The 57,671-nt window shown below is 65.5% G+C and carries 48 protein-coding genes and 3 tRNA genes (1 of these 51 running past the window's edge); 25 read left to right on the top strand and 26 right to left on the bottom strand.

Annotation, left to right across the window (positions count from 1 at the left end; translation table 11 throughout):
* The 3 genes in view from NA5_RS33805 to NA5_RS33795 are tightly spaced (at most 42 nt apart) and all read right to left on the bottom strand, a layout consistent with a single transcriptional unit that may run on beyond the window.
* Nucleotides 1-233: the 5' end (the start) of a class II glutamine amidotransferase gene (locus NA5_RS33805; RefSeq protein ID WP_062993095.1), read on the bottom strand. Its footprint begins 667 nt before the window's first position; only the first 233 of its 900 coding nucleotides appear in the window; its start codon is at nt 231-233; the stop codon falls past the left edge of the window.
* 26 nt (nt 234-259) lie between these two features.
* Nucleotides 260-1,603, bottom strand: coding sequence for a type III glutamate--ammonia ligase (gene glnT / locus NA5_RS33800; protein ID WP_062993094.1), 1,344 nt, complete (start codon nt 1,601-1,603; stop codon nt 260-262).
* 42 nt (nt 1,604-1,645) lie between these two features.
* Nucleotides 1,646-2,833: an NAD(P)/FAD-dependent oxidoreductase gene (locus NA5_RS33795; RefSeq protein ID WP_062993093.1), complete on the bottom strand. Its 1,188-nt coding sequence runs from the start codon at nt 2,831-2,833 to the stop codon at nt 1,646-1,648.
* A 205-nt stretch (nt 2,834-3,038) separates the two neighbouring features.
* Here NA5_RS33795 and NA5_RS33790 point away from each other — a divergent pair, with 205 nt between their 5' ends.
* The gene (locus NA5_RS33790) at nt 3,039-4,388 is read left to right on the top strand and encodes an ammonium transporter (protein ID WP_062993092.1); all 1,350 of its coding nucleotides are present in this window, start codon (nt 3,039-3,041) and stop codon (nt 4,386-4,388) included.
* 274 nt (nt 4,389-4,662) lie between these two features.
* On the opposite strand, the gene NA5_RS33785 is transcribed toward NA5_RS33790, so the two are convergent.
* Nucleotides 4,663-5,298: a TetR/AcrR family transcriptional regulator gene (locus NA5_RS33785; protein WP_062993091.1), complete on the bottom strand. Its 636-nt coding sequence runs from the start codon at nt 5,296-5,298 to the stop codon at nt 4,663-4,665.
* A gap of 193 nt (nt 5,299-5,491) precedes the next feature.
* Here NA5_RS33785 and NA5_RS33780 point away from each other — a divergent pair, with 193 nt between their 5' ends.
* The 6 genes from NA5_RS33780 to NA5_RS33755 are packed head-to-tail and all read left to right on the top strand — an operon-like array spanning nt 5,492 to nt 11,182.
* Complete coding sequence (locus tag NA5_RS33780) at nt 5,492-6,874, top strand: flavin monoamine oxidase family protein (RefSeq protein ID WP_062993090.1); 1,383 nt, start codon at nt 5,492-5,494, stop codon at nt 6,872-6,874.
* Nucleotides 6,871-7,350, top strand: coding sequence for an SRPBCC family protein (locus NA5_RS33775; protein WP_062993089.1), 480 nt, complete (start codon nt 6,871-6,873; stop codon nt 7,348-7,350). Before NA5_RS33780 ends, NA5_RS33775 begins: the two co-directional genes overlap by 4 nt.
* Complete coding sequence (locus tag NA5_RS33770) at nt 7,337-8,140, top strand: SDR family NAD(P)-dependent oxidoreductase (RefSeq protein WP_062993088.1); 804 nt, start codon at nt 7,337-7,339, stop codon at nt 8,138-8,140. Before NA5_RS33775 ends, NA5_RS33770 begins: the two co-directional genes overlap by 14 nt.
* The gene (locus NA5_RS33765) at nt 8,137-9,573 is read left to right on the top strand and encodes an aldehyde dehydrogenase family protein (protein ID WP_063813757.1); all 1,437 of its coding nucleotides are present in this window, start codon (nt 8,137-8,139) and stop codon (nt 9,571-9,573) included. Before NA5_RS33770 ends, NA5_RS33765 begins: the two co-directional genes overlap by 4 nt.
* Nucleotides 9,570-10,523, top strand: coding sequence for a carbohydrate kinase family protein (locus tag NA5_RS33760; RefSeq protein ID WP_062993087.1), 954 nt, complete (start codon nt 9,570-9,572; stop codon nt 10,521-10,523). Before NA5_RS33765 ends, NA5_RS33760 begins: the two co-directional genes overlap by 4 nt.
* Nucleotides 10,520-11,182 (top strand): class II aldolase/adducin family protein, encoded by a 663-nt coding sequence (locus NA5_RS33755; protein ID WP_062993086.1) that lies wholly within the window; start codon nt 10,520-10,522, stop codon nt 11,180-11,182. The genes NA5_RS33760 and NA5_RS33755 overlap by 4 nt, the downstream gene beginning before the upstream one ends.
* Before the next feature lie 475 nt (nt 11,183-11,657).
* Here the strand turns inward: NA5_RS33755 and NA5_RS42610 are convergent, their stop codons facing one another.
* From NA5_RS42610 to NA5_RS42600, 3 genes are read right to left on the bottom strand one after another with little or no spacing between them, the layout of a single operon-like run.
* Entirely contained in the window at nt 11,658-12,032 is a 375-nt protein-coding gene (locus NA5_RS42610) for a helix-turn-helix transcriptional regulator (protein ID WP_062993085.1), read from the bottom strand.
* Nucleotides 12,029-12,439, bottom strand: a complete 411-nt coding sequence (locus tag NA5_RS42605; RefSeq protein ID WP_062993084.1) for a hypothetical protein — start codon at nt 12,437-12,439, stop codon at nt 12,029-12,031. The genes NA5_RS42610 and NA5_RS42605 overlap by 4 nt, the downstream gene beginning before the upstream one ends.
* Nucleotides 12,436-12,687, bottom strand: coding sequence for a hypothetical protein (locus NA5_RS42600; protein WP_062993083.1), 252 nt, complete (start codon nt 12,685-12,687; stop codon nt 12,436-12,438). The genes NA5_RS42605 and NA5_RS42600 overlap by 4 nt, the downstream gene beginning before the upstream one ends.
* Nucleotides 12,688-13,327: 640 nt before the next feature.
* On the opposite strand from NA5_RS42600, the gene NA5_RS33735 reads away from it, so the two are divergent.
* From NA5_RS33735 to NA5_RS33695, 8 genes are all read left to right on the top strand, one after another.
* Nucleotides 13,328-13,594: a hypothetical protein gene (locus NA5_RS33735; RefSeq protein ID WP_157110788.1), complete on the top strand. Its 267-nt coding sequence runs from the start codon at nt 13,328-13,330 to the stop codon at nt 13,592-13,594.
* A 1,710-nt stretch (nt 13,595-15,304) separates the two neighbouring features.
* Entirely contained in the window at nt 15,305-15,739 is a 435-nt protein-coding gene (locus tag NA5_RS41515) for an S-adenosylmethionine decarboxylase family protein (RefSeq protein ID WP_062993080.1), read from the top strand.
* A 37-nt stretch (nt 15,740-15,776) separates the two neighbouring features.
* The gene (locus tag NA5_RS33720) at nt 15,777-16,874 is read left to right on the top strand and encodes a radical SAM protein (protein ID WP_062993079.1); all 1,098 of its coding nucleotides are present in this window, start codon (nt 15,777-15,779) and stop codon (nt 16,872-16,874) included.
* A 9-nt stretch (nt 16,875-16,883) separates the two neighbouring features.
* A complete protein-coding gene (locus NA5_RS33715; protein ID WP_062993078.1) occupies nt 16,884-17,996 on the top strand; it encodes an LIC_10091 family protein in 1,113 nt (370 codons plus the stop codon).
* A gap of 5 nt (nt 17,997-18,001) precedes the next feature.
* Nucleotides 18,002-19,285, top strand: coding sequence for an ATP-grasp domain-containing protein (locus NA5_RS33710; RefSeq protein ID WP_062993077.1), 1,284 nt, complete (start codon nt 18,002-18,004; stop codon nt 19,283-19,285).
* Entirely contained in the window at nt 19,282-20,628 is a 1,347-nt protein-coding gene (locus tag NA5_RS33705; RefSeq protein WP_062993076.1) for an ATP-grasp domain-containing protein, read from the top strand. The genes NA5_RS33710 and NA5_RS33705 overlap by 4 nt, the downstream gene beginning before the upstream one ends.
* The gene (locus NA5_RS33700) at nt 20,625-21,893 is read left to right on the top strand and encodes an MFS transporter (RefSeq protein WP_062993075.1); all 1,269 of its coding nucleotides are present in this window, start codon (nt 20,625-20,627) and stop codon (nt 21,891-21,893) included. Before NA5_RS33705 ends, NA5_RS33700 begins: the two co-directional genes overlap by 4 nt.
* Nucleotides 21,894-21,920: 27 nt before the next feature.
* The gene (locus tag NA5_RS33695) at nt 21,921-22,694 is read left to right on the top strand and encodes a YqcI/YcgG family protein (RefSeq protein ID WP_062993074.1); all 774 of its coding nucleotides are present in this window, start codon (nt 21,921-21,923) and stop codon (nt 22,692-22,694) included.
* A 524-nt stretch (nt 22,695-23,218) separates the two neighbouring features.
* On the opposite strand, the gene NA5_RS33690 is transcribed toward NA5_RS33695, so the two are convergent.
* The 3 genes from NA5_RS33690 to NA5_RS33675 all read right to left on the bottom strand — a co-directional run bounded on the left by NA5_RS33690 (nt 23,219) and on the right by NA5_RS33675 (nt 26,824).
* Nucleotides 23,219-23,428 carry a YnfA family protein gene (locus NA5_RS33690; RefSeq protein WP_084484632.1) on the bottom strand — a complete coding sequence of 70 codons (210 nt, stop codon included), beginning with the start codon at nt 23,426-23,428 and terminating at the stop codon, nt 23,219-23,221.
* A gap of 620 nt (nt 23,429-24,048) precedes the next feature.
* A complete protein-coding gene (locus tag NA5_RS43595; RefSeq protein WP_503826381.1) occupies nt 24,049-26,280 on the bottom strand; it encodes an alpha/beta hydrolase-fold protein in 2,232 nt (743 codons plus the stop codon).
* A gap of 462 nt (nt 26,281-26,742) precedes the next feature.
* Nucleotides 26,743-26,824: transfer RNA gene (locus tag NA5_RS33675), tRNA-Leu, on the bottom strand.
* 386 nt (nt 26,825-27,210) lie between these two features.
* Here NA5_RS33675 and NA5_RS33670 point away from each other — a divergent pair.
* Entirely contained in the window at nt 27,211-36,564 is a 9,354-nt protein-coding gene (locus tag NA5_RS33670) for a type I polyketide synthase (RefSeq protein ID WP_062993071.1), read from the top strand.
* Nucleotides 36,565-36,657: 93 nt separating this feature from the next.
* Nucleotides 36,658-37,092 carry a holo-ACP synthase AcpS gene (acpS, locus tag NA5_RS33665; protein ID WP_040687506.1) on the top strand — a complete coding sequence of 145 codons (435 nt, stop codon included), beginning with the start codon at nt 36,658-36,660 and terminating at the stop codon, nt 37,090-37,092.
* Nucleotides 37,093-37,151: 59 nt separating this feature from the next.
* On the opposite strand, the gene NA5_RS33660 is transcribed toward acpS, so the two are convergent.
* A complete protein-coding gene (locus NA5_RS33660; RefSeq protein ID WP_245672533.1) occupies nt 37,152-37,772 on the bottom strand; it encodes a TetR/AcrR family transcriptional regulator in 621 nt (206 codons plus the stop codon).
* Between the two features lie 314 nt (nt 37,773-38,086).
* Here NA5_RS33660 and NA5_RS33655 point away from each other — a divergent pair, with 314 nt between their 5' ends.
* Entirely contained in the window at nt 38,087-39,337 is a 1,251-nt protein-coding gene (locus NA5_RS33655) for a hypothetical protein (protein ID WP_062993070.1), read from the top strand.
* 58 nt (nt 39,338-39,395) lie between these two features.
* On the opposite strand, the gene NA5_RS33650 is transcribed toward NA5_RS33655, so the two are convergent.
* Both NA5_RS33650 and NA5_RS33645 read right to left on the bottom strand, forming a co-directional pair.
* Nucleotides 39,396-40,187 (bottom strand): ABC transporter permease, encoded by a 792-nt coding sequence (locus NA5_RS33650; protein ID WP_062993069.1) that lies wholly within the window; start codon nt 40,185-40,187, stop codon nt 39,396-39,398.
* Complete coding sequence (locus NA5_RS33645; protein ID WP_062993068.1) at nt 40,184-41,137, bottom strand: ABC transporter ATP-binding protein; 954 nt, start codon at nt 41,135-41,137, stop codon at nt 40,184-40,186. Before NA5_RS33645 ends, NA5_RS33650 begins: the two co-directional genes overlap by 4 nt.
* Nucleotides 41,138-41,240: 103 nt before the next feature.
* Here NA5_RS33645 and NA5_RS33640 point away from each other — a divergent pair, with 103 nt between their 5' ends.
* The gene (locus NA5_RS33640) at nt 41,241-41,966 is read left to right on the top strand and encodes a TetR/AcrR family transcriptional regulator (protein ID WP_062993067.1); all 726 of its coding nucleotides are present in this window, start codon (nt 41,241-41,243) and stop codon (nt 41,964-41,966) included.
* Between the two features lie 2 nt (nt 41,967-41,968).
* On the opposite strand, the gene bcp is transcribed toward NA5_RS33640, so the two are convergent.
* Nucleotides 41,969-42,442: a thioredoxin-dependent thiol peroxidase gene (gene bcp, locus NA5_RS33635; RefSeq protein WP_062993104.1), complete on the bottom strand. Its 474-nt coding sequence runs from the start codon at nt 42,440-42,442 to the stop codon at nt 41,969-41,971.
* Nucleotides 42,443-42,630: 188 nt separating this feature from the next.
* Between bcp and NA5_RS33630 the strand changes: the two genes are divergently transcribed.
* Entirely contained in the window at nt 42,631-42,852 is a 222-nt protein-coding gene (locus NA5_RS33630) for a DUF3618 domain-containing protein (RefSeq protein WP_062993066.1), read from the top strand.
* 61 nt (nt 42,853-42,913) lie between these two features.
* Here the strand turns inward: NA5_RS33630 and NA5_RS33625 are convergent, their stop codons facing one another.
* Together NA5_RS33625 and NA5_RS33620 are read right to left on the bottom strand one after the other, a co-directional pair.
* Complete coding sequence (locus tag NA5_RS33625; RefSeq protein WP_062993065.1) at nt 42,914-43,210, bottom strand: excalibur calcium-binding domain-containing protein; 297 nt, start codon at nt 43,208-43,210, stop codon at nt 42,914-42,916.
* 136 nt (nt 43,211-43,346) lie between these two features.
* Nucleotides 43,347-44,324 (bottom strand): pirin family protein, encoded by a 978-nt coding sequence (locus tag NA5_RS33620; protein ID WP_062993064.1) that lies wholly within the window; start codon nt 44,322-44,324, stop codon nt 43,347-43,349.
* Nucleotides 44,325-44,382: 58 nt separating this feature from the next.
* Here NA5_RS33620 and NA5_RS33615 point away from each other — a divergent pair, with 58 nt between their 5' ends.
* Nucleotides 44,383-44,847 (top strand): MarR family winged helix-turn-helix transcriptional regulator, encoded by a 465-nt coding sequence (locus NA5_RS33615; protein WP_062993063.1) that lies wholly within the window; start codon nt 44,383-44,385, stop codon nt 44,845-44,847.
* Nucleotide 44,848: 1 nt separating this feature from the next.
* On the opposite strand, the gene NA5_RS33610 is transcribed toward NA5_RS33615, so the two are convergent.
* The 3 genes from NA5_RS33610 to NA5_RS33600 form a co-directional block, all read right to left on the bottom strand.
* Nucleotides 44,849-45,160, bottom strand: a complete 312-nt coding sequence (locus NA5_RS33610) for a hypothetical protein (RefSeq protein WP_062993062.1) — start codon at nt 45,158-45,160, stop codon at nt 44,849-44,851.
* Nucleotides 45,161-45,254: 94 nt separating this feature from the next.
* Nucleotides 45,255-45,887 (bottom strand): transglycosylase SLT domain-containing protein, encoded by a 633-nt coding sequence (locus NA5_RS41695; protein ID WP_062993061.1) that lies wholly within the window; start codon nt 45,885-45,887, stop codon nt 45,255-45,257.
* A 539-nt stretch (nt 45,888-46,426) separates the two neighbouring features.
* Nucleotides 46,427-46,897 (bottom strand): MarR family winged helix-turn-helix transcriptional regulator, encoded by a 471-nt coding sequence (locus NA5_RS33600; protein ID WP_062993103.1) that lies wholly within the window; start codon nt 46,895-46,897, stop codon nt 46,427-46,429.
* A 76-nt stretch (nt 46,898-46,973) separates the two neighbouring features.
* On the opposite strand from NA5_RS33600, the gene NA5_RS33595 reads away from it, so the two are divergent.
* Nucleotides 46,974-47,348 carry a cupin domain-containing protein gene (locus NA5_RS33595; protein ID WP_062993060.1) on the top strand — a complete coding sequence of 125 codons (375 nt, stop codon included), beginning with the start codon at nt 46,974-46,976 and terminating at the stop codon, nt 47,346-47,348.
* Nucleotides 47,349-47,664: 316 nt separating this feature from the next.
* On the opposite strand, the gene NA5_RS33590 is transcribed toward NA5_RS33595, so the two are convergent.
* Entirely contained in the window at nt 47,665-49,101 is a 1,437-nt protein-coding gene (locus NA5_RS33590; RefSeq protein ID WP_062993059.1) for an FGGY-family carbohydrate kinase, read from the bottom strand.
* 128 nt (nt 49,102-49,229) lie between these two features.
* Between NA5_RS33590 and NA5_RS33585 the strand changes: the two genes are divergently transcribed.
* Nucleotides 49,230-49,910, top strand: coding sequence for a hypothetical protein (locus NA5_RS33585; protein ID WP_245672524.1), 681 nt, complete (start codon nt 49,230-49,232; stop codon nt 49,908-49,910).
* Nucleotides 49,911-50,047: 137 nt separating this feature from the next.
* Here the strand turns inward: NA5_RS33585 and NA5_RS33580 are convergent, their stop codons facing one another.
* Nucleotides 50,048-50,860, bottom strand: a complete 813-nt coding sequence (locus NA5_RS33580; RefSeq protein ID WP_062993058.1) for a DUF1206 domain-containing protein — start codon at nt 50,858-50,860, stop codon at nt 50,048-50,050.
* 334 nt (nt 50,861-51,194) lie between these two features.
* Nucleotides 51,195-51,267: transfer RNA gene (locus NA5_RS33575), tRNA-Lys, on the bottom strand.
* A 315-nt stretch (nt 51,268-51,582) separates the two neighbouring features.
* Here NA5_RS33575 and NA5_RS33570 point away from each other — a divergent pair.
* Complete coding sequence (locus NA5_RS33570; RefSeq protein ID WP_062993057.1) at nt 51,583-52,797, top strand: L,D-transpeptidase; 1,215 nt, start codon at nt 51,583-51,585, stop codon at nt 52,795-52,797.
* Between the two features lie 3 nt (nt 52,798-52,800).
* Here NA5_RS33570 and NA5_RS33565 read toward each other — a convergent pair whose 3' ends face one another.
* Both NA5_RS33565 and NA5_RS33560 read right to left on the bottom strand, forming a co-directional pair.
* Complete coding sequence (locus NA5_RS33565) at nt 52,801-53,079, bottom strand: hypothetical protein (RefSeq protein ID WP_062993056.1); 279 nt, start codon at nt 53,077-53,079, stop codon at nt 52,801-52,803.
* Nucleotides 53,080-53,475: 396 nt separating this feature from the next.
* Entirely contained in the window at nt 53,476-54,534 is a 1,059-nt protein-coding gene (locus NA5_RS33560) for a P-loop NTPase family protein (RefSeq protein WP_062993055.1), read from the bottom strand.
* Nucleotides 54,535-54,931: 397 nt separating this feature from the next.
* On the opposite strand from NA5_RS33560, the gene NA5_RS33555 reads away from it, so the two are divergent.
* Nucleotides 54,932-56,338, top strand: coding sequence for an alpha/beta fold hydrolase (locus NA5_RS33555; RefSeq protein WP_218020218.1), 1,407 nt, complete (start codon nt 54,932-54,934; stop codon nt 56,336-56,338).
* Nucleotides 56,339-56,612: 274 nt separating this feature from the next.
* On the opposite strand, the gene NA5_RS33550 is transcribed toward NA5_RS33555, so the two are convergent.
* Both NA5_RS33550 and orn read right to left on the bottom strand, forming a co-directional pair.
* Nucleotides 56,613-56,688 (bottom strand) — tRNA-His (locus NA5_RS33550).
* Between the two features lie 55 nt (nt 56,689-56,743).
* Nucleotides 56,744-57,385, bottom strand: coding sequence for an oligoribonuclease (gene orn, locus NA5_RS33545; protein WP_062993053.1), 642 nt, complete (start codon nt 57,383-57,385; stop codon nt 56,744-56,746).
* Between the last annotated feature and the right edge of the window lie 286 nt (nt 57,386-57,671).

Below are 57,671 nucleotides of genomic sequence, written 5' to 3'. Positions count from 1 at the left end.
GGCGCGCCAGCGGTCGCCGTGAGCTGCTCGGCGAGTTCGGCTGCGGAGAGTGGGGAATCCAGGAGCGAGACGGTCGCGGTGCCGGGCGGTGACCACACCGGATCGCCATAGACTGCCATCCCGGCCGAGTCGGGGCCACGGTCACACATCTGGTCCAGCATGCCGGTGAGCAGTTCGCCAAGGCATGGATAAAGCGCGGGGTCGCGCAAGTGCAAGCCGACAATGCCGCACATGATGTCCTCCAAAGGATTTCGACAGTTCAGAAAGCAGTGAGATAGTGCTCGATCTCCCAATCGGAGACCGTGTTGTGCCAGGCGAAGAACTCCTCGCGCTTGCGGTCCGCGAAGTAGGCGGCGACGCCGGGACCGGCGATATCTAGAGCGGAGGTGAGCACTGGATCGGATTCCAGCGCGTCCATGGCGTGTACAAGCGTCATCGGGAGCATGTCGCCCTGACGTTCACCGGGTGCTCCGGGATCCAGTTCCCGCTTGATCCCATCGAGACCAGCGGCTATTGCGGCGGCCATCGCCAGGTAGGGGTTCGCGGAGCCATCGGCCCCGCGCAGTTCGACTCGGTGTGGGTCCGGGACACGCAGGTAATGAGTGCGATCATTGCCGCCGTAGGTGGCATGGCGTGGCGACCAGGTCGCACCGCTGGTCGTGTTGGTCGCGCCGATTCGCTTGTACGAGTTCACTGTTGGAGCGATAACGCCTTGGAGTGCGCAGGCGTGGTCGAGCATTCCCGCGAGGAAGCTGTATGCGGTCGGCGAAAGGCCGAGACCGCGTGGGTCTGTGGCATCCGGAAAAAGCGGTCGGTCATCCGACCACAGCGACAGGTGCATGTGCATGCCCGACCCGGTGCGGTCGGTGAACGGCTTGGGCATGAAAGTGGCCTTCATGCCGCGTTTTTCGGCGATCACCGAGAGCAGATAGCGGGCGGTGATCACGCGGTCGGCGGTGGTGAGCGCGTCGGCGTAGTCGAAGTTCTGCTCGAACTGTCCGTTGGCGTCCTCGTGGTCGCTGGCGTAATTACCCCAGCCCAACGAGTTCATGGCTTGCGATACCTCGGCCAAATGGTCGTACATGCGCGTCACGTCGCGCGCGTCGTAACAGGGCTGCAGGCTGACATCGGCGACATCGGCCGGGGCCAGCCCCCGCGACGTCCGTTCGACCAGGAAATACTCGATCTCAGCGCCGACATTCACGGTGTAGCCGCGCTCGGCCGCGCGAGCAAGGGTGCGCTGCAGGATGACCCGTGGCGCGAATGGCCACGGTTTGCCCTCCACATGCGGCGTGCAGTGCACCATCGCCAATCCAGGGCGGACGAACGGAATCGGCGTGAAGGTCGCCGGGTCCGGGAATGCCATCAGATCCGGATCACGGGGCTGCTGCCCGATCATGCCCGCGGCGTATCCGGCGAACCCCACGCCGTCCTCGGCGAGTTGGTCCACCGCCTGCACCGGAACCAGTTTGGCGCAGGGTTTGCCGGACAGCGTGGTGAACACTGCCAGGATGAAGGCGGTGCCGCTGGCCTGGGCCTGCTCGGCGAGGGAGGGGTGGGTGGTGATTGCCGTGACGGTCGCGGCGGGGGTGTCTATCGCCATGTCGGCTCCTGGAACAGCGGGATACATCGGATAGGTTGGGGTTCAGCGCATTTCGCTGGCACCGGCATACGGGTGCTGGCTGAGCAGTGGGCGGCCCTCGGCGAACCGCTCGTAGCGGAAGTCGGCGGCGTCGACATTCGGTAGCTCGGTGCTGCCGGTCAACAGCAGATCCGCCACCAGGCGGCCGACGGCGGGTGAGATCTTGAAACCGTGGCCGGAGAAACCGGTCGCCAGGAACAGGCCCGGCATCGGAGCTGGGCCGATGATGGGGTTGTAGTCGGGCGTCACGTCGTAGGCGCCGACATAGCTGCCGCTGATACGCGGATCGGGCATGTGCGGCAGACGGTGATCCAGCCTGCCGATGACCTTTTCGATGGTGGAGTCATCGGCGCGGTTCACGAAATCGTCCGGGTCTATGTACTCCGGCACGGCGTGATCGCTATTGCCGGCCAGCAGTTCACCATTGGGTTCGCGGCAGAGGTATTGCAGGCTCGCGAGATCCGAGAGCACAGGGACCTGGGGTAACGGCTCGCCTTGATCGATCAGAACGAGTTGGGCGCGTTGGGCTTTCACCGGGGTGTCTATGTCTACAGTGGCGGTGATAGTAGGCGTCCACGGTCCGGCTGCGACGATGACGGTTCCGGCGTGTATTTCCGATCCGTCGTCCAGGCGCGCACCGATGACGCGGCCCGCCTTCTCGACCAGTTCGGCGACGGCCGCCTGCTGCCGAATGCGTACTCCGCGTTGGCGGGCGACTGTGGCGAAAGCCATTCCGGTCAGGTATGCCTCGCCCCGCCCGCCACGTGGTTCATAGGCGAAGGCGGCGAAGTCCTCCAGCCGGAGGCCGGGCCACAGCTCGGCCATCTCGGCCGGACCGATGAGCTCCACGCCGATGCCGATGCTCTGCTGTGTGGCCACATTCGCCTTCAGCGGGTCCACATTCTCCGGGCCGACGCCGACCACATATCCGCACTGTCGAAAACCCAGGTCGTCGCCGAGGATTTCGCGGGCGTTCTCGAAGAACGGCACCGACCACCACGACATGGCGGCCAGTGACGGTGCGCCGTAGTGGCAGCGGACCACGCCGCTGGACTTTCCGGTCATCCCGGAGCACAGGGTGTTTCGCTCCAGCACCAGCACATCGGTCGCGCCGCGTTCGGCCAGCGAGAAGGCGATGGCAAGCCCTTCCAGTCCGCCTCCGATGATCAGGAACTCAGCGGTGTCGGTCATGCTGGTGCCACCTCAGCTTCGTAGTTTGTCTTCTGTCATGAATCATTGTTGCATACTATGAAACCGCGCCTGCTGGTCGATGGCTAGTTAACAGATTTGTCACAGCAGTGCTGGCGGGTGAAATAAAAGTAGATGTTCACTGACAGGCAACGCTGATTCTTGTCATGAACAGCGTTTTGGTGCGAATCACTAGGTCAGGTGCAAAATGGAGCAAGCAGTTGCTGCGGCCGACACCGCGTGGATGCTCGCCGCCTTCGCGGCCGTGTCGATCATGGTGGCGGGACTGGCGCTGTTCTACGGCGGCATGGTCAGCGTCAAGAACACACTGAATATGGCCATGATGGTCTTCGGCGCGCTCGCGGTGGTGGGCGTGCTCTGGATCGTCGTCGGCTACTCGGCATCATTCGGGGACTCCGTGGGCGGTCTCGGCTTGCTAGGCGACCCGATGGAGTACTTCGGATCCTCCAAGTTGCTCGACGCACCGACGACACCCGGACTGCCGCCCGCGATCTTCTCGGCGTTCCAATTGCTTTTCGCCGCACTGACGGTCGCGCTCATCGCCGGCGCGGTGGCCGACCGCATGAAGTTCGGATCGTGGATGATCTTCGCGGGCATCTGGGCGCTGCTGGTCTACTTCCCGGTCGCCCATTGGGTTTTCGCGTTCGACGCCAAGGACGGGTCGGTGCACGGCGGCTGGATCGCGAACAAGCTGAAGGCCATCGACTTCGCGGGCGGCACCGCAGTGCACATCAATGCCGGCGTGGCCGGACTCGCGCTCGCGCTGGTGCTCGGCAAGCGCCATGTCTTTCCGAATTCACCACGGCCGCACAGCCTTCCGCTCACCATGCTGGGTGCGGGGATTCTGTTCTTCGGCTGGTTCGGCTTCAACGGCGGCTCCGCGCTGTCCTCCGGCAACAGTGCTTCGGTGGTCGTGCTCAACACCCTGGCCGCCTCCTGTGCGGGCATTCTGGCTTGGCTGGCGGTCGAGAAGCTGAAGGAGGGCCACGCCACCACCCTCGGCGGGGCTTCCGGCCTCATCGCGGCACTGGTTGGCATCACGCCCGCCTGCGGCGCGGTGTCGCCGCTGGGCGCACTCGTGGTCGGCGCGGCCTGCGGTGCGGTGTGCTGCTTCGCGGTGTCGCTGAAGTACCGTTTCGGCTTCGACGATTCGCTCGATGTGGTCGGAATTCACTTGGCGGGAGGCATTCTCGGCACTGTGCTCATCGGCTTGCTGGCCGATCCGTCGGCGCCGAATGCGGTGGCCGGACTCTTCTACGGCGGCGGCTTCGACCAGCTGTGGCGGCAGACAGCGGCTGCGCTGGCGGTGCTCGCCTACACCTTTGTGGTGACCTTCGTCATCGCCAAGGTTATGCAGATGGTCGGCGGCATCCGAGTCGATGAGGAGAGCGAGGCGACGGGCCTGGATCTCTCGGTCCATAGTGAAACCGCCTATGTCTTAGAGCATTTCACTGCCTCGTCGGCTAGACCCGAACCGGCCGACGCGGTCGCGATGGCCGAGGCCATGATCGACGAGGCGGCGGCCACCGTCGAATAATTCTGGACCGCACGTTTCCGGGGCTTCGACTCGACGTCCCGGAGAACGTGCGATCGATAGGCCATAGACCCGTTCATTCGCCATCGCGATACCCGAGCGATCGAGCAGCCTGTCAGCTGAGCGGCGATCAACAGGTGATCGTCGCTCTACAGCCGCGGCACAGCGGCTGCCAACCCAGGCGAGCGTCGTCCGGCCAACCTGGGGCAATGCGGGTCTGCCTTCGGCGCAGGGCGCAGCGAACGTCGAACTTTCCTCAACTTCCGCCGTAGGCTCCTCAGCTACTCAGTCGTGGTGCCCCGTCCGTAACAGCCCTTGATGTACCGACGTAAGAGTCGAGGACCCGCAACATGAGGTCGCGCATCGCCCAGTCGATGTCAGGATCGCCCGGCCGTGCGATTTTCTGCAGCGTGAAGCCATCAATAAGGGCACTGAACTGCTTGGCTGGAATGTGCGGATCCGTGACACCGAAGATCTCCAATGCCTGTTTGGTGGCATCCTCGAGCACACCCATGATGCGCTCAACGGGTTGACTCAACTCGCTTCGGCGTCGGACGGCGAGATAGGCCTCGAACTGGGCGATGGAATCGTTGTTGTCCTGATTGGAAACCAGGTCGATGATGCTGTCCGCTAATTGTTCGCGGGTAATGGCGCCTGAATGGGCTGTCCGCAACAGCGCGACGACCTTGCCGGTAATGGTTTCGGCGACGCGGGTGATGGCGGCGTCGATCACCTCGTCGACCGAGGCGAAGAAGTAGCTCGTCGTAGAAGCGGGGTAACCGGCATAGTCGGCCACCGCCCGGAAGGTCACGCGTTCGAGGCCGCGCTCGGCGATGATCGCAATCGCGGCGTTGATCAACTCATCCCGCCTTTCGCGACCCCTCGCATAGTGCATCCGTCGTCCGTTGCTCATAGGAGCACGGTACCGACATTTTCAAACTCTGGCCATCTGGCCAGAGTTCGGCTAGTGTCGTGGGACCGATTCCGGTTGCCGCTGATCGAAAGCGCAGACCGCACAACCTCTTCCCAGGAGTTTCTATGGCGCCTTGCCGTCGCAGCCTCTTCGACGAACCCACTCAGCAGACCGCGATCCCGCAGGTGAGCCGATGAGTAGCCATGCTGACGTCATCGTGGTCGGCGCGGGCCTGGCGGGGCTGACAGCAGCTCGTGCCATGCGCGCGCAGGGGCTCGATGTCCATGTGCTCGAAGCCCGCGATCGTGTCGGCGGGCGGACTGTCAACCACGACATCGGTGATGGCCACATCGTCGAAGCCGGCGGTCAATTCGTTGGGCCGACCCAGGACCATGTCTTGAAACTGGCCGCCGAGCTGGGCGTGGACACCTTTCCCGCATACGACAGTGGCGCGAACACATATGTCAAAAACGGAAAGGCGCGCCGGTTCAGTCACGGTGTGCCGCCGGATGCGACCGCACTGCCTGATATCGGAAGACTCATCGCACGCCTGGACCGGCTGTCACGAACAATTCCCCTCGCGGAACCGTGGCGCGCGCCTAATGCTCGGGCACTCGACGCCGAAACACTGACCACGTGGGCGCGGCGCGGCGCGATCTCCGATGGCGGACTCGATCTGCTCAACGTCCTGCTCGGTTCGGCGTTCGGCGGAACAGCGAGCGACGCCTCGGCATTGTTCGGCCTCTCGTATTTCGCCGGTGCGGGCAACGAGCACACCCCGGCCGCGATGGCCCGGATCACGAATGTTTCCGGTGGTGCCCAGGAATCGCGGTTCGTCGGTGGGTCGCAAAGACTTTCACTTCTGCTCGCCGAAGCGCTCGGCGATGCGATCACTCTGAGCGCCCCGGTGCGAGCGATCGATCAAACCGCGAGCCAGGTGGCTGTCCACACCGACGAGGGCAGTTGGCGGGCGAAACGGGTCGTTGTCGCCGTTCCGCCGCTACTCGCTACGCGAATCACCTGGAATCCACTGTTACCCGCGGTGCAGGAGGCGTTATTCCAGCGGATGGCCTTCGGCACGCTTGCGAAGGTCGAGGCCGTTTATACCGAACCGTTCTGGCGAGAGCAGGGCCTGTCCGGTCAGGCAGTGTTCCGGGACCCAACATTCCCGGTCTGCTCCATGTTCGACAACTCCCCACCCGATGGGGGGCCTGGTGTGCTGATGGGGTTTGTCGGCGGGCGCCAGTGGCGCGGCTGGGCCCCGAAACCGGCAAAGGAACGCCGCGGTGCGGTCCTGCGCGCGTTCAGCGCGGTTGTCGGCCCCCGGGCACTGCAGCCGTCGAGCGTGATCGAAAAGGACTGGACGGCAGAGGAGTGGACCCGGGGCGGTCCGACATCGGTGCTGGCTCCAGGAGTCCTGACGGAGTTGGGCCCCTGGCGTGACGTTCCTTTCGGCCGGGTGCACTGGGCTGGCGCCGAACACTCCGACTACTGGAACGGATACATGGACGGCGCGGTCCGTTCGGGCGAACAAGTCGCCACCGAAATCATCGAAGCAGAAGGAGCACTCTCGTGACAGAACGATTCGTCATAAGCGTCCACCGCAACCTCGTGGTCAGCCCCGAGGAGGTGTGGGGCGTCACAAGCAATTCCAGCCGCTTCGGCGAATGGGTCAGCAACGTACTGGAGGTGAACGCGCACCCGGGGGAAGCCAAGCCAGGTGACGTCTTCACCGAGCGGGTCCGATCCATAGGCCCCTTGGTCTCCCGCCCGACCTGGACCGTCCGAACATTCGAGCCGATGAGCTCGCGCATTGATTCCGCCGAGGGGCTCGCTCCGCTCCGCGACGTCATCAACGTCTTCCGGTTCGCGCCCATCGGCGACGGCAGTGCCACCTCGATGACCTATGAGTTCCACTATGACCTGCGTCCCCGACCATTCGGCTGGTTGGTCCACCGGGTGCTGTCGAAGGTCATGACAGCCGAGTTCGACAACTCGATGCGTGCCCTGGAAGCCCTCATCCTCTCCGAGCGATCCAATGCCGCGCACTGACCTCACCGGCAAAATAGTTTTGGTGGTGGGGGCGTCTTCGGGCATTGGGCGCCGCTTCGCCGAACTCGCTGCCGAAGCTGGAGCGGTCGTAGCCATCACAGCGCGCCGGACGGAGCTATTGGATCAAATCGTCGCCGCACAGCAGGCTCTGGGGCATCGGTGTTCCGCGCACCCGGCGGACGCAACCGATGCCGCGGCGGCACGCGATGTTGTCGAGCAGGTCATCCGCCTATACGGACGTATCGACCTGGTATTGCTCAATGCCGGTGGTGCGCCCGCGCTCGACCTGAGCACGCTCACCGCTGACGCGATCACCGGCTATATGCGCACCAACTACGATGTCGCGGTCAACTATCTGGTGCCCGTACTCACACACATGCGCGAGCGCGGCACCGGGACGGTCGCGCACACCAACTCCTTGGCCGGATGGTACGCAATCCCTTTGGCAGGACCGTATTCCGCGGCCAAGGCCGCACTGCGCGTGCTGATCGACGCCTATCGAATCGAGTACGCCGCGAGCGGAATTCGATTCGTCGCCATCTTCCCCGGCTTCGTCCGCACCGAAGCCACAGTGGGCGACGGCATGCCTGCTCCGGGTGAGATCGACGAGGACACCGCCGCGCGGCACATGCTTCGCGCCGTCACCCGAGCAACTGAATCGTATTCGTTCCCTTGGCCGCTCGCCACGTTGGTGGGGTTCGGACGTCTCCTGCCTGCTCGTGCGCGGCGCGCAGTCCTCGGTCAGATGCTGCGCATCCAGCAACGCTCCGATGAGGCGGAGAAGCAATGACAACACCGGTCGCCGAACTCCGAAACACATTCCAGCACGGGGTAACTCGGCCACACGGATGGCGCCGCGACCAGCTTCGCGGGCTAAGGCGGCTGCTGCTCGACAACGAAGACGCTCTCACCGCCGCGCTGCGCGAGGACCTGCACAAGAGCGCGACCGAAGCGCTCATGACCGAGATCGGTGTGGTCGTCGGGGAGATTGATCACACCCTGGCAAACCTTCGACGGTGGCTGCGTCCTCATCGCGTGCACGTGCCGGCCAAGCTAAAGCCCGCCAAAGCCCGAGTAGTGCGCGAGCCGCTGGGCGTGGTGCTTGTCATAGCGCCCTGGAACTATCCCCTCCAGCTGATCCTGGGCCCGCTCGTCGGCGCGCTGGCAGCGGGTAACACCGTTGTCCTCCGTCCCAGTGAACTGGCCCCGGCTACCTCGCGAGCGCTGGCCACGCTCGTCCCTCGCTATCTCGATCAGCGGGCGGTCCGGGTGGTCGAAGGGGGCGTGGACGCCACGAAAGCGCTACTGGGCGAACGCTTCGACCACATCTTCTTCACTGGCAGCGGTCGGGTCGGCCGGATCATCCTCGAGGCGGCGGCGGCGAACCTGACGCCGGTGACCCTCGAACTCGGCGGCAAATCGCCGGTATGGGTCGACGAGGACGCCGACCTCGAGGTCGCCGCACGCAGGATCGCGTGGGGCAAGTTCGTCAATGCCGGACAGACCTGTGTCGCACCGGACTACGTCCTCACCACCCCGCGGAACCGGCCCGCGCTCGAAGCCGCGCTCAGCTCGGCGATCACCCACCTGTTCGGCGCCGACCCCCAGCGAAGCCCCGATTACGCGCGCATCGTCTCCAGCGACCACCTCACCCGGTTAAGGGCGTTTCTCGACGACGGCACCGTCGTGGCGGGCGGGAAGGTCGACGAAGGCACTCGCTACCTCGCTCCGACGGTGCTGAGCGGCGTCGACCCGAACTCCCCGATCATGCGGCAGGAGATCTTCGGGCCGATCCTGCCGATAGTGGAGGTCGCCGACGCAGACGCGGCAATCACTTTCATCAACGAGCGTGACAAACCCTTGGCGCTGTATGTCTTCACCGGATCGGCATCGACGCGGCGCCGGTTTCGGCAATCCACCAGTTCCGGCGCGATCGTTTCCGGCACCACCATCCTGCATCCCGCGGTACCGGGGCTGCCCTTCGGCGGTGTCGGCCCCAGCGGTATGGGCGCATACCACGGTGAACGTTCGATCGCGACGTTCAGCCACGACAAGGCAGTGTTCGACAAGCCACTCCATCCGGACCTCACCCGCCTGATCGAACCGCCCTACAGCCCGTTCGGCCGGTGGCTGGTCCGACTGCTGTCGACCATGCGGCCGACCACATCCCGTCCCCCGGCCACCACCGCGGGTGGCAGCTCCAACACGAAAGGTTCGCGATGACAGGCAACGACGCACAAGTCCGAGCGCTCACCATCGGAGCACATGTCCTGGACACCCTCGTGCGACCAGTCGAGGCGCTCCCCCCAGGGCAGGGCGCCACTCTGGTCGAACAGATCGCCATCAGCCCTGCGGGTACCGCGGCGGCGGCAGCCATGGTCCTGTCCAAGCTGGGCGCCCAGGTGCGCACGGCCGGTGTGATCGGCGACGACCCCAGTGGAACTATGCTGGCGATGCTGCTGCAATCCGACGGCGTCGACACCACGCTGCTGCACCGTATGCCGGGAATGCCCACCTCGGCATCGGTCCTACCGATCCGCCCGGATGGCGGACGTCCGGCCTTCCATGTAATCGGCACGAATCAGTATCTGGCCCAACACATCCCGTGGGAGGCCATCGATGACGCCGACATCGTCTACCTCGGCGGAGTCGAATTCTACGGTGGAGAACTCGCCGCGCAGATCCTGCGCCGCGCCCGCGAGGGTGGGGCAGTCACCGCAGCCGACAGCCTGTCTCCCGGCTTTCCCGGGACCTTGGACTACATCCAAGCGGCGCTACCCGAGATCGACTACCTGTTACCCAACGACGAACAGGTGATCGGATGGACCGGGGCTCCGACGCTGCATGAGGGATGCCGCAAGCTCGTCGAGCGCGGGGCTCGCTGCGTCGTCGCCACCGCGGGGCCCAACCCGACCGTGATCGCCACCGCCGACGGCACCATCGAGGTCTCTGCCTACCCGGTCGACGTCGTCGACACCAGCGGTTGTGGCGACTCGTTCTCGGCCGGATTCTTGCGCGGGATCTCCCTCGGTCAGGAACCCCGGCAGGCAGCCCGTTTGGGTCATGCCACCGCAGCCCAGGTCGCGCAGGGACTCGGCAGCAACTTCGGCAGCTTCACCCTTGACACCGTGCAGCAGTTCATCATCGACAGGGAGCAGGAGATGAGCAAATGATCAGCAAGGACATACAGCAGGTGCGAGCCGCAGTTGCCGAGGCCAGCAGGCAACTCGCGGGACACGATTTCGTACTCGGTACGGCGGGTAACGTCAGCGCACGCGTCGGCGACCTGGTCGCCGTCACGGCCTCCGGAATCGCCCTCGCCGAGGCCACCGCGGATGATGTGACGGTGGTCGATCTGGACGGCAACCACCATGCCGGACATCTGCGGCCGACCTCGGAGATCGAAATCCACCTCGGCGTCTACCGCTCCTCGCACCAGCTAGCAGTCGTCCATACTCATTCTCCCGCAGCGATTTCGGTATCACTCATCGCATCCGAGCTGCCCGTGATCCACTATCAACAGCTGCTACTCGGTGGGGCGGTGCCCGTAGTGCCGTTCGCAGCGTTCGGCAGCGAGGAGCTGGCCTCCTCGACGCTGGCGGCGCTGCGGCAGAAGAACGCCGCGATCCTGGCCAACCACGGGTCGGTCACCGTCGGCGACTCGCTGGAGACCGCGCTCGACAACGCCGTCCTGCTCGAGTGGTCGAGCCGGATATACCTGGACGCGGCCGCGGTCGGAGCGCCGCGACCGCTCACTGACGCGCAGCTGCAAGATGTCGTGCAAGCCGCCGTCCGCACCGGATACGGCAGCACCCATCCCATCGGTACCTGACCCGACCCTGGCAGCCGCTCCAGTCTGCATATGGGCGTGGCACCGGAGTCTCTTTACGGCGGCTCCGGTGCCAGAGCCGGTCTCGAATGTCGTAGGCGATGTAGTGGTCTTTGGGCGATGCGGCGGAGCCGCTGATTTGCTTAAAGGTGGGAGAGGGCGCCGCCGCAACGTCCTTCGAATCGCCGCACCGTATGGACTTCTATGTCAGCCTCGTCACCGATGGCAGCGGTCACTCCAACGGCAGCGAAAAGCATCGAATGGTCACGCAAGTGTCGATCACCCGAAGGGCTGGGCGGCGCTGTCGAAGGCGCACGAAAGTGCCGACGTTCAGCGAGGGCCCGGGATCAGCTACTCCACTCCACGATGACGTCGGCGAGCCAGGCTGTCGTTCACTGAAGCGGCGCCGCTGCCACTCAAATAATTCGACGGGTCAACTTTGTTCGGGATCGGTTTCGCGTAGCTACCAGTTGGCGAGTCAACTCGAGCGTGCTCGATTTTGTGGATCTGCTCCGGCAGCGACCCAGGCAGCGATCTGGGCGCGCTTGGTGAATCCGAGTTTGACCAGGATGTGTTCGACGTGTCTATCAGCGGTGCGGTGGGAGATGCTCAGCCGGGCGGCGATGGACTTGTTGGTCAGCCCGTCGGCAATGAGGTCTGCAACTTCTCTCTCCCGAGTGTTCAGCTCCGCCGACAATCCCGGACCGCGAGTCGCAGCCCGCGGTTGCTCGCCCAAGGCGTAACCAATCGCGGCGTCGAGATCCAGTGAGGCACCGTCGTGAAGGGCGGCATCGAATGCTCGTCTGCCGAGTGCGTCACGCGCGGCCCGCTCACCCAGGATCACGAATGTCACCGGGTCGGGACCGCCGTCCTGTACTCGGTGTGGATCGCGACCCGGGCCGTGGTAGCGCTGCTGGTGTTCCTGGCCACCGCCGCACATCCGGTGACCGCGACAGTCGCCGCCCAATCGGACCCGATCTCGAGGTGGCGGGTGCCGATCGTCAGCGGCTCCGGCGCGAACCCCGCCCCGCCCTCGGGCGCGAACGGATCGGACGGGAAGGAGTCGGGATCGGCGTCGGCGTCGGTATCGGCGAATCCGGCGGCGGTGATGATGATGGCGGCGCGCGGTGCGACGTCGGCGGCGGCCGATACAAGACTCTCGGGGTTGGCGCAGCTGGTCAGAACAGCGGTGGCCTGCACGGCATCGAGCGCGGTGACCGTCACCCTCAACGGGGCGAGCGCGTCGGCGGCCTCGTTCATGCGGCGTAACAGCCGCGACTCGGCACCACGACGCTCGGCGGCCGACAGCCCCCGCCGAGCCCGACCACCTCCGAGTAGCCCGCGCAATCCAACGCGCGGGCGGTCGCGACGACGGGATTGTCGAGGGGCTCTCGCCACACCAGCAGCACCTGGCGGCGGGTGAGGTTCTCCCCGGCGGCCAGTTCGGCGAGGTGGTTGGCGTGGTCGTGGTTGTGGGCGGCCGGGTCCGGGTCCGGGTCCGGGGACATGTCCTGGGCGGCGGTGTGCAGGCTGCTGAGGTCCAGGCGGGCTGAGCGGATGAGGATCTGGACGGGTTGGCGCAGGGCGTGTAGCCAGCCCGCGAGTTGCCCGACGAGGCTGTCTTGTTCGGCCGGGGTGCGTAGTGCGAGGTTGCGGGTGCCCGCGACCGCGACGACAGCGAGCCCATCTGACCCAGGTCGATCACCCCAACACCGCCACTACTGCTGTTGGTGACCGCCTGCGGTAACCGCAACGCCTGCGCCGACAATGCCGTCGGAACCGGTGGTCGTGGACGGGTTCGTGCGGCGCGGTCGGTGATGCCCCTCGGTGCCCACCGCTGGAGGCTCGCGCCGCTGTTGTCGCATCCCGGTCGGGTCGAGGTCGCCGTGCACATCGATCCCGTCGACCCGGTCACCGCCGCTACCCGGCTACGCCGCCAGCTCGCGCGGGCGGAGGCGCGGCTGTTCCGGGTGGGTGTGTGTATCTCACGGTGCACGCCTATACCGAAGCCGAGCTGGCCGACGAGGTCGCCGCGGGGCGGGCGTTGGCGGCGAGCCTGCTGAGTGATCTTCAGCGGCGCCGCCCGGTTTGACGCGGTGGCATTTAGCCACGGTGCCTGTTTTGTTGGGGCGACTGGTGTTGCACGAGGTGAAGAGGCACCTGCTGAGATTCGGCGGCATGCAGCTCGGCGACCCGCTGCCCGGCCCACTGTGGCTCACGGAATCCGGTGCCTGGGAACAGACTCCGGGCATCACACCGGGCACCGTGGTGAAGAGTTCACTCGGCGACGCCGCCCTCCCGGTCACCAGGGCCGCGCGACTGACTGACGGTAGCACCGATCAAGGTGTCAGCACCTCGAGGCTGACTGCGGCCACCAGGACGATCGTGGCGACGAAGATGTCCCACACCAGATAGCTTCGCGACGAATGCCGCGAGCAGCACACCGTTGTAGATCAGCCTGCCGCGCCACATCCGGCTCCCCGTGTCCGCTTGTTGCCGTTGTCGCGATACCTTCGCCCTCAGCCCGACGATTTCCGAACGGGCATGTGCGCAAGACCTGTACCCGGTCGGCAAACCGTCGTCGATGTGCGGAACCGATAGTCCCAGTGGAGATTTGTTGATCTGGCCGTCCGGCGGCCACGGCGACGCTCTGCACCGCTTCGGCGACTTGCTCACCGGTCGGCGGACGTTCGGTTCGGATATCGACCGGGACGTGCGGTGGGGTAGCGGTCGGCACGGCGCTGGTCGGTGAACGGGATCTGCGGCCGGAGGTGCTGCCCCATCCTCGGCGAGATCGAGTTCGAGTCGATCGTCGACATCGGTTGCGGCAACGCGCATTTCCTGATCGACGCGTGCCAGGTCGACGGAGGGCGCGGTGTCGGTGTCGACATCAGCCCGGCCGCGTGTGCGGAGGCGCAGCGGGAACAACGCCGGGCACCTTCGAACAGCTCCAGCAAACGATAATTCGAGCGAAGTTCCACCACAGTGTTTGCGTACGGACCGGACGTTGTGACCGATCATCGATCACGACCAGACATCATGCGGCACAACCAGTTACGACAAACATCGATCGAATTGCAACGACAGGAGTCGCGGTCTGATGCAAGCGTATCGAGCACGTCGACGCCAGGCAGCGGATCAACGAAAGTCATTCTGCCGCAATCATTGTTATCACTGAACAGCCGCCGAACTCCGCCCCTGGATCACCACCTCTCGACCGGTGATCGTGGCACCGGACAGTCGCTGCCGGTAGCAACTGTGGACCCGCCGCGATGACGACCCGCACTTGGACCCGCCGCTGACTCATCTCGGGTTCTGGCATCCATGCGCACCAAAGTGCCTGTCGCACTGATGGTCTCGATCAGGAGCCAGCCCGGTGAGGAAGTGGGAGTGCGAAACGGTCCAAGATCGCAACGTCGTCGACATGGTGAACTATCAAGCGCCCATTCGCATTCGAGAAGGGTAATGACGCGATTCGTGCCGGATCCGGGGTTCGCGTGCCGTTGACGCTGCTGTCTTTTTTCGCCTTCCCGCCAATGGGAGTACGTCGAATCCGCTGTGCGCTTACCGTGTATACGGTTATTAAAGGCAAAGGCGCACAGTGGGATTCGACATGACGGCAGCAGGACGGTCTCCGCTCCACATCGGTGATGTCGGACGGAGCGCGTCGGCCTTCGACTTCGATCTCACCTCGCGCGGAGAAGCCGGCTTTCGCGACCACGTCCAGCTCCGTTGTCCTTGTGGCACTACACTCGACCGCGGGCCGAGGTCGCGATGAACGGCCCCCATGATGCCTTTGCCGCGTGGTGGCATCTCCCCCCGAGCTCCGGGATGAATATCGTTGCTGGCCTGGGCTTCTGCTCGGGAAGCGTTCTCGCAGTCGATATGGCCGCGCGCATCAGGTGGCACCAGGGCCGGGCGCCGTCTCACCGGCGCCGACTTCACCGTCACTCCATGAGGGCGCGGCGTGGTTTTTGCTCTACCCATGGCGCGGTATCGGTACGGGGCTCTGCCCGGCTGCCGGTGACCGGGCTGCCCGCAAGGGCTTTCAGAACAAGGATATTCGCCGAAGGGAGCCACTGTGACAAGCGATCGCCAGCTGCGAAGTCGCTCGAAGACGAGGCTATGACCTCCATCGACACGCAGGCGCGCAGTTACGGGCAGCATCTGATGCTCAGGCTGTGCGACATAGAACGGGTGGATGCGCTCGATGACGCCACTCTTCTCTCCGATTTCCTGGTCGCCCTGGTGCACGCGATCGATATGCGGATCCTGGAAGGCCCGCACGCCGCAGCGGAAAGCGGAGACGACGATCACTACGGTTATTCGGCGGTAGTAATCCTCTACGAGTCGCACGCGGCCGTGCACACCTATCCGAATCGCCGCGAGCTCTTCCTCGACATTTTCTCCTGCCGGGCTTTCGAGGCCCAGCAGGTATACAACACCTGCACGCGCTTTTTCGGCGGGTTCACCGTCAGCGAGTACGCGGTGCTCGATCGCGGCTTGCACTGGACGGCGCCGGCAGCGGAGCGCCTATCCGACTGGATGGAAAGCCGCTGACACGCGGCTTCGGACGAACTCGTTCGGGAGGTATCACATGATGCAAAACCAGGTCAGCGACTATCGATTCACATCCCATGGCCCCGATGCCTCGACTACACCGGTGAAGACCGGCCGTGTTCGAACGTACAAGGGGGCCTACATCTCCATCACCTCACTGTGCAACACCGACGTCTGCACGTACTGCTACGCGCGTGACCAGAAGACCGAGTCGCACACCATGCCCATCGAGTTGTTCCGCGAGATCCTCGACCGGCTCCAGGAAGTGTCGGACTTCCCCGAGGTGTATCTGGTCGGCGGGGAGCCGACCGTGATTTCGCAGCTCGACCAGTACCTGGCCGAGATCGAGCGCCGCAACTGGACCACCACGATCTACACCAACGGCGGTTTCAATGCCAAGCGCCGCGACATGATGCTGGCCAGCCCCGCTGTGCGGAGAATCGTCTTCCATTACGACGAGTTGCTCTTCGACAAGTTCAAGTGGCTGCGCTCGCGCTGGGAGGACAACCTACGGACGATGGGCACCAAGTGCGAGACCTCCATCAATGGGGTGATCGACGGGCCCGACTTCCCGCTCATCGAACTCGTCGATCTGGCGGCCGACCACGGCGCGGCACTGACCTGGATCTTCGCCACGCCGACCTCCGGAGGCACCCCGTTCCTCGGACTGGGGCAGATGCGGGAGTTGGGCCCGGTCGTGCAGCGGATGCTGCTGCACGCAGTGGAACGCGGTGTCAAGACCTCGCCCGACCTGCCGATCCCACTGTGCATCTTCGAACCGGACTTCTTGAAGGAGTACGGCGAGCGGTTCGCGTTGATCCGCCGCTGCCAGCCGTTCGCCTATTTCCACGTGGACGGACGGGTCAGCTACTGCACCGCGATGCCGGTCTACACCGCGCCGCGGCCGGCCGACGCCGAGCAACTGGCGCAGACCATCGAACGGCATCGCGAACACGACCGACAGCTCAAACAGCAGCCGTCCTTCCCCGAGTGCGTCACGTGTGAGGCGCACATCAAGCAGGTCTGCCAAGGCGGCTGCATGACCTACAAGGTCTACGGGAAGACGCCGGCCCCCAAAGACAATCGCGTGTTCATCGACCTGTCCGTGCCGCCCTCGCCGAATCGGGATGCTTAGGAGCACGAGGTGAACACTCCGCGAAACACGATGACGTCGTTCGCGTTCGGCGACGTGATCCGGTGCTCGCTGGCGGCCGCGCCGGCGCCAAGTAACTACACCGAAGACTGCTTCGTGACCTCTGAACTCGGTTACAGCGATGTCATCGCCAAGTGCATGCCAGCCGAGGCCGAGACGACCACCGGCGCGTTCATTGGTGTGGGGCCGTGCCAGAACCTGACTTACGTCGGCGCGCTCCGGCCCCGGCTGTCGCTCATCTGCGACAGCCGCCCGGACAACGTCCTGGAACACCTGATCTTCAAGATGCTCATCGAGCAAGCGGCGGATCCCCTCGGCTATCTGCTGCTGCTGTTCTCCCGCACCTGCCCGGACCGGCCCCCCGCCGAGGAACTGCGCACGCCGCAGGACCTGGTCGACGCGTTCGAGAAGGGAGTGGTCTCCCCGGCGCTCTACGAAGAGAACCTGGCCCTGCTGCGGTCGACGGCGGCCCGCCGCTGGGGGCTCGATCCGGCGCACATCGATCGGTTCGACCACCTGTACGGCGAGTTCTTCAGGCGGCAGCTCGACATCTTCGTCTTCAATGAGAAGAGCGATATCGCCGACGAGTGCCCGAGGATGCGCGACATCCTGGTCGCGACGACCTCCACCGGATGGAACTTCCATTTCCTGACGGATCGGTCCAGGTTCGATTACGTACGGCAGATGCACCTGCGCGACCGCATCATCCCGGTGCTGGGGAACCTGTGCGAGCGGGACAGCATTGCGTTGCTCAACGACCTACTCGAGCACTTCGGTGAGACGGCGGACACGGTCTACCTGTCCAATATCGAGGACCACATCCTGAGCCGGTACGTGCTGTGGCCCGACGGCTCGGTCACCGACCCCAACCCCGATGCGCTCATCACGGACGAGTACCGCCCCGACTACGCACGTCTGGTGGACGCGCTCGCGGCGCTCCGCGCGAATCCGGAGGCGATGCTCATCCGGTTCTTTCATCCGGGACGGTCCAGGGGCCGGCACATCGGGGTGCTGCCGTACCTGGACTCGACCGTCTGCCGCTTGAAGACTTTCTTCGCCGCTTGGCGGGCGGGGCCTGCCTCGCTTTTCGACACCTACCTGTAGTGGCTATGAGCAGAACGGAGAAGTTCGCCTTGACGGCGCACGTCCTTGTCATCGAGCCGCTGAGCGCCGGCGCCCGGCTACCTATGGCTGCGCAGGCACTGGGCGCCGAGGTGACCGCCATGGCGCTCGACCGGGGCGCGGTCCGGCTCGGTGAAGCGTGCCGCTCCCATATCGACCGGCTGATCCACATCAACGTCAGCGACGAGGCGGCGGTGCTGGGCGAGGTGGAACGCCTGCATGCGGCCCGGCCCATCACCGCCGTCATCCCCGGGTTCGAGCTGTTCGTCCCGCTGGCGCATCGCCTCGCCGCCCGGCTCGGTCTGCCGATCAACGAACCGTCCCTCGTGGACGCCACTCGCCTGAAGGACCTGATGATGGCCCGCGCCCTGGCCTGCGGCCTGCGGGTGCCCCGCACCCACCTGGTCCGCGATCGGAGGCAGGCCATGGAGGCGGCCGCCGAGGTCGGCTACCCGGCGGTCGTGAAGGCCCCGGACAGCACGGCCAGTACTGACGTCTACAAGGTGCACGACGAGGCGGCGCTGCTGGATCGCTGCGCGAGAATCTGGCGGCGCCCGCCGGACGAGGATTGGGATTTCCCGCTCGAGCCCTCGGCCCTGGTGCAGGAGTTCGTGACCGGGCCGGAGCTGAGTGTGGAGACAGTGAGCTTCGGCCGGGGACCCGCCCTGGTCAACGTCACCGACAAGCTGGTGACCGATGGTCCGCACTTCGTCGAGCTCGGGCACTGCGTGCCGAGTTCGCTGCCTGAGTCGGCACTGGAGGCCGTCGGCGCGTTCGCGGCTGACGTGCACGAGGCGTTCGGGATCAGGGTGGGCGCCGCCCACATGGAACTGCGGCTGCGCTCGAGCGGCGAACCCGTGCTGATCGAAGTAGCCGCCCGGCTCGCGGGAGACCGCATCATCGATCTCGTCGAGGAGGCCACCGGAGTCGACATGTGCCGGGAAACGGTTCGCGCCTTCCTGGGCGCCGCGGGGCCGGAGCGGCCGCTGCGCTATAGCGGGGCCGCATGCGTGCGGTTCGTCACCGCGCCGGGGGCGGGGTCGTTCCAGGTCGACACAACTCAGGCCCGATCCCTGCCCGGCGTGTACGACCTGCACGTGCCCGATGCCATCAACGCATCAGGGGCGCTGCGCGACTACCGGGACCGGCACGGGAACCTGGTCGTACGCGCCGGGACAACAGCCCAGGCGCGCCGCCTGGCGGACCAGGCCCTCCGCCTGATCTCCTTCACACCTGTGACCACCGACGCCGTCACCCAGGAAGCGCCATGATCGAAACGAAGAAGCCAGCGATCGTCATCTTCGGGCTCAACCTCTCCGATGGATTGCGGACGTTCGTCCAGGCCGGTCACGACCTCGGCGTCGAGGTGGTCTTGATCCATGAGCCGTTCAGTGGCGACCCCACGTCGGCCGGCGGGCTGGCCGAGTTGTACCGGCGGCGGCAGGCGATGGTGGACGCGGCCGTCGAGGTCGCCTCGCTCGACGTGATCCGCGCCCTGGCCACGGTGCAGACTCTCGCGGAGCGCTATGAGATCCGGGGCGTGTACGCGGGTGGCGAGAGATACGTCGAGGTTACGGCCGGTGTGGCGGCAGTTTACGACTTGCCGGGTCCCGGACTGCGGGCCGCCTCGATCTCGCGCAACAAGCTGATGCAGCGGGTGCTCTGCGAGCGGGGCGGGCTGCCGGTTCCCGCGTTCGCCATGATCAACTCCGCCGAGCAGGCGCGCAAATTCATGGCGGGCCGGGGGCCGGTCGTCGCCAAGCCGTGTACGCGCTGGGGCAGCGCCGGGGTCCGGCGGCTGGACAGCGCGGCTGATCTGGACCGCTACCTCGCCGACCACGCGACCGAGCAGCACGGCTTCACGCTGCTGCTGGAGGAGTATCTGCCCGGGATCGAGGTCAGTGTGGAATGCCTGGTGCTGGACGGCACGGCGATGGTCACCAGCATCACCCACAAGGGCAAGGGCGCCGAACCATACTTCGTCGAGACGCTACAGGTCGTACCGGCCGAGCTCGCCCAACACCGGCGCGCCGCCTGCCAGGAACTGGCCTGGCGCGTCATAGAGCTGACCGGGATGAAGACCGGGATCCTTCATCTGGAAGCGATCGAAGAGTCGGAGACCTCTCGCGTGTACCCGGTCGAATGGGCGGTCCGGGAACCCGGGCACGCCATCATGGACCTCGTCGACTGGCGGTTCAACGGGCGCGCGACACCTTATCTGGTCGGAATGCATCTCGGCCGCACCGCACCACAGCCGCCGGTGGAGAACTCGGAACGGATCGCCGTCACGGCGTTCATCGAACTCCCACCCGGTGTGATCGTGGCGGTACGGCAGGACCGTGACCCGGAGACGATTCCCGGCGTGGTCGAGTTCGACTTCTTCGCGGCCGAGGGCGACCTCATCACTGTCGCCCGCGACAACTGGAGCACCTCGGGCGGCTACAGCGTGTTCGCCGACGACCTGGCCGACCTGCGCCGGATTCTGGACGACCTCGACGAGGCGTTCGCCGTTCTGATCCGCGGAGAGGGCGGCGGACAGGAGTGGATACGGGTATCGCGCCAGGTGCGCGCCGAAGTGCTCGATGAGCGCAGTAGGACGGTCGAGCGGACATGACCGCGAAGCTGGAATCGCTGCGCGGATTGCCTCGATCGGTGTGGGTGCTGCTTGCGGTAATGGCTCTGACGGTCACGGCCGACTTCATGGTCATCCCTTACTATTCGGTCCACTTCACCCACACCCTGCACCTGGGCGTGACCTTCGGAGCCGCCGTCATGACCGCGTTCGTGCTCACCTCCAGGGGCGCGCAATTCGTCGGCGGATTTCTCACCGACCGGTTCCAGCCGGAGCGGATCATCACCGCCGGATTCTTCGGCATGGTGGCCGGGTTCCTGATCCTGTCGGTGGCGGGATCTGCCGTGCCGGTGACAGTCGCGATGCTGCTGTTGGGCCTGGGGGACGGCTGCCTGGTGATCGCTATGCGGTACAAGCTGATCGCCAATACCGATCCCGGCGTGCGCCCGCGGCTGTTCGCCCTCAGCTCGGTCTGCTTCAACGCGGGATCCGTCGCCGGCCCGCTGATCGGGGCGCTGCTCTTGGGCCTGTCGTATCGGCTTGCCTTCGCTACCGTCGCGGCCGTCTTCATCGCCACCTACGCGGCGCAGCGGCTGCTGACCGCTCGATCGGCGCCGGGGACTGTCCGGCCGATGGATCTGCGCACCGATCTGCGCGGGCTGGTCCGGCACCGCGAACTGCGCCAGGCCGTCGCCCTCATCACCGGCTTCTGGGTGTTGTTCTCTCAGTTCCAGTTCTCCATGCCCGTCGTCGTCGCGGCCCTGCACCCGGCCGGCTGGCAGGCGGTGATCGGCACGCTCTACACCCTCAACGGAGTGCTGATCATCCTGTTCAACCTGCCGATCACCCGCGTCCTGGAGAAGCGACCGCCCCGGCGCGTCATGGTGGGCGGCTTTGTCGTCGTTCAATTGAGTTTTCTCGCGCTGGCCGTTGTGCAGCAATCCCGATTCCCACTGTTTCTCACCTACGCAGCGGTCGCGGCCTTCACCCTGGGCGAGATCATCTTCAACACGTTCGCCAACACTCACATGGCCGCGATCGCGCCCGACGGTCGGCTGGCCACGTACATCGGCATACTCGGCCTCGCCTGCGGGGTCGGCGCCGCCATCGGCAACGTCCTGTCCGGATTCCTGATCGAGCCGCTGCTGGCCACCCAGCGCGTGCATCTGGTGTGGGCGATCTTCGTTGCGGTGTCCGTGCCGTTCCTGGCTGTCGCGGCCGGGTGGTGTCGGCCGCTCTTCCGGCCTTCGGGCGACACGCCACATCAGAACGAGCAAGCGCTGTCGCAATCAGCGACCGAAAAGTAGACGCCTGAGTTTGGGAGATCGAGACAGATGGTTGGTATCTGGGGGTCAACGAATATTGCGCTGGACGCTCCCGAGTGGTTCCGCGAAGCCCAGCAGGCTTTCGGGCAGGTGCTGCTGGACGGTGATGCCGACTACCCCTGCCACTTCGGCGTCCGCGGCCAGCAGGACGGCGAGAATTGGTTCACCGCGGTAGAACCCGACTCGGAGGGGCCGTATAGCGTGGGCGGCTTGGCCGAGACCCTGGTCGCCTTCCAACAGCAGGCGTGGACGGGCCCCAAACGGCAGACGCTGATCGCGTTCGTCGGCCCTCCTGATGCAGCACCACGACTCGCCACACACGCCGAACAGTTCTGGTGGTTGCTGGGTCGGCTCACCGCCGCCGACTCTCGACCTTGGCCGGAGAACCGCACGCAGGACGTAACGGATCCACGCTGGCAGTGGTGCTTCGCCGGCGAGCCCTGGTTCGTCTTCGGCGCGAGCCCGGCCTACCATGCTCGTCGCAGCCGTAATGTGGGCCCATGCCTGGCACTGATCTTCCAGGTACTGCGCGTCTTCGAGGGGCTGGACGCGATGTCGGTCGCCGGCGACCAGGCCAAGCACAAGGTCCGCGAACGGCTCCGTGTCTACGATGACGTCGGTCCGCACCCGCATCTGGGCGACACGATGCACATCCCCGATTTCAAATGGCGGCAGTACATGTTGCCCGACGACCAGCAGCTGCTAGAGCCGAAGAGCTGTCCATTTCAGGTGCCCGCACCGGCATCACCGACTGGACACTACCCGCCGAATTCGCCCGCCTGACTCCATAACCAGGGTGAGGCCTCCTTTCACTTCCGATCAGCGGCGCGCACGGCACAGATACGTGCGTTTCGGGTAGCGCGGACGGGAGGGGGTTGACCTTGACCCCGCGTCAGGGTTGGAGCTTTGTCGCATGACGAACAACAGCACTCCTCGGCTCGCTCCGCCGGTCGGAGGGTTCCAGGAAATCGACGGCCGCCGCGTTTCGTGCACACGTCGGGCAGCGGCGGACCGGCCCGTCGTGTTTCTGCCGGACGCCCGCGCGGTCGGCCTGGACTATTTCGGTGTCCAGCAACGGGTTTCGCGGTTAACCACATGGAGTTGCTACTGGCGCTTGAAATGCAGGCGAGTCGTGTCCGGTCGACACACGCCGCTCCGACATTGTCCAGAATGGCGATCCTGCCGCCAACGCCTTCGGGCGGTGATTAGTCGAGTCGGGAGAGTAATGGCAGCTCAGTGGCTTTCGCGCAGGCTGTAGCAGATCACGACAATATGTTGTGGTGCAGCAGTCGGCTGCCGGATCGAGGTCAGGCGGAGCGTGGTGCGTACATGATGACCGCGACGCCGATCAGGCAGATCATGGCGCCGGTGAGGTCCCAGCGGTCGGGCCAGAAGCCGTCCAGGGCGATACCCCACAGCAGTGATCCGGCGATGAAGACGCCGCCGTAGGCGGCGAGGATCCGACCGAAGTGGGCATCGGGATGCGTGGGAGTGAGGATGCGCGACATGTCCAGCATCGACCCTGGACTCACCCTGCAAGCCTTTCCAATGCTAGGGATCCAGCGACTGAGCTTCTCGAAGGCGGGGCCAACACACGCCGTCACGCCGGAGCCAAATCAGGTTGACACAGGCACCACTCCCCTGGAGCGGCTATGTGGCAACCACGAAGTTCAATGTCTTCAGACCCTCGATGTGGCAATACATCGACTCTCCGTGACGATTGAGCGGAAGGATGGACGACATCCCGATCGGCACGAAGTCGTCATGAACCCGGGCCTCCACCATAGCGAAAGTAAGCGCATTCGCCGAGATATGCTCAGGTTTCGCTCCCTGATATCACTGCAATGGTGCCGAAAATCGCTCCGCGAGAACAGCTCGTGGTTGATGCGACACAGCTGGTCGAATTCGCTCAACTGCACGAGTCGAGTTCGATACTCCAAGGAATGGTAAGCCGAAAGCCGTCAGATTGTCGAATATTCGCGCTCGAGGTTCCGCGTCACGCCAAAGCCTTATTCTCCGCCACTGCTCGCTGTCCGGGGATAGTGAAAGCGTCATACAGAGACCTCGTCTTTCGAATCGCTTATTCATTACGGCTGGACGCTTCGTGCACGCCCGGGGCCGCCAGCAGATCTTCGTGTCAGTTGTCGGTGTCGAGTGCGTGGGCGATGGTTGGCCAGGACCGGGCCAGTTCGTCGGCCCAATACGGCCACGAATGCGTGCCGGTGGGCCGCAGGTTCACCGTCGCGGGAATCCGCAGTTGTGCCAGCCGATCGGAGAGCTTGGCGAGGCATGCGTACGCGCCTGCTTCCAGGGAGCCACCAACGGTGATGGCGTCGGTGAGGTCGTCCACCTCGCCGGAGATATCGTGTTCACCCGGAATCCCGCTGCCGCTGGACAGGTAGATTGCGGTGCCGCGCAGAGCTTCCGCGTGTGTCATGACGTCGTGGGCGAGCCAGTCGGGATCGTCGGTGGTCCCGAACATGTTGTCGGGGTCGCCGCCGTAGGTTTTCACGATCGCGCGGGCCTGGGCTTGACCGGCCCCTGGGGCGACGCTGTAGCAGCCGCTGTGGGCCGCGACCGCCCGATATGCGCCCGGGTTGCGCATGGTGAGCATCATCGCGGCCTCGCCGCCCATCGACACGCCTTGGATTGCCTTGTGCCCGTTGCCCTCGAATTGGGCGTCGATCAGTGGGGGCAGTTCGCGGGTGAGGAAGGTTTCCCATTTGTTGGTGCCCAGGACGGGGTCGCGGCGTTGCCAGTCGGTGTAGAGGTTGGCCGGTCCCCCGGTAGTCAGCACGACGTTGACGCTCTTGTCGGCGAAGAACTCCACCGCGTGCCCGTGCTCGGTCCAACTGCTGGCATTCTCGGGAGCGCCGCGCCCGTCGAGCATGTACAGGGCGGGTCGCGGCCGGCTGCGGTCGGCCGGGAGCAGCACCTGCACCTGCACGACCCGGTTCATCGACGGCGATTGCACGAACACCCGCAGCCACCGCTCGGTGATCGGCTCGATCCGGTCGATAACCGGCCGCGCGGGTAGACCAGCGCTCTCAGCGGGTGCTTGGTATCCGCCCGGCGGGCCGAGTTCCGGACCAGAGGTCGGCGGCTCGGCAGCAGCCACCCCGGTCGCCAGAATCACCACTCCCACGACCGCAGCAACCTCACTGGCTGCCCGCCACGCCCGCAGCCGCCGCACCACAAGACGCCGCCGCGCCGGCCGCCCCCCACTATTGCTGGTGCTTTCGTCCGATTCATTTTGTGTATTAGCTGGTCTGTCGTAAACGGACCGCTGCGCGGACTTTCCGGGATCGTAAGACACACTCATAGTAAAAATGATCAATCGCCATTCCCCGCATATGGGAAGGGGTGTGTTCCCGGCCGACGAAGCAGGAGCCCCGGTGTCGTATCGGTCGGTCTCAGTGAGTTTGCCCGCGTATGTGCAACGTTCATGCAACGACCTTTTCGAGGTTGGCTGGACTCCGCAAGTAGGCGCGTAATATGCCATACCGAATTGGGATTTTATGAAGATATTCTCTTCGAGCAACCTGGCGATCGACCCAACGACGGAGCGAATACCTTCGGCAGGTATCGAGATTTGTAGGTATGCAGCAATTTCAGCCGTCGTGGAATGGAATATCCCGAACACCATGTACACCTCGGTCGCCCCCTCACCGCAGGCTGGCAGCCCCACCCGCTCGATGTTCCGGGGGTGAGCTGGTCGATTATCTGGCTGAGCAGCTGGAGATCGCGGATCCGTCGTGCGTGAAGGCCTACACCGACCGGGAGAAGACCCGGTTCGAGACCAGCCCTCGAGGAACCATTGCCTGGTGTCAGTGAACGCTGTCTTGCTCGTCGGTCGGGTGGCGGCGTGAGTTGCCAGTGGGTGTGGTTCGGCTGTCAGGACAGGCAGTGCTGCTGCGACCTCATGGAGCTTGGCTTTGACGTAGGTGGCGGTGGTGCCGCCGGTTTTGCCTGAGTGCCCTGTGTATTCGCGGGCGACGGCGTAACCAAAGGTGCGCTCGACCCAGGTCAGTGTGGTGTGGCGTAGCCATTGTGTGGTGGTGCCCTGAGTAGCGACCCGGGGGAGTTCTTGGCCGATTCGGTGCCAGAGGTGGTCATGGCGTCGGCGGGTGATGGGCTTGCCGTTGCGGTATCGCAGGAGTTGTCCGGATTGGGGGCTGTGGCGTTCATGGGCGTGGGCGGTGAGGTGGCTCATCAGGGTGGGGGAGACCGGTTGCCAGCGGCCGGTTCCGTCTTTCTCGCGGAGGTAGGGCAGGCATTGTGTGGTGTCGAGGTCGTGGGGGCGTAGTGCGAGGGCTCCGCTTCGGCGGCAGGCTGTTTCGAGGTGCAGGCGCAGGAGCAGGGAGCCCAGGTGGCGGTCGTTGCCGGTGGTAGCGGCGACTTGGCAGATTTCGGCGAGTTGGTCGGAGGGGATGGCGTAGCGGTGCGATTTGCGGCGTGTCGGGAATGTGAGCTAGCGGGCGGGGTTGTCGCTGGGGCGGATCCACCCTCTGTCTTCTGCGTATCGGTAGATGCAGCGGACGGTGGAGATGAAGTGTTCGACGGCGCGGATGCCTCCGCGGGAGGCTCATCTGCGTGAGTAGCAGGCGTGCGGCGGCGATGGTGTCACTCGTAGTGCGGGAGAACGAGCGGGGGAATCATCGGCGGCCCCGATCGTTTCCCGTGTCCTGCCCGGCAGGGTCCTCGATGGTCGATCCTGGCGGATCTGTCAGAAGTTGTCGCAGGTGGGTGCGCATCTTCCCTGATCACCTCCATGTGTTCGAGTGTGCTCGAACACACGGCACGCAAATCCGGCAAATCTGCCGGGAATCTGTGCGCGAGAGGGGACTTGAACCCCTACGTCCGTGGACACCAGAACCTAAATCTGGCGCGTCTGCCAATTTCGCCACTCGCGCTTGATGGTACGACCGTCCAAACTCTACCGGGCTTGATCGTCATCGCGAAGCGCAGCCCCGGCATGTCGTACTCGCCAGTAACCCCACCTGGTATTATAACGATTCGATAACGCTCAACATGAGGAGTGCTCATGTTTCGTACGCGTTGGTAACCGGGTGGACCAGCGGGTTTGAACATGAGGGAGGGTCATGTTTCTGGGCATTCTGGTACGGCTGTCCGGAAATACTCGACGGTAAGGCGGGCGTCGCGGCGCAAACGTGAGGATTTCCTCATGATTTTCTGGAATCCTTGCAGTCATCAGGGCTCATTGGTGAGGAACACCTGCGCACCGGAGGGAGCGGCGTGTCTCGACGGCATGTCGCCAGGAGAAGGAAGTCGAAGCGTCTTGACGATCAATGAGAGCACTGCGGCCGGAACCGGACAGAGCCCGAAAGTGGTTGGGGCGCCACAGCAGGGGGGTTCGCGGGCCCCGCTGCTGGATCGACTGCTGGGCGGAACGCCCTACGCGCTGGCCTTCGGTGGGCAGGGTGCGCGCTGGCTCGGTGAGCTGGAGGAGATCGGGCGCGACGCCGCACTGGAGCCCGAGCTGACCGCGTTGGTCAACGAAGCGGCGACGCTGCTGGAACCCGTTGCGGCACAACTACTTGTCGTGCGACCGGTCGGCTTCGATCCGATCGGCTGGATGCTCGAGAACGAGCTCGCCGAGGGCGACGAGGCGGAGGTATCCGGTGCGCCGTCGGAGCAGGTGCTCCGGTCCGCCGTGGTTTCGATGCCCGGCGTATTCCTGACTCAGGTGGCCGCCCTGCGCGCACTGCGGCTGCAGGGTCTGGATGCCAACGAGCACGCGCCGGTCGCGGTCGTCGGGCATTCGCAGGGTCGGCTGGCCGCGACGTCGGTGCAGGCCGGTGGGCAGCGCGACGCCGAACTGCTCGCGATCGCCCAAATGATCGGTGCCGCAGCGGGTTTGGTTGCCCGGCGGCGCGGTCTGATGCCGGTGGGCGAGCGTTCGTCCATGGTCGCGGTATCGAATGTCGATCCCGAGCATCTGCGCACGGTGGTGGCCGAGGTGTCCGCGGGCGTGGATCCCGCTGCGGCCGCGGTTGTTTCGATTCGCAACGGTCGTCGGCGCGTGGTGCTCTCCGGTACGCCGACCCAGCTGCAGCGGGTGCGTCAGCGTTGCGCCCAGATCCATGACGAGCAGACCCGCGAGCGCGATGCGAAGCTGCGCGGTGGCGCGGTCTTCGCGCCGGTCTTCGAGGATCTGGCCGTCGATGTGGCCTTCCATCATCCCGCGCTCGCCGACACGGTCGACCTCGTGAGCGGGTGGGCGTCCCAGTGTGGTCTGGATGCGGAACTGGCGGGTTCGCTGGCCAAGGAGATCCTCGTCGACCCGATCGACTGGGTCGAGGAGGTGGATGGCGTCGTCGCCGCCGGTGCGCAGTGGATTCTGGATCTGGGCCCCGGCGATCTGCTCAGTCGGCTCACCAGCGGTTCGCTCAAGGGCACCGGCGTCGGCATTGTCGCGGCCGCGACCCGTGCGGGTCAGCGCAGCCTGCTGACCCCCGGTGCCGCTCCCGAGGTGCCCCAGCCGTGGTCGGCCTTCGCGCCGCGCCCGGTGCGCCTGCCGAGCGGACGCATCGTGGTCGAGACCTCGTTCACCAAGCTGACCGGTCGCTCGCCGATCCTGCTCGCCGGCATGACCCCGACCACCGTCGATGCGAAAATCGTTGCGGCGGCGGCGAATGCGGGGCACTGGGCGGAGCTGGCCGGTGGCGGTCAGGTCACCGAGCAGATCTTCGCCGACCGGGTGGCCGAGCTGAAGACGCTGCTGCATCCGGGGCGCGCGGTGCAGTTCAACTCGCTGTTCCTCGACCCGTACCTGTGGAAACTGCAGCTCGGCGGTAAGCGCCTGGTGCAGAAGGCCCGCGCGGCGGGTGCGCCGTTCGACGGCGTCATTGTTACGGCGGGCATTCCGGAGCTGGAAGAGGCCGTCGCGCTGATCGCGGAGCTCACCGAGGCAGGCATCACGCATGTGGCGTTCAAGCCGGGCACCGTCGCCCAGATCCGCGCGGTGCTGCGCATCGCCGACGAGGTGCCGGACTACCCGGTGATCATGCACATCGAGGGCGGCCGGGCCGGTGGACACCACTCCTGGGAGGACCTGGACGACCTGCTGCTGGAGACCTACGCCGAGCTGCGCAACCGCGGCAATGTGGTGGTCTGCGTCGGCGGCGGCATCGGTACCCCGGAGCGTGCCACCGAATACCTGACCGGCGAATGGGCTGTGCCGCACGGCTATCCGGTGATGCCGCTGGACGGCGTGCTGGTCGGCACCGCCGCCATGGCGACGCTCGAGGCCACCACCGCACCCGAGGTCAAGCAGCTGCTCGTCGATACCCCCGGAACTCAGGACTGGGTCGGCGCTGGCACTGCGACGGGCGGAATGGCTTCCGGCCGTAGCCAATTGGGCGCCGATATCCACGAGATCGACAATGCGGCCTCGCGCACCGGCCGCCTGCTCGACGAGGTCGCCGGTGACGCCGACGCGGTCGCCGAGCGTCGCGACGAGATCATCGCCGCGCTGAATGCCACGGCCAAGCCGTATTTCGGCGATGTCGCCACTATGACCTATCTCGAGTGGCTGGAACGCTACGTCGAGCTTGCTGTCGGCTTGGACCGACGCAAGGATTTCGACTGCGGCAGCGACCTGGGCGAGGCCATTCTGGAGGCCACCCGTTCGGTCTGGCTCGATATCACTTGGCGGGACCGGTTCGCGGAGATGATGCGCCGCACCGAATCCCGGCTGCATCCGGCCGATCGCGGCGAGATCCCGACGCTGTTCGAATCCGACGAGGCCTTCGAGAACCCGGTCGATGCGCTGTGCACGCTGAAGCAGCAATACCCGGCCGCCGAGCAGACCCTGCTGCACCCGGCGGATGTGCCGTTCTTCGTCAGCCTGTGCAAGACCCCCGGTAAGCCGGTGAACTTCGTGCCGGTGGTCGACGGCGATGTGCGCCGCTGGTGGCGTTCGGATTCGCTGTGGCAGGCCCATGATCCGCGCTACTCGGCCGATCAGGTCTGTGTCATTCCGGGCACGGTCTCGGTCGCCGGTATCACCCGCGTCGACGAGCCGGTCGGCGAATTGCTCGACCGCTTCGAGCAGGACACGGCCCACTCGCTGGTCCGGGTCGGTGTGGTGCCGGTCGCCATCGACGCGCGCCGCCGCGCCGGTGTCATCGAGGGGCCGATCGACGCGGTGTTGGCCGCGCCGGATGTCGAATGGTCCGGCCGCACCACGGTCAACCCGATCCACCGCCTCGGCGACGTCGCCGAATGGACCATCGGCGACAAGGGGGCGGTACACCCGCCGACCGGTGCGACGGTCACCGAAACCACCGGCCCGGATGCCGATCACGCCTATGTCGAACTCACGGTGCCGCTGTTCGGCGGTGACGCCGTGCGCATCCGCTTGCGCATCACCGTGCCGACCTCTCTCTACAACGGCGGCGCGCCGGTCATCACCGAAACCGATGCCGACACCGCCATGTCCGCGCTGCTCGCGGTCGCAGCGGGTCAGGCGCTGCCGGAGGTGAAGGGCCAGGTCGCACACCTCAATGTGGCCTGGACCCCGGATCTGATCGCCGATCACGCGGGTGTCACCGGTTCGGGTCTGCCCGGCGCGCTGAGCACGCTCGGGCGCAGCGTTCCCGATGTACTGGTCGGCGCGTGCTGGCCCGCCGTCTTCGCGGTGCTCGGAGCCGCACGCAGCGCCGACGGTGACAGTGTCATCGAGGGCATGCTTGATCTGGTCCACCTCGATCACCAGATCGCACTCGAGCGGGACCTGCCGCAGGACACCAGCATTCTCGTTGTCCGCGCCGAATCGGGTGAGGTTGTCGACACCGATTTGGGACGCGTGGTCGAGGTGCGGGTGTCGGTCGGCGAGATGCGGGATCAGGGCCTCGACGTGGTGCCGCTGGCGACGCTGACCGAACGTTTCGCCATCCGCGGCCGCAACGGCGCGGGCGAGCTGACCGATCCGCCGCGCGCGGCCGGTGTGGTCTCCGATGCGGCCACCGACACCCCGCGTCGGCGTCGCCGTGACGTCACCATCCTGGCGCCGCGCACCATGCGTGCCTTCGCCGCGGTCTCCGGTGACTACAACCCGATCCACACCAGCGATTCGGCCGCCAAGCTGGCCGGACTCGGCAGCCCGATCGTGCACGGCATGTGGCTTTCGGCCGCCGCGCAGCACGTGGTGTCTGCGGTGGATCCCGAAAGTTCCACTCCGGCACGGACTTTGACCGCGTGGACCACTCGTTTCCTCGGTATGGTCCGCCCTGGCGCGGAGATCGACGTGCGCGTCGAGCGGATCGCGGTCGACGCGGGCAGCGAGATCGTCGAGGTCTCCTGCCGCACCGACGGCGATCTGGTGATGACCGCGACCGGTCGCACCGCCGCCCCGAAGACCGTCTACGCCTTCCCGGGCCAGGGCATCCAGCGCAAGGGCATGGGCCTGGACGCCCGCGCCCGCTCCAAGGCCGCCAAGGAGATCTGGGAGCGCGCCGATAAGCACACCCGCGCGGCACTGGGCTTTTCGATCCTGGCCGTGGTCCGGGACAACCCGACCTACCTCAAGGCGCGCGGTGTCGAACACCGGCACCCGGACGGCGTGCTGCACCTGACCCAGTTCACCCAGGTCGCCATGGCGGTGCTCGGTGTGGCTCAGGTCGCCGAGTTGCGCGAGGCCGGTGCCTACGTCGACGGCGCCATGCTGGCCGGACACTCGGTCGGTGAATACAACGCACTCGCGGCCGTAGCCGGTGTGCTGCCGCTGGAGGCGGTGCTGGAGGTCGTGTTCCAGCGCGGCTCCGCCATGCACGAGCTGGTGCCCCGGGATGCGCAGGGCCGCAGCGACTATCGGATGGCCGCAATCCGGCCGTCGCAGATCGGGTTGCCCGATGACGAGGTCATCGACTTCGTCACGGGTGTGGGCGAGAGCGTCGGGGAATTCCTCGAGGTCGTCAACCTGAACCTGCGCGGTTCGCAGTACGCGATCGCGGGCACGGTCAAGGGCCTCGAGGCGTTGGAGACCGAAATCGACCGCCGCCGTGCCGAATTCGGCGGAAAGCGGGCGTTCATCCTGGTCCCCGGCATCGATGTGCCGTTCCACTCCACTGTGCTGCGCGAGGGTGTGCCGGAGTTCCGGCAGAAGCTCGAACAGCTGCTGCCCGCGGATCTGCACCCGGAAATCCTGGTCGGACGCTACATTCCGAACCTGGTGCCCAAGCCGTTCTCGCTGGAGCGCGCATTTATCCAGGAAATCGCCGATCTGGTGCCCTCGGAGCCGCTGGCCGCCGTGCTCGCCGACTTCGACGGCTGGGCCGCGCGCCCGACCGAACTGTGCCGCGTGGTACTGATCGAGCTGCTTGCCTGGCAGTTCGCCAGCCCGGTGCGCTGGATCGAGACCCAGGATCTGCTGTTCACCGACGCCGCCCACGGCGGACTCGGCGTGCAGCGTTTCGTCGAAATCGGTTTGGGCGCAACGCCGACCGTGGCGAACCTGGCCAGCCAGACGCTGAAGCTGCCCGCCTTCGGCACGGTCACCGTCGAGGTGCTGAATATCGAGCGCGAGGCCGCGATCGTCTACTCGACCGATACCGATCCCGCGCCGGTCGACGATCCCGCCGATGAGCCGGTCGAAACCGCTTCGGCCGCAGCGCCGGTCGCGGCGGCCCCGGTGGCCGCCCCGGTCGCGAGCTCGGGTGGTCCGCGTCCGGATGACATCGCGTTCACCGCCGCCGACGCCACCCGCGTACTGATCGCGCTGTGGACCAAGCTGCGGCTGGATCAGATCGGCCCGGTCGACACCATCGAGAGTCTCTGCGACGGTGTTTCGTCGCGGCGCAATCAGCTGCTCGTCGACCTCGGCTCCGAGTTGTCGCTCGGTGCGATCGACGGTGCCGCCGATGCCGATATGGGTGCGCTCTCGGCCACGGTCGAGCGACTTGCCCGTACCTACAAGCCTTTTGGTTCGGTGCTTTCCGACGCCATCGGCGATCACCTGCGCAAGGTCTTCGGTCCGTCCGGCAAGCGGCCCGCCGCGATCGCCGAGCGCGTCAAGAAGGTCTGGGAGCTGGGCGATGGCTGGGCCCACCATGTCACCGCCGAGGTTTCGCTCGGCACCCGCGAGGGTGTCAGCGTGCGCGGCGGCGATCTCGGCGGGCTGGTCGCCAGTGTCAGCGACGCCGCCTCGGTCGATGCCGCCATCGACGCCGCCGTGCAGGCCGTCGCGGCCCGGCGCGGTGTCGCGGTATCGCTGCCGAGCGCGGGCGGCGGTGGCGGCGCCACCGTGGACGCCGCGGCGCTTGGCGAGTTCACCGAACAGATCACTGGTCGCGACGGCGTGCTCGCAACGGCCGCGCGGGTGGTGCTCGAACAGCTCGGGCTGACCGATCAGGCGTCCGCGCCGGAGGCCACCGACGACACCCTGGTCGATCTGGTCTCGGCCGAATTGGGTTCGGACTGGCCGCGTTTGGTCGCGCCCGCGTTCGACGCCCGCAAGGCCGTTCTGATCGACGACCGCTGGGCGACCGCACGTGAGGATCTGGCCAAGCTCTGGCTGCTCGATGACATCAGCTCCGGCGAGGAGTCGGTGGATGGCTTCCTCGGTGCGGGTGAAGCCGTTGCGGCACAGGCGAACTGGTGGCGTGAGAAGGCCAAGCACGAGGCCCGCTCGGTACTCGCCGGACTGTACGAGCGCATCGCCGAGGCGGCGCTGAACACCGAAGAGTCCGGACTCTGGTCTTCGGATATCGCCGTGATCACCGGTGCCAGCAAGGGTTCCATCGCGGCGGCGGCCGCCGGTCGACTGCTCGGCGGCGGCGCAACGGTCGTGGTCACCACCTCGAGCCTCGATGACGCGCGGCTCGGCTTCTACCGCAAGCTCTACCGCGAGAACGCGCGCCATGGCGCCGCGCTGTGGGTCGTCCCCGCGAATATGGCGTCCTACCAGGACGTCGATGCGCTGATCGACTGGGTCGGCAGCGAGCAGGTCGACAATGCGGGCGGCGCGAAGGTCAAGATCAAGGATGCGATGACGCCGACCCTGCTGCTGCCGTTCGCGGCGCCGCGGGTCGCCGGTGATCTCGCCGACGCCGGGGCCCGTGCCGAAATGGAGATGCGGGTGCTGCTCTGGTCGGTCGAGCGGCTCATCGGTGGGCTGTCCAAGATCGGCGCCGATCACGATGTCGACGCGAAACTGCATGTGGTGCTTCCGGGTTCGCCCAACCGCGGCATGTTCGGCGGCGACGGCGCCTACGGTGAGTCCAAGGCCGCACTCGACGCGGTGGTCGCCAAGTGGCGGGCCGAGAAGTCGTGGTCGAGCCGAGTCACCCTGGTGCACGCCCTGATCGGCTGGGTGCGCGGCACCGGACTGATGGGCCACAACGATCCGATGGTGGCCGCGGTCGAGAAGGCCGGTGTGCACACCTGGTCCACCACCGAGATGGCCGATGAGCTGCTCAAGTGGTGCACCTCGCGGGCCCGTCAGGTGACCGCCACCGGACCGCAGCAGATCGACCTCACCGGCGGACTCGCCAGGGTCAAGCTCGATCTGCCCGCACTGGCCAAGCAGGCCCAGGAGGACGCACCGGCCGAGACCGAGGAAGCCGTTGCGGCGGCGACGATTTCGGCGCTGCCCGCACCGCCGACCATGAGCTCGGCCCTGCCGGTGCCCGAATGGGGTTCGGTGACCGCCGATCTCGCCGATATGGTCGTCATCGTCGGCGCCGGTGAGCTCGGCCCGTACGGTTCGGCGCGCACCCGGTTCGAGATGGAGGTCTCCGACGAGCTCTCCGCTGCTGGCGTGCTCGAGCTCGCCTGGACCACCGGCATGGTCACTTGGGAGAACGATCCCAAGCCCGGTTGGTATGACACCGAATCCGGTGACTACGTCCCCGAGCACGAGCTGGCGGAGAAGTACCACGACGCGGTCGTCGCGCGCTGCGGTGTGCGCCGCTACGAGGACGACGGCGCCATGGTCGACAATGCCGCACCGCTGATGACCTCGGTCTTCCTGGACCAGGATCTCACCTTCACGGTCGGCGGCGAGGCCGAGGCGCGCGCCTTCTACGCCGCGGATCCGGAGCACACGGTGATCACGCCGGTCGCCGATTCCGGTGACTGGCAGGTGATCCGCAAGGCGGGCACCGAGATCCGGGTGCCGCGCAAGGCCAAGTTGTCGCGCACCGTCGGCGGTCAGATCCCGACCGGCTGGGATCCCACCATCTGGGGCATCTCCGCCGATATGGCGGCCTCGGTGGACCGGGTCGCGCTGTGGAACATCGTCTGCACCGTCGACGCGTTCATCAGCTCCGGATTCAGCCCGGCCGAGCTGATGAGCTGGGTGCATCCGAGCCTGGTCGCCAACACCCAGGGCACCGGTATGGGCGGCATGTCCTCGATGCGTTCGCTCTACATCGACAACCTGCTCGGTGAGTCGCGCCCGAACGACATCCTGCAGGAGGCGCTGCCGAACGTCGCGCTCGCGCATGTGGTGCAGTCCTACGTCGGCAGCTACGGCGCCATGGTGCATCCGGTGGCGGCCTGCGCGACGGCCGCGGTGTCGGTCGAGGAGGGTGTCGACAAGATCCGTCTGGGCAAGGCCGAATTGGTGGTCGCCGGTGGTTTCGACGATCTCGGTATCGAGGGCATCGTCGGCTTCGGTGACATGTCGGCCACCGCGGATTCGGCGGCCATGAGCGCCAAGGGCATCAGCGACCGGTACTTCTCCCGCGCCAACGACCGCCGTCGCGGCGGCTTCGTGGAATCGCAGGGTGGTGGCACCGTCCTGCTGGCGCGCGGTGATATCGCGCTCGAACTCGGCTTGCCGGTGCTCGGTGTGGTCGCCTTCGCGCAGTCCTTCGCCGATGGCGTGCACACCTCGATCCCGGCGCCCGGCCTCGGCGCACTCGGTGCGGGACGTGGCGGTCGCGAATCCAAGTTCGCCGCCGAACTGCGCAAACTCGGTGTGGCGCCGGACGATATCGCGGTCATCTCCAAGCACGACACCTCGACCGCGGCCAACGATCCGAACGAGTCCGAACTGCACGAGCGGTTGGCCACGGCCATCGGACGCTCCGAAGGTGCGCCGCTGTTCGTGGTTTCGCAGAAGAGCCTGACCGGGCACGCCAAGGGCGGTGCGGCCGCCTTCCAGCTCATCGGCCTGTGCCAGGTGCTGGAAAACGGTGTGGTACCGCCGAATCGGAGTCTGGACTGCGTCGACGACAAGATGCAGGCCTACCCGCATCTGGTCTGGGCGCGCGAACCGCTGCGTTTCGGTGAGCGGTTCCCGCTCAAGGCCGGTCTGCTGACCTCACTCGGCTTCGGCCACGTCTCGGGTCTGCTCGCGGTGGTGCATCCGGAGGCGTTCATCCAGGCGATCGAGCCGGGTCGGCGCGAGGAGTACCAGCGCCGGGCGCAGCAGCGTCAGCTCGCCGGACGGCAGCGGTTCACCGAGGCCATGTGCGGCGGTGCCCCGCTGTACGAGCGGCCCGCGGATCGGCGCCTCGGTGCCGACGGCACGCCGTCGGAGCAGAAGCGGCAGCTGGAGGCCGACGTGCTGCTCTCGCCGGAGGCACGGCTGTCCGGCAACGGCACCTACCGGGCCGACGGTGCGGGCTGCGGTACCGGGGCAGTGATTCTCGGGCAACTCGACGCCGGTGGCTCTATGGCGTAGGGGTTTCGGCCATTACCGTGCAGAGTGCGGTCGCTACGGCGGCCGCACTCTGAGTTTTTCATTTGGGCTCGAAGGCGGAGGAGCGGCGACGCATTGACCATCCTGGGTATCGGCTTGGACTTGGTGACCATTTCCGAGTTCGCCGAACAGTTGCAACGGTCCGGAACCACCATGCTCCGGGAGAGTTTCACGGCCGGTGAGCGGCGCTACTGCCAGAGCAAGGGCACCGACCCGGCGCGCAGTTACGCGGCACGCTGGGCGGCCAAAGAGGCGGTGCTGAAGGCGTGGGCGTCTTCGCGTTTCGCGCGCCGCCCGCAGATCGGCGACAATCCGTACCCCCTCATCGAGGTGGTCAACGACGCCTGGGGTCGCCCGAGCATCAAACTGCACGGCTTGGCCGCCGAATTCCTTCCTCGCGCAAGGGTTCACCTGTCTCTGACGCACGACGGCGATACGGCCGCCGCCATGGTTGTCCTGGAGGATCCGGGTGAACTCGCCGACCTGATCGAAGGTCGCGAAGCGCAGTAGCCGACCATGTTCGAGCCGGGCACCTCAGGGTGCCCGGCTCGAACGCTGGTTGCCGAAGGTCAGCGCTCTCCGCCGGTTCGGGATTCCTTTTCCGCGACCATGAGGTACGCCACCATCAGCCGTTTGAGTTCGGAGACCGCCTCGGTGTTGCTCTGGTCGTCTTGGACAGAGAAATTCAGCATCGAATAGACGACGTGCACCAAGACCTCGGCCATCATGGTGCGGCGCGCGCGGGGGGTGCGCGGCGTCAGCGGGCGCAGCATTTGCGAGACGACCTCGGCGAATTCCTTTTCGTGGATCGCACCGGTGGCTCGGGTGGACGGGGTGGACTGCATGGCCAGCCAGACCTCGCGCCGGGACGGGTCGGTCAGCCACAGATTCGCCAGATGATCGACGAACTGGTTCATATGCCGCAACCAGTCCAATGACGGGATTTCACCGTGGAAGTCGGCGAGTTCCTGGGAAACCGCAACCAGGTCTTGGCGATTCAGCTCGCAGACGATGACGTATTTGTTGGCGAAGAACTGATACAGCGTGCCGATCGGCACTTCGGCCCGAGCGGCCACCTCTTCACAGGTGAACGATTCGAACCCGACCTCGACGAGCAATTCCCGGGATGCCTGCAAGAGGGCATCGAACTTGCGTTTACTGCGTTCCTGAGTGGGCCTGCGCCGCGGCATGAGCTCCTGCGGGTCGTCCTGCAGGTCCAACGCGGGGTCCAGACGTCGCTGCTTCGACCTGGCCTCCGTGCGTACATCCACGTATCAAGGCTAGCGGTATCGACACGCGTGCGACACGCGCACCGTATCTGCGTGTTAAGGACTGTCACATTTCATCACCCATCCAAGGCGGAAATGGCGCCGAACACATAACCGAGCGTGCGTGCATCTCGACGTACGTTTCGTGCCGGGGAATCCAAGGGGCTCAGGGGTTTCGGCAAGCTCGTGGGCTCTGCAATTGCACTGGGAAGGCGTGATCAGTGGGAGCTCGATCCGTGGTAACACTAGGCGTTTCCACCGAACGCGGCGCCGTTCACGCGGTAGCCATCGCCGACGGCGGCGAGAAGCTACCCGAGCGGGTGCTGCTTCAGCGGGTGGTGAAAACTCGTGGCGATTCGAAGGCGGACTTGGCGGTCGCGGTCCAGACGGCGCTGGACACCCTAGCCGCAGAGCTGGAGTCGGAGCGGGAGATCGTGGGCGCGGCGGTCGCCTACCGCGATGCCGTCGAACGGCGCGCCATCGTCACGAAATTGGCGTCCGGCCCGTGGCATACCGCCTCGCTGGTGTCGGCCAAGTCGGCACATCTGAGTGTGGCCGGGGTCATGACCTGGCTCGATGAATTCGACGACCTGCTCATCTGCGAGGTGGTGCCCGGGCATCAGGCGTTCACTCTGATCGACCGCAAGCGCAGCCGGGTGCTGGCCGCGACGAGCCAGTCCGGCAGTGTGACCGCCGAGGCACTCGACGTCGCGGTGTCGGATGCCTGGGATCAGTTCGAGGCGGCCATGGTCCGCCCGGATGCGGTGGTGCTGATCGGTTCGGCCGCGGACGGCCCGGTGGTGGCCACGGCGATGGACGGCTTCGGTGCGCCGGTGCTGCCGTGCAAGGTCGCGACCTCCGCCTCGGCGGTCGGTGCCGCACTGTTCGCGATGAGTGATGCGACGGGTGTGAGCGAGCCGGTCGAGCGGGTGCGTAGTGCGCGTGGTCATACGGCGATGTTCGCCGCGGCGAGTGTGTTGGCCGGCGGGCTGGTCGTGGGCGGTTTGTATGTGACAACGCGCACGGGCGCGGTCGTCGCGGACGCGCGGGTCACGGCGGATGCCCGCGTTGTCGACGGTGATACCGGATCGGCGAGTGGCTCCGCCGCGGGTTCCTCGGTGCAGCCGAATATCAGTCCCTTCGATCGTCCCGAGGCCCGGCAACCCACGGCCGCCGGATCCACCTCCGACTCGACGGTCGTCGACCTGGGTGATTATCCGCAGTACACCTTCCAGCACTGGGGCGCTCAGCCACCCGGCATGACCTCCCCGGATGCGCACGAAAACGAGGCGGCTGGATCTCAGCCGCCGCTCCCTGGCACCGGTGTCCCGGGACCGACCACCAAGGTCGGCGCCCCGAACGGCGCCATGCTCTTCCCCGGTGAAGCCCCGCCCCCCGCGGCCTTCACCCCCGAGTCCTACCACTGGTGGGAAAACCACTTCCGCATGCTCGCGCAATGGGCGGCACAGCAGTTGCTGCCCACCTAGGAGAAAATCCTCGAGAGGTCCGGTGCCCAGCGGCTCCGGACCTCTCGGCTATGTGGGCTCAATCCGCTGTTCGATGCCGGAACAGGGCGGCCGCCGCGACATAGCCGACTACCGCGATCCCTGTGCACCAGCCGAGGGCCAGCAGCGCACTATTGCCGAGGGGTGTACCCAGCAACAACCCGCGCATCGTCTCGGTAACCGGCGTCACCGGCTGATTCTCGGCGAACCAGTGCAGCCATCTCGGCATGGACTGCGGCGGGACGAACGCACTGCTCACATACGGCAGGAACATGAAGACGAAGGTAAATCCATTGGCCGCCTCTGGATTGCGCGCCAGCAGGCCGAGTGCCGCCGCGAGCCATGACAGGGCGAGTACGAATATCGCGATGATCCCGTAGGCGCCCAGCCAGCGCAGCGGGTCGGTGGTCGGCCGGAAGCCGATGGCCACCGCCACCAGGATAACGATGGTGGTGGTGACCAGATTGCGCAGAACGCTCTCCACGACATGTCCGGTCAGCACCGATGATCGGGCGATTGCCATGGTGCGGAACCGGTCGATGATGCCGTCGTTCAGATCGGTGGACAGGCTCACCGCCGTCGACGCGGACCCGAAGCCCGCGCACAGCAGGATGATTCCCGGGACGATGTAGTCGATATACGGTCCGCCGACGTTCATCGCGCCGCCGAAGACGTAGACGAACATCAGCAGGATCATGATCGGCAGCGCGATCGTCATGATCATGGTGTCGGGGCTGCGGACCGTATGGCGCAGATTGCGGCCGAGCATGGTCACGGCGTCTTGGATGGTCGCGGTGAAAAGCCTTGGGGCGGCCGGTGTTGCGGTGGTCATGGCGTTGCGGCTTTCTCGGTGGGATGTCCGGTCAGGGCGAAGAAGACGTCGTCGAGGTCGGGAGTGTGGATTGCCAGCTGGTCGATGGTGATCGCCTGATCGTCGAATTGATCCAGCAGGTGCTTGAGCTCGCCGACACTGCCGTTCGACGGGACCTGCAGCACCAGTTGCTCGTCATCGATCTCGCCGTTCGGAACTGCTCGGGCGGCCGCGGCGAGTCCGTGCCGGTCGGCGAAGCGCAACTGGATGTGACCGCCTGGAGCGAGTTGCTTGAGGTCCTCGGGCGAGCCCTCCGCGACAATATTCCCGTTGTGCAGCACCGCGATTCGGTCGGCGAGCTGATCGGCCTCCTCCAGATATTGGGTGGTGAGGAAGATCGTCACGCCGTCGGCGACCAGGCGCCGGATGACCTGCCACAGCTCGCGGCGGCTGCGCGGATCCAGACCCGTTGTCGGTTCGTCGAGGAAGATGATGCGCGGTCGGCCCATGAGGCTCATTGCCAGATCGAGTCGCCTGCGCATGCCGCCGGAATAGGTCGCGGCGCGGGCATCCGCCGCCTCGGTGAGGTCGAATCGGTCGAGGAGGTGGGTGGTCCTGCGGGCTATCTCCGTTCGGTCCAGATGGAGCAGCCGTCCCATCAGACGCAGATTTTCGCCGCCGGTCAGCACGCCGTCGACCGCCGAGTACTGGCCGGTGACGCCGATGATGCGGCGCACAGCATCGGATTCGTGTGCGAGATCGTGCCCGCCGATTCGGATTTCACCGCTGTCCGCGCTGGTGAGCGTGGTCAGAATGCGAACGATGGTGGTCTTGCCCGCGCCGTTGGGGCCGAGTAGCGAAAAGACGGTGCCTGCGGCGACTTCGAGGTCGATGCCTGCCAGCACTGTCTGGCTGCCGAAGGATTTGGTCAACCCGCCGACCCTGATGGCCGGGTTGGGTGGGACTGTCATTGAAGACCTCGAATCGAGAACTGTGTATGCCATAAACTTAGTTTAGATCGTACACAGTTTTTGGAGGTCGACAAGAGGCATCGATAGGAAGGAATCGAGACCGATGGAAACGCCGGACGCCAGCGCGGTACCCAAGGCCTTCGCATTGATGTGGGGCCTGGATGAGGGCGGCAGTCGCGGACCCAAGCGCGGGCTGAGCCTGGATCAGGTGATCGACGCCGCGATCGAGGTGGCCGACTTGGAGGGGGTCGGCGCGCTCTCGATGAGCCGGGTCGCCAAGCGGCTCGGATTCACCACGATGTCGCTGTACCGGTATGTGGACAGCAAGGACACCCTGATCGAACTGGTGACGGATCGGGTGGTCGGCCCGCCGCCCGAGCTACCCGACGACCCGAATTGGCGGGTTCGCGTGGAGGCGTGGGCGTGGGCGGAGGTCCGCATGATCCAACAGCATCCGTGGTGGGTCGACCTGCCGTTGGCACCGCCGATGGGCCCGCGGAATATGGCATGGCTGGACGCCGGGCTGTCCGCCTTCGCCGGAACCGCGGTGCCCGAACCGGTGAAGCTGCAACTGGTGCTGAATGTTTCGCTGTATCTGATCGGGCGGATGCGGATGGCCAGGGAGATGGCGGCCAGCGCCGAGTACGACGGGTACCTGGCCGCACTCGGCCACGTGATCGACCCGCAGCACTACCCGGCGTTGGCCTCCGCACTCGCACACCAGGCCTTCGACCTGGACGAAACCAATTGGGCGGAAGCCGATCTGCAGTTCGGCCTGGATCGGCTGCTCGACGGCTACGAACAGTTCGTGCGTTCGTTCGAGCAGTAGGTCTACACCGACAGGTCGCGACGAAGTTTGGCGACGTGGCCGGTGGCGCGGACATTGTATTGCGCCACTTCGATTTCGCCTTTTTCGTCGACCAGGAATGTGGAGCGGATAACGCCGGTGACGGTCTTGCCGTACATGGTCTTCTCACCGAACGCACCCCATGCGGTGAGGACGGATTTGTCCGGGTCCGAGAGCAATGGAAAGGTGAGCTTTTCGTTGTCGCGGAACTTGGCCAATTTGGCGGGCTTATCGGGGGAGATGCCGATGACCTCGATACCGGCGCCCTCGAGTTCGGCGAGGTTGTCGCGGAAATCGCAGGCCTGTTTGGTGCAGCCGGGGGTGCTCGCGGCGGGGTAGAAGTAGACGATCACCTTGCGGCCCCGGTAATCGGATAGGGACACGTCCTTGCCGTCGGCGTCGGGCAGGGTGAACGCGGGGGCGGGATGGCCGGGGGAGAGTCGTTGGTTGTCGGTCACCTCTTGCACGGTAATCGAACGCCCCGACAACGCGGCCGCACCGATGCGGCCCGGCTGGCTAGACTCGTCGGCGAGCGCGGTTCGCGGCACATTCGAACACGCGGTGTGAGCGACGGGCTCGGAGGCGGCAGCCTGGGTGACCACGGAGAGACCCGCGAGCACCGCAAATTGAACACAGGAGGAGATACGTGGCTAGGGATACCGAGCGGATCGAGCGGGAGATCGAGGCCGCGCGGACACGGCTCGCGAGCACGCTCGACGAAATCGCGGTACGGGCCGATCCACAGCGCATCGCCGATGACACCAAGCACATTGTGCTGGCGAAGCTGAACCAGCCGAAGGTGAAGTACAGCCTGATCGGCACGGCCGTGGTGGTCGTCGGGTTGGTGCTGGTCAAGATTTTCCGCTGAGCCGAAAACGCAGAACACCCGGTGTGACTGAGCACACCGGGTGTTCTGCGTTTCAGGGCTATCAGACCGTCGGGCAGGCGAAGCCGTCGCCGTCCGGATCCAAATGCGGGCCATAGCCCGGTTCCCCGCGGAACAGCGGTGCCCGACCGGCCGCGCGGGCCTCGTCGCAGTTGGCGAAGGCGCCACCGGCCGAGCCGGTCTGGGACATGCCCGCCGAACCGGTCGCGGCCGAACCGGTATCAATTGCGGACGAGCCCGTTCCTGCGGAACCGGTGGGGACGTCGGCCAGGGCTGCGGGCGCCGCTAGAAAGGCGAGTGCTGCCGCGGCAACGCTGACGGTGAGCCGGCGAACGTTCATATATTCCTCTGTTTGTGTGCTGCGGTGGAGTAGCGTCCAGGGGGAGACGCCGCATCCACTGTTGTGACGGGCCGCGTACTTGTCAACTGCGCAGCAAAACAATTAGGGGCATTAGGGGACAACGCCCCTTCGTTCGTTATTCGCCCAAACGCTTACCAACCAGATGTTCGGCGGGGATATTGCCCATGCGTCCGGCCTGGTAATCCGCCATGGCCTGGATGATTTCGGCGCGGGTGTTCATGACGAACGGACCGTATTGCACCACAGGCTCTTTGATCGGCAGGCCGCCGAGCAGCAACACCTCCAGATCGCCGGTTCGGTTGTGTTGCAGTGCATCCGCGGCGACGCTGATCGAGTCGCCGGGACCGAATACCGCGAGTTGGCCTTCGCTGATCGGTCGACGCTCGGCGCCCACCGTTCCGCTGCCGGACAGTACGTACGCCATCGCGGTAAACCGTTGCGGCCATGGTGTTTCCAGCTGACCGCCCGGCGTGATCGAGGCGTGTGCGTAGGCGATCGGGGTGTAGGTCGAACCGGGCCCCGCGAAACCGCCCATCTCGCCCGCGATAATGCGCACCAGTGCGCCACCGTCGTGCGAACTGACCAGCGTCAATTCACTGCCGCGCAGATCCTGATAGCGCGGTGCGGCCATCTTCTGCGCGCGCGGCAGATTGACCCACAGTTGGATGCCGTGGAACCAGCCGCCCGCGACGACCAATTCCTCGGCGGGCAGTTCATCGTGCAGGATGCCGGAACCGGCCGTCATCCATTGGGTGTCGCCTTCGCTGATGACGCCTCCGCCGCCATTGGAGTCGTGGTGCACCATGGTGCCGTCCATGACGTAGGTGACGGTCTCGAAGCCGCGATGCGGATGCCACGGGGCACCCTTGGCCTCATAGGGCTCGTAGGCGACCGGTCCCATCTGGTCGAGCAGGATGAACGGGTCGGCCGAGCGCAGATCCATGCTCGGGAACGGCCTGCGCACCTCGAAGCCGGCGCCTTCGCGCTGCTGATGTGCGGTGCTGATGCTGCTCACTTTCCGTTCCCGCGTCGAATCCGTGGGTCGGGTCAGGCGCGGCAGCACCATGATGTCGGGGACGGTGATGGCTGGCATGGGCACCTCCTGAATAGTTGGTGTCCATGTCAACCAAACACTGGCTAGGATCATTCCCGTGGTGCGTTGGTTGAACGATGACGAACAGGAGACCTGGCAGGCCTTCATCCGGCTGCGTCAGCGCCTGGATGCGGCGCTCTCGGCCGGGCTGGCCCAGGATGGCCTGTCCACCGCCGACTACGAACTGCTGGTGCCGTTGTCGGCCGCGCCCGGCGGCTGTCTGCGCGCCAAGGAATTGGCCGCCGAGGTCTGCTGGGAGAAGAGCAGGCTTTCGAAACATCTGGCGCGCATGGCCGCTCGCGGACTCGTCGACCGTCGCCCTGCCGAGGACGACGCCAGGGGGATTCTGGTCGAGCTCACACCCGAGGGGCGCAAGGTGTTGGAGAAGGCGGCCCCGAACCATGTCGAACTGGTGCGCCGGATCTTCGTCGATCCGATGACACCCGCGGAGGCGCGTGCGCTGCGATCGCTGGCCGACAAGGTGGTCGTCGAGGCCGAGAGCGAGTCCGAACTCGGCTACTGAATCACCACGGTGCGATCGGCGGCTTCACCCACAGCAGCTTCTCGTCACGGCTATTGCGCTGTGCCGCAGGATGATTCGGATGCCGAGCGGCCCAGGCGTCCTTCTCGTCGAGCAGTTCGGCCACGGTTGTCCAGGTCTCGTCGGTGCTCGGCGGATTCGTCTCGGCCGCGCGTGCCAGCTTCCGGCGGACCGCCGTCGGCATATCCAGCAGTTCCGTTCCGGTGATGCCGCGATCCCAGAGATAGGTGGCCAGGCGGCGCGCCTTCTCGGCGCGGCTCCTCGACGCGTGGTCGGAGTGGGCGTAATCGGTCATGGCGGAATCCGCATCGGTGGGGGTGGTCCTGGTCGACCCTACGACAATGCCTCCCCGCCGTCGGGCGGGGAGGCATTGTTCAGCTAGTCGCGGATCAGTACGCCGAGTTGACGTTGTCCATCGAGCCGTAGCGGTGCGCGGCGTAGTTGCAGGCCGCGGTGATGTTGGCGACCGGGTCCCAGATGTCCCAGGCGGTGCCCTCGACGTGGTAGGCGTTGAAGGTCGGGTCGATCACCTGGAGCAGGCCCTTGGACGGAATACCCTTGGCGGCGTTGGAGTCCCAGAGGTTGATGGCCTGCGGGTTGCCGCCCGATTCGCGCATGACGTTGCGGTAGATGCCGTCGTAGCTGCCCGGGATGCCCTGTGCGGCCATGATGTCGAGGGAGTGGCGGATCCAGCCGTCGAGGTTGTCCTCGTAGACCGGGGCCGGGGGCGGCGGCAGGGGCAGGCCCGGAATCTGCGGCAGTTCGGGCAGTGCGGGCAGACCCGGGAGGATCGGGGCGTCGACCGGCGTTACCACGGGGGCCGGAGCAGCCACATCGACCGGCGCGGCAGCGGGGGCGGGCTGCTGCTCGGAGACCATGGCAATGCGCGACGGAACGCTGTCGTCGGCCAGCGCGACTACGGAGGAGGTGCCGACGGCGATGACACCGGCCGCGGCCACTGCCAGGGTGACACCGTCACGCAGCGAAAGACGGCGGAAAGAGGGAAGGCGTTTGTCGAGCATTTCGAAATCAGTTCCTTGATCGTGTCCAGAGAGGCGATCCGCCAGGTTCAGACAGCGCGGATCTCCGACGGGGCACCCGGTGGGAAGGCCCGCCTGAATCGGTTCGTATGCTGTTTTCGGGTTTTGTTGTGAAGGCCAGGCAAGCCCCTGGCGCACGACGCGGTGCGAGTCACCCGGAGTCGGTTCCCGGCGGGTGCCGCTGTCGAGCGGGGAGAAATGCGGTCACGGGCTGTGGCGCCGCTGGTATCTCCGGCGACCGCGGCGGGTGAAACCCATCTGCCGTTGCGGTCGTTTTCCGACTGTGTGTGGATTGCTCCACGGTGTTACCAAACTGCAGGTCTGTTTCGGACCTGGTCTCAGCTTGGTCACGGTCGGTTAACGCAACATGAACGAATAGTGAATGGCAGACGTTGCCGATCTTGGAAAGCCCTGGTCGGACTCCTGGAAACCCCCTCTATGCGGGGAGTTTGCTGCTAAACGTGATGTGACGCAGGTCACGGAAATTTCGGGGTAACGCAGGCCACTTTGTCTCGATTTGGTCACCAAGTGGCCGGACGGACCCGTCCGGGGGCCACCACGCGGGTCAAAGTGTTACGCAATTGGGCCACGGTGGAATCGCCCAAAACGGACGCCCACTGGTCGGCGAATCGGGCGGCGGCGGCATCGGCTGCGCGCGTGCAGGCCCACCCTTTCGAGGTCAGTGTGATCAATCGGGCGCGCGCGTCGTCGGGGTGCGGGTTGCGCTCGGCGTAACCCTTGCGCACGAGTTCCTCCACCAACTGGCTGGCCGCCTGCTTGGTCACGCCGAGATGTTCGGCCAACTCGCCGACCGTCGCCCCGTTCGGTGCCAGCCGCACGAACGCGAACCCGTGCGTCGGCCGCACGTCGGCGAATCCGGCCGCGACCACCCCGGCGTGGATCGCATCCGTCGCGGCCGCCCCCGCGGCCAGCAAAAGCAGTGCGAGGTCCTGGCCGGGCCGCAGGGTCGAAGCGGGTTTCAGATCCGACATGAGCGACATCTTGACACAGATGGACAAGTTGCTTGACTATATAGTCAAGCTGCTTGACCAAATGAAGGAGTAGGGCATGCCAGTAACCCGCGCCGCCGACGCCGAAGTCCACGAAATGCACGGCACTCGATTCACCTCCTACATTCGCCCCGGCACCGGCAGCGCCGAACTGTGCGTCTGGCAGATCCAGGTGTCCGCCGATACCGAAGGCGTGCCGCACAAGGTGCTGCGCGAGGAGGCGTTCGTAGTCATCCGGGGTGCGGTGACGATCACGATCGACGGAAAGGCGGAGGCGCTGGTGGCCGGTGACGCCGCGGTGGCGCCCGCGAATTCGATGATCGCCCTGACGAATTCGGCCGCCGAACCGGCCGTGCTCGTCGTGACGGTCCCGGTCGGATTCCGCGGCGAGTTGCTCGACGGAACCGTCATCGACCCGCCTTGGGTTTCCTGATGGTGTAGGTGGCGGAGAACGGCGTCGAACGGCCTCCGGGCCCTGGCCGAACCGCCGACCACCTCGAGGGCGCGCCCATGGAGGCCGGGCTGCGAATCTCCACGACCGACGGCGCCGAGACGCCGCAGATGGCGGTCACCGCAGGACCAGACGAGAAAGGCCGGGTCGTGACCGCCCAAGGAGCACGGGTCTTCCTGGACGAGCACGCCGCCGCTTTCCTGGACGACAGGATCCTCGACACCGGGCGAGACCCATACGGCGAAGGGGGCTTCGTCCTTACCCAGCAGGAACCGACTTCCGATGACATAGGTTCGGGTCACCGCCGACCCGAAGACCCCTTCCGCCCCGAATCGCTTTGTCTCCCTGAATTGCTCGGTCGGCCCGAACCGTTCGATCGACCGGAACTCGATAACGCACCGGAGGCGAGGTCGGACGGCCTGGTTGCATCGGGCCGAGCTCTCGCGGAGGCGACGTCTGGCGTCGAGACTGTGGGCGCCGATTCATGCTTCGTAGAATCGGCAGGCGGTTCGGCGATCGGCAGCGGTGAGATGTCATGTGCCGCAGGGGCCTCAGTCGCCCACCAGGTCGTGGGAACCGCGAGCCGCAGGGGCGCCGCAATAGGGTTGTCGACGAGCATCGCGTTCGGCGGCAAGGCTGGCGCCACGGCGACAGGGGTCGGATCGAGGTAGGGATCGAAACGCGGTGCCGTGGGCGCGTCCACTGCCGTCGCCTCCATCGCGGGCCCATGGTCCAAGGTGCGCCCGAACGGCACTGCGGCAGGCACGAGGAGCCCGGTGGTGAGCACCGCGGCCGCCAAGGCAGCGACGCGTGGTTCCCGGCGGCCGCGGGGAACAATCGTCGGGCTGTCGTCGGCCGCAGCGGCGCGGGATGCGAGCAGTGCCGCACCCAGCGCGATGGTGTGCGCCGGGTCGGGGCCGAGGGCAATCGGGAGTTCGAATTCGTCGGCCAGCACTCGTGCCACTACTGCGGGCCGGGCCGCGCCACCGACCAACAGAATGCGGTCGATGTCGGATACCGCGACCCCGGCGGCACGGACGCATTCGCGTACCAGCGGGTCCGACTCACGCACCTGAAGGGTGCGGAACTCGTCGATATCATCGGCGGATACGCGCTCGGCCCAACGTGATTCGGCGTCCGGCGTGATGTCGTGTCCGTATCGAGCCACCGCCGCATGGAGTGCACGGCCGCCGAAATCGTAGGAGCGCACCGGCGGTCCGGCTAGCCTGCCAGCACGAACGACTGCGAGATCCAGGCAGCTCGCGCCGAGATCATAGACCAGAACGAGTTCGGATTCCGCTGCGCCACCGCTGATTTCGAGCCATTTCACCGCGGCAATCGGCTCGGGGACCAGTCCGACGCCTGTGGCTTCGAGCTGATCCAACGCTGAGCGGAGTTCGGCGACCCGATCACCGGAATATATTGCAGGGTAGGCCAATACGCTGCGCAACGATGTCGCGGCCAGCTGATTAGCCACTGCCGCAACCAGATCGGCACAGCTCATGGCCCGCCCCGCTACGACGGCGATCGGATCCTGCGTAATCGCCAGATCTGCGAAATCCGCCAGCACCGTTGCCTTGCAAGGAACCGCGCCGATGGCCGGGGTGCCGTCACCGGAGAAAGTGACCGTGGTGCGTCGGGTGGTCACCACCGGATGTGCGGGGTCATCGGTCACCGCGGCCGATACCGCGTTTACCGAGCCGATGCTCAATCCGAGAGCCTTGGTCGTTCTCATCTCATCCTCACGCCCGATCCGCGCCTGCCCGCACGGACGATCCACCATCTTTACCCGACCGAAGAGATAGATTAGCCTGTCCTAACAATTGCTGTGAATATCCTGTGAACGTTGTCTGGAGGGCCCATATGTCTGACGGCAGGACCGTTGAAGTACCTGGTCAGACGTCCACCGCTGTGATCGTGGTATTGCCGAGAACGCGGGCGGCCGCCACGATCTGGGGTGAGTGGCATCCGACCGTCGGGGCGCGGCGTCGGTGGCCCGAGAATAATCCGCAACGTGCTGTGGCACTTCATGATTCGTGGTGGACGGTAGCTGCCGCGGGTTTGCTGGCCACCGTGACGCTCGGAGCCGCGCTGTGGATTGCTGACCACCTCGACGTCGATCGGCAGTTGCATACTGTCGGCCTGTTCATCCACTTGGCCGCCCTCGTCCTCGGCTTCGGCGGTGTCCTTATCGCCGACTATCTGATGTTGGTCTGGCTGGCCGGGCGGAGCACCCTCGCCGAAGCGTTGGACGGCATCGCACGTCTGCATGTGCCGATCTGGGCGGGCCTGGTCGGACTGGTCGCCAGTGGCTGTCTGCTGGAACCGAATCTCGAATCCGCCATGACGCGAACCAAGATGGCATTCGTTCTGATCCTGACGCTCAACGGGCTTCAGGCGCTGCTGTTGGGCAAGCGTCTGACGAACCATGTGTCGACACCACTGACGACGCGTCTGCTGCTCTGGGGTGCGGCATCTGGTGCCATCTCACAGATCTGCTGGTGGGGCGCCATCGGTATCGGCTTCTGGAACGCCGAACACTAACCCCGTCTACGCGTCTTGCAGCGGTAGCGCCTTGATGGTGCCGCGCCCGCGAGGGCCGCTTGGTCTCGGCACCTGTTCCTCGATCCTGTGGGCGGCAACCCAGGCTTCTGACCGCGTGGTGCGGTAGCCGTTCGGGGCTACATCTTGGCGCTGCGGGCCATGACGAAGCTGTAGAGCCCGTAGGTGATGATGCCCGATCCGGCGATCAGGAGCAGGACCATGCCGAAGGGTTGCGCGCCGAGCGTTTTCATGGCCCCGTCCAGGCCTGCGGACTTATTCGGATCGGATTCGGTCGCGGCGAGGATCACCAGCAACCCGACCGCGGCGACGGCGAGCCCTTTGGCGAGGTAGCCCACCGTGCCCAGCCGACGTACGAAGGTGCTCGGGACCCCACGAAGATCGTCGAGGAAATTCTGGGTGGCTCCTTTGTACACGTGGTACCCGCCGACCGCGATGATGACCAGCCCAGCAGCGACGAGCACGATCGTGCCCGCCGTGTGCTGCATCAGGCGTGCGGTGAGCCCGACACCCTGGCTACTGCTCGATTGCCCCCTGCCCTGCGCGAACCGGAACGCGGTGATCGCCAACGCGAAATAGACGGCGGACAGCGCGAGTGCTTTGGCCCGATCGAACACTTCGGACTTCCGGCTGTCGGCGCCCGGCTCGGACGCACTGCCGAAGACGGCTTCCGCCAGCCGCCAGAGCGCCATCAGCACGAATGCGACCACGCCCGCCCAAAGGGTGAACTCGCCACCCGGTTTTTCCGCCAGTTCCGCCATGGCCCCGGATTGATCAGCGTTGCCCCCACCGCCGAATGCGAGCCGGATGGCGATGTAGCCGATGAGCAGGTGGACAAGGCCGGACATGACAAAACCGGCGCGGGCGAGATGCGCGAACACGCTGCTCTGGGCGATCTGCCCGGCGGTGTGGGATAGGCCGGTGTGAGTCATGCTGCTCCTCAATCCAGGACGCTCGCGCAGGACATCCACCGGTTACCCGTGTCCGCGGAGAAAGCACCTCCCACTTCGCGCCTCGATCAGCGGATCGTGGCTTACCGTCAGAGGGATTGCCGTACCAGGTGTCGCATGCGGCGGCAGCGTGGTGGAGGCGGAAGAAACCATGTCGCCGGAGCGGGCCCCGACCTCATCAGCAGTGCTGGAGTTCGGGCTAGGCACGGCCAGACGAGGAACACGTCGGTGGTGACTTTTTGGTGTTCTTTTGGTGACGGTCCGGTAGACCAGAAAAGACCCGATCATGAAATCGGGCCTGACCTGCTAATTTGAGTGCGCCATCAGGGACTCGAACCCCGAACCCGCTGATTAAGAGTCAGCTGCTCTGCCAATTGAGCTAATGGCGCGTGTCTTGCTGCGCTCCGTGTTCCGGTGCGGGACAAACATTAACAGGCCGAGTACCCAGAAGTGAAATCGGTTTCTGACGTGGGGTGATGGCGGAGTTGGCGATGGGTGTTAACACCCGCTGAGGTGCGGATGATCTAACCGGTGGAACTCGCCTGTGGCGGAGGAATTTCACATTGGACCGGACCCGTTGAGCTGGCAGAATGTCTGGAGCGTGGTCCGAACCGAACTCCGTCGGCGTTGCGGGAGGAGCGTGGTCGGGTTGGATCCGAGCCATCGGTGCCTTCGGGCATCGGGACTTGAAACGGGGTTTGGTTATGAGCGTTGGTCTTGGTCGACATCGGTCGATGAGAAAGATCACGGGACCGGTAATCGTATGCGCGGTGTTGGCGCTGGCCTTGACGGCGTGTTCGTCGTCCAACGCCGCTGACAACTCGACGGTCGTCATCGACCGTAATCCGATCACCGAGCTGATGAAGCCCAAGCTGTTGTCGCCGGTCAAGGACGGTGACATGGGGGTTTCACCGGGCATGCCGATGACCTTCAAGGTCGACGACGGCAAGTTCACCACCGTGACATTGACCAATCCGCAGGGTGTTCCGGTCGCGGGCAAGTTGGCCGCGGACGGGCGGACCTGGGAGACCGCCGAGGTTCTCGGCTACGGCAAGACCTACAAGCTCGAGGCGAAAGCAATCGGTCTGGGCGGTGCGAATTCCACCGTATTGAGCTTCACCACCAGTTCCCCGGACAGTCAGACCAAGCCGTATCTGCTGCCGGGCGAGGGCGAGGTGGTCGGTATCGGCCAGCCGGTGGCCGTGCAGTTCGACGAGAACATCCCGGATCGCAAGGCCGCGCAGAACGCGATCAAGATCACCACCGAGCCGCCGGTCGAGGGTGCCTTCTACTGGGTGAACAGGCGCGAGGTTCGTTGGCGGCCGGAGCATTTCTGGGCGCCGGGCACCAAGGTCACCATCGATGTGAACGTCTACGGCCGTGATCTCGGCAACGGACTGTTCGGCCAGGACAATATCCATTCGTTCTTCACCGTCGGCGACCCGACGATCTTCACCGCGGACGACGACACCAAGCAGGTGACGGTGGAGATGAACGGTCAGGTGGTGCGGACCATGCCGACCTCGATGGGCAAGGACAGCACGCCGACCGATAACGGCATCTACATCGTCGGCGACCGCTTCGACCGCATCATCATGGACTCCTCGACCTACGGCGTCGCGGTGAGTTCGCCGAATGGCTACAAGACCCCGGTCGACTATGCGACCCGACTTTCCTACTCCGGCATCTTCTTTCACTCCGCGCCGTGGTCGGTCGGTGCGCAGGGCTACTCGAACACCAGCCACGGCTGCCTGAACCTGAGCCCCGCCAACGCGCTGTGGGTTTTGCAGAACGCCAAGCGCGGCGACATCACCATTGTCAAGAACACCGTGGGCGGCACGCTTTCGGGTGTGGACGGACTCGGGGACTGGAACATTCCGTGGCCGGAGTGGAAGGCGGGCAACGCCGACAACCGCTAGGCGTTACGCGCAGGTGAGCGTCGCTCCGACGGCGCTCCCGAGCGCGGCGCACAGCAGCGGTCCGCCGAACAACAGATTCTCGAAGCCGGACATCGCCGCACCGGCCGAGCCGGTGCCCGAGGAGCCGGTGGTGGTGACACCACCGGCCGATCCGGTGGTGACCGAGCTCGAACCCGTACTGGATCCGGTGCCCGGCTCGACCGCGATGTCCGCGGTCGCGGTACCAGTGGTGCCTGTGAGCAGGGTTGTGCCGACGAAAGCTGCGATTACAGCCGAACGCATCACGAACTTGGTGTCTTTCTGATCGGTCGGGGTGGCATCCCCGCCCCGATGCCCGCAGTCTACGGAGTGAAACAGAGATCTGTCAGATAATTGGCCGAGTTCGCGACGCTCGAGATGCGGTGGTTTGGCATGCGTGAAATCGACTGCGGGACAAAGAAATAGGCCCAGGAGGCCCGACTGTGTCGGGAGCCTCCTAGGCCTTCGGGGTCCCAGGCGTCTCGGCATACGAACCGCGAAATCCTGGTCGACGGACAACAGATCGTGATCCGGCCGGTCGGGACTGTTATGCGGTAAGTGCTGCGATCCGATACAGCCCGCCTGGACAGGCCGTGGTGACCGGCAGCAAACCGGCTTTCGTGCCCGGCCGCCGCTCTCCAGTCCATCATCGACGAATCCTCACCCCCTCGTCATGCTCGCCGAACCGATTGCGACCGCGTGTACCGGGCGCTCCTCAACACGCCAAGCGCAACCGATGGTCATGCCCGCGGACATCTGGTCTATCTCGATGAGGTCGCCGCCGCCTACAGCGACTACCTCGAACACCTGCATCACACGCTCGAATGACACCGCCGGACCCGCCCTTTGGCCCGGTCGACGGTGGCAACCACCGGTCATCCGGACCCGTCTACTCGGGGTGTGAGTCCATTCTCGGCAGGCGTGCGGACCGGCGCCCCACGCCAGATGCGCGCGGGTATAGTCGGCTTGTACCGCCTGCTGCACCGCCGCGAACTCGGCGCCGAATCGGGCGCCGAGTTGGCTACGCAGTTCCATGAGCACCGACTCGATGGTGCTCGTGACATCCAGAAATACAGCTGCCGTGACGAATTCGGCGGTGAGCGAACCCAACGTCTCGACAAGGACCGGCCGGATCAGCAGCGACATCAGCGTGGACTTCCCCGCCCCGGCCGGTCCGATCAACGCTTGCAGTCGATCACTGCTTGCCTCCACGATGTCGGTGAGGGTCTCCTGCACGCTCGACGTCAGTGAAACACTGCGCACCAGGTGATCTACCAAACCCGCTGCGGGCCTGCCGGTCACCGCATCTCTGGATCGGGATCGATTGGGCACCAACCACAGCCCCTGGTCGCCGCGTCGCACCTGAGTTCCATTGAACGACAGGTGCCGTGGAACCAGGTGACAACCGGAATCGGAATCCAGTGGCATTGCCGAATCAGCGGCAAGTAGATAGAAATCGTCGTTGTTGGTGGTGAACCCGTGGCCGATGAAGGCGATCAACAGTGTCGCCCCCAACTCATCGGCACGTTGGAACGCAGCCTTGATGCGGCGCTTGAGTTCGATGATCGTCGGATCGAGCACCGGGCCATCCCCGATCGGAAGCCACTGCCCAACCGTGGTGAAAACCGAGTACAGCGCCGTGGCCAGCTCACCGGTGAACCCGAGTCGCGGAAATTCCTCGCACTCGGATGCGATAACCAAAGCCAACCTTTCCGCCATGAGAGAACGATCGGCGAGGACAACGCGCGACACAACAGCATCAGCGCATGGGTGATCGGGCGCTACACTCGCTTCCGCCAATCCGCTATCGCGAAATCTGCGGCCAAGGTGCAAAACACGTGGTTTCAGTCACCTGGGTTTGTGGCTGACCCGGAGTGATTTTCTGCTCGGCTCGGTGGTTGGCGGTGGCTCCCGGTGCGATTCGGTCTCGACTTGCTGAAAGGGTCTGGTCCTCGTGGGTGTTGGAGATCGGTCCTCGGTCACGTCCACTGAGCGTTGTCGTCCTCGTGGTTTGCCGCGTGATGTCGGGGGTGTTGTCGCGACAGTGATCGTGGCAGTTCTTGCGGTTACGGTTGCCTCTGCTTCCGGTATTGCGGTCGCTGAACCAGCAGACCCGTTGACACGCTTTCATCAGCAACATCTCGACTGGCGTACGTGCGAGGATGCGGCCCTGGTGGTGGAGGGCGCGGCCTGTACGGATGTCGAGGTGCCACTCGATTACGGCAGGCCGGACGGGCCGAGCATCACGATTGCGGTCTCGCGGATCCCGGCACGCGACACAGCAGACCGTCGCGGTGTGCTGCTGACCAACTCGGGCGGACCGGGTACGCCGGGGATCGATGCGTTCGATCTTGTCGGTGATGTTCTCGAACCGGCTGTGCTGAGCCGCTATGACCTGATCGGCTTCGACCCGCGCGGAGTCGCCCGTTCCGGGCGGCACCAGCGATGCGGATGGCCGGTCGCCACCCCGATCCGCTCGGCAGGTGTCGGGTTACCCGGATTCGTCACCGAAACAGCGCTGCAAGCACGGCTGGCCGCCGATTGCCTGGTGGGCGATCGAAATTGGATGCGGCAGCTCAGCACCCGCAACACTGCCCGCGACATGGACGTGATACGTGCAGCACTGAACGAGGACCGCATCAGCTATTACGGCGTGTCTTATGGAACGTACCTGGGTGCGGTCTACTCCCAGTTGTTCCCTGGCCGATCCGATCGCATGGTGCTCGATAGTGCCATCGATCCGCAGCGCTACTGGCTTGGGTTGCAACAGGACTGGGGTCCGGCGGTGGAAGCGGCCTTCGACGACTGGGCCGACTGGGTTGCGGCTCGTGACCAGCAGTACCACCTCGGCGCCTCCGCACCTGGGGTACGTCGTGGAGTCGAGGACCTGATCGACCGCGCATCGCTGTCGCCGATCGTGGTCGAGGGCTTCGGCTTCGATGATCACCTCCTGCCGAACGTGCTGTGGACGATGTTGCGTGACGCGCGATTGAACGAGGCCCTAGCGGCGTCGGTACGGGCCATCACCGACGCGGCCGAGGGACGCGCACCGCAGGTGCCCCAGCAGCTGCACCAGCAGATCGAGGCCGACAAGCACGACGAGGATTCGGTCATGGTGCAGATCTGGTGTGCGGACGCACCGATGCCCGCCGACCCTGTCTGGTACTGGAATGCGATCCAGGCGGCCCGCCCGACCCAGCCGATCTTCGCCGCACTGGCCAACAACATTCAACCCTGTGCATTCTGGCCACCGCCCGCGGAACCACCCACTGTGGTCGACAACGCCGTGCCAGCACTCATCTTGCAGGCCACCGGCGACAACCGGACACCCTACCCACAGGCTGTAGCACTGCATCATCAAATGTCGGGGTCGCGCTTGATCACCTTGACCGACACGAGGATCCACATGGTATTGCGTCCGGGTTTGAGCACCTGCATCCTCGACACCACCAACCGCTACTTCCGCAACGGAACCTTCCCGGCATACGACCGCACCTGCCAGCCCACCACACCAATCGAGTAGGCCCAGATATCCGGGTCATGCAGTGTGATTCCTGCTGGTCGCCATCCTCACCCCGGATCGAGGCGCCGCGCCGATATGCCAGCACCTCGGACATCAGCTAGTAGGCCGTGTCCGCTTGCCATGGCCCCTGGCAGCCGACAACCGACCGAAGTGATCGGGTTCATACGCCTCGTTGGGGGCGCTCACGTCTCGCTGTACGAACCCGACAGTCCTGCCGTTCTACCTGCGGAAATGAGGAAGGTGCGAACCCAGAAATTGGTTCGCACCCTCACAGTGGGGTGAGTGACGGGACTCGAACCCGCGACAGCCAGGATCACAACCTGGTGCTCTACCAACTGAACTACACTCACCATCGCCGGTGAATCACCAGCGCGGTCGATACTAGCGTGTCAACCCCTCGAGTCCCTAATCGGTTTCTGACGTCGTGTTTTGCGCGGTCTCCCGGTCACCGCCGCTGAGTTCGTTCGCGACGGCGGTGATCTCCGCGGTCGACGGGCCGGGTGCGGGCACGAAGGCGGTGCGCCGGTAGTACTCCAGCTCGCGGATGGATTCCTTGATATCGGCCAGGGCGCGGTGGGTCAGGCCCTTCTCCGGCTGCCCGAAGTAAATGCGCGGGTACCAGCGGCGGCACAACTCCTTGATGGAGCTCACATCGATCATCCGGTAGTGCAGATGCGCATCGAGGCCGGGCATATCGCGGGCGATGAAGCCGCGGTCGGTTGCGATGGAATTGCCAGCCAGTGGGACCGTGCCCGCGGTCGGGGCGTATTCGCGGATGTAGTCGAGGATCTGCTGCTCGGCGTCGGCGAGGGTGACCGTGGAGCGGCGCACTTCCTCGGTCAGGCCCGAACGTGCGTGCATATCGGCGACCACCTGCGGCATGGCGGCCAGGGCCGCGTCGTCGGCGTGGATGACGATATCCACACCGTCACCGAGAATATTGAGGTCACTGTCGGTCACGAGCGCGGCCACCTCGATCAGCTTGTCGCTGTCGAGGCGCAGGCCGGTCATCTCACAATCCATCCACACCACGTATTTGTCGGACACCCCGGCAACATTAGCTGTATTTATTGGCGATGCCTTCGGCACCGCATGTTCGCGACCGTTCTGATGTCCCCTGGGAAGACCGCGATGGGTCCCGGCGGCGATAGAGTTTGCGGGAGATCGGCGTATGCGTTTCGGCACGACAGCTACCACTGCGAAAGCAGTAAGGGTCAGACCAGACGGAGGACGCGATGGACGCAGGATCGCGAGGCGATTCGATGGGGGATGGCGGTCGGGAGACGGGTGCGCCGACCCCTCAGGAGAAGGCGGCCGCGGCACGGAAGGCGGC

Origin of the sequence: Nocardia anaemiae NBRC 100462 (genome assembly GCF_001612725.1) — a bacterium.
Taxonomy (GTDB): Bacteria; Actinomycetota; Actinomycetes; order Mycobacteriales; family Mycobacteriaceae; genus Nocardia; species Nocardia anaemiae.
This window is presented reverse-complemented; position numbering and strand designations above follow the sequence as displayed.

Bases quoted from the DNA above. Each gene is read 5' to 3' on its own strand.
- NA5_RS33580 (WP_062993058.1), bottom strand. From the start codon at position 50,860: ATGACTCACACCGGCCTATCCCACACCGCCGGGCAGATCGCCCAGAGC.
- NA5_RS41695 (WP_062993061.1), bottom strand. From the start codon at position 45,887: ATGCTCGACAAACGCCTTCCCTCTTTCCGCCGTCTTTCGCTGCGTGAC.
- NA5_RS33690 (WP_084484632.1), bottom strand. From the start codon at position 23,428: ATGCTGGACATGTCGCGCATCCTCACTCCCACGCATCCCGATGCCCAC.
- NA5_RS33620 (WP_062993064.1), bottom strand. From the start codon at position 44,324: ATGCCAGCCATCACCGTCCCCGACATCATGGTGCTGCCGCGCCTGACC.
- NA5_RS33600 (WP_062993103.1), bottom strand. From the start codon at position 46,897: ATGTCGGATCTGAAACCCGCTTCGACCCTGCGGCCCGGCCAGGACCTC.
- NA5_RS42600 (WP_062993083.1), bottom strand. From the start codon at position 12,687: ATGTCCCCGGACCCGGACCCGGACCCGGCCGCCCACAACCACGACCAC.
- NA5_RS33610 (WP_062993062.1), bottom strand. From the start codon at position 45,160: ATGACCGATTACGCCCACTCCGACCACGCGTCGAGGAGCCGCGCCGAG.
- NA5_RS33585 (WP_245672524.1), top strand. From the start codon at position 49,230: ATGTCTGACGGCAGGACCGTTGAAGTACCTGGTCAGACGTCCACCGCT.
- NA5_RS33640 (WP_062993067.1), top strand. From the start codon at position 41,241: ATGGAAACGCCGGACGCCAGCGCGGTACCCAAGGCCTTCGCATTGATG.
- NA5_RS33595 (WP_062993060.1), top strand. From the start codon at position 46,974: ATGCCAGTAACCCGCGCCGCCGACGCCGAAGTCCACGAAATGCACGGC.
- NA5_RS33795 (WP_062993093.1), bottom strand. From the start codon at position 2,833: ATGACCGACACCGCTGAGTTCCTGATCATCGGAGGCGGACTGGAAGGG.
- glnT (WP_062993094.1), bottom strand. From the start codon at position 1,603: ATGGCGATAGACACCCCCGCCGCGACCGTCACGGCAATCACCACCCAC.
- NA5_RS33705 (WP_062993076.1), top strand. From the start codon at position 19,282: ATGATCGAAACGAAGAAGCCAGCGATCGTCATCTTCGGGCTCAACCTC.
- NA5_RS33590 (WP_062993059.1), bottom strand. From the start codon at position 49,101: ATGAGAACGACCAAGGCTCTCGGATTGAGCATCGGCTCGGTAAACGCG.
- NA5_RS33710 (WP_062993077.1), top strand. From the start codon at position 18,002: ATGAGCAGAACGGAGAAGTTCGCCTTGACGGCGCACGTCCTTGTCATC.
- NA5_RS33570 (WP_062993057.1), top strand. From the start codon at position 51,583: ATGAGCGTTGGTCTTGGTCGACATCGGTCGATGAGAAAGATCACGGGA.
- NA5_RS33560 (WP_062993055.1), bottom strand. From the start codon at position 54,534: ATGGCGGAAAGGTTGGCTTTGGTTATCGCATCCGAGTGCGAGGAATTT.
- NA5_RS42605 (WP_062993084.1), bottom strand. From the start codon at position 12,439: ATGAACGAGGCCGCCGACGCGCTCGCCCCGTTGAGGGTGACGGTCACC.
- NA5_RS33790 (WP_062993092.1), top strand. From the start codon at position 3,039: ATGGAGCAAGCAGTTGCTGCGGCCGACACCGCGTGGATGCTCGCCGCC.
- NA5_RS33645 (WP_062993068.1), bottom strand. From the start codon at position 41,137: ATGACAGTCCCACCCAACCCGGCCATCAGGGTCGGCGGGTTGACCAAA.
- NA5_RS41515 (WP_062993080.1), top strand. From the start codon at position 15,305: ATGACCTCCATCGACACGCAGGCGCGCAGTTACGGGCAGCATCTGATG.
- NA5_RS33720 (WP_062993079.1), top strand. From the start codon at position 15,777: ATGATGCAAAACCAGGTCAGCGACTATCGATTCACATCCCATGGCCCC.
- NA5_RS33700 (WP_062993075.1), top strand. From the start codon at position 20,625: ATGACCGCGAAGCTGGAATCGCTGCGCGGATTGCCTCGATCGGTGTGG.
- NA5_RS33650 (WP_062993069.1), bottom strand. From the start codon at position 40,187: ATGACCACCGCAACACCGGCCGCCCCAAGGCTTTTCACCGCGACCATC.
- NA5_RS33660 (WP_245672533.1), bottom strand. From the start codon at position 37,772: ATGCCGCGGCGCAGGCCCACTCAGGAACGCAGTAAACGCAAGTTCGAT.
- NA5_RS33785 (WP_062993091.1), bottom strand. From the start codon at position 5,298: ATGAGCAACGGACGACGGATGCACTATGCGAGGGGTCGCGAAAGGCGG.
- NA5_RS33760 (WP_062993087.1), top strand. From the start codon at position 9,570: ATGACAGGCAACGACGCACAAGTCCGAGCGCTCACCATCGGAGCACAT.
- NA5_RS33765 (WP_063813757.1), top strand. From the start codon at position 8,137: ATGACAACACCGGTCGCCGAACTCCGAAACACATTCCAGCACGGGGTA.
- NA5_RS33565 (WP_062993056.1), bottom strand. From the start codon at position 53,079: ATGCGTTCGGCTGTAATCGCAGCTTTCGTCGGCACAACCCTGCTCACA.
- NA5_RS33695 (WP_062993074.1), top strand. From the start codon at position 21,921: ATGGTTGGTATCTGGGGGTCAACGAATATTGCGCTGGACGCTCCCGAG.
- NA5_RS33755 (WP_062993086.1), top strand. From the start codon at position 10,520: ATGATCAGCAAGGACATACAGCAGGTGCGAGCCGCAGTTGCCGAGGCC.
- NA5_RS33780 (WP_062993090.1), top strand. From the start codon at position 5,492: ATGAGTAGCCATGCTGACGTCATCGTGGTCGGCGCGGGCCTGGCGGGG.
- NA5_RS33770 (WP_062993088.1), top strand. From the start codon at position 7,337: ATGCCGCGCACTGACCTCACCGGCAAAATAGTTTTGGTGGTGGGGGCG.
- NA5_RS33625 (WP_062993065.1), bottom strand. From the start codon at position 43,210: ATGAACGTTCGCCGGCTCACCGTCAGCGTTGCCGCGGCAGCACTCGCC.